This is a genomic window from Nonomuraea dietziae, assembly GCF_014195505.1.
Lineage (GTDB): Bacteria > Actinomycetota > Actinomycetes > Streptosporangiales > Streptosporangiaceae > Nonomuraea > Nonomuraea roseola.
In genome coordinates, this window is sequence record NZ_JACIBV010000001.1 from 611,572 (window position 1) to 664,750 (window position 53,179).

Genomic DNA, 53,179 nt, shown 5'->3' on the forward strand with positions numbered 1-53,179 from the left:
ACCGGGCTCAGCCTGCCGGACCGCTCGCAGGCCGCAGATCCGCTGGCCGTGCTGACATCGCAGGAGCTGCAGGTGGTACGGCTGGCTGCCACTGGCGCGTCCAACCGCGAGATCGGCGCGCGGCTGTTCCTGAGTCCCCGCACCGTCGCCTCCCACCTGTACAAGGCCTTCCCCAAGCTGGGAGTCGCCTCTCGCGCCGAGCTGGCCAGGCTGGAGCTGGCATAGGTCAGACCCGACGGTAGATGATCGGCTGCGCGGCGACGCCGTTGACCTTGAAGTTGGCCAGCACAAAAGTGCGGAACGTGGGCCGGAAGATCAGGCTGGGCAGAAAGGCGCACCAGTTGGGCCAGCTGGCGTGGTTGACCAGCCCGTAGTCGGTGGGCTCGCCCTCCACCGGCCGCATCAGCGCGGAGTTGGGCAGCGCGGTCTTGGCCTGGAACCACCCGGCGGTGTACTCCCACACCTTCAGCAGGGTCTCGCGGTCGTCGGCGTAGAAGTAGTTGAACAGGTAGCAGTGGTCCTGGCTGTGGTCCACATCGCCGAGCCGTCCGGCGTTGTCGGCCACGATCTGGTGGGTACGGCGGGAGGCCGCGCGGAGCGTCTCGGCGAGTTCCTGGTAGGCGGCGCTCTCGCGGAGCTCCAGAGCGGCCTCCACGGACGCGGTGCGGATCAGCACGACGACGTCGAAGCGCGCCGGCCGGATGCCCCGGGCGGCCAGCACCTCCTCGCCCTCGCCGGGTGGGCGCAGGACCGCGCGGAACACGTTCGCCTCGCGCGCCTCGATCCCCGCGACCAGCGCCTTGAGCCGGGCGGCTAGTCGTGTGGGAGCAGACGCGAAGGGGCCACGCCAGGAGCCGGCCTCGCCGGCCAGCATGACGAAGCCGTCACCGGTTGCGGGCAGCGCCTGGGCCCTGACGGCCAGATGGTCATTGATCAGCTTCATGGCGCCGACGCTAGCCAGAGGCCCTCGGGGCTCGCCTCCGTCATCTGACTGATGTTCACCGGCCAACTACCGTGCGGATGCTGAGGGTCTCCTGTTCCTGAGCCTCGGCGACGGTGATGGGCAGCTCCCACGCACCACCCGTGACCAGCACGTTGCGGCGACGAAGCGCCGGGATCGGACTGGACGGACCGAACTTCGTCGAGGGCCGCCACGTGCGAGGCAAGGTGATTTTCACCGCCTGAATAGCGGGTCGACCGTGACCTCCGGGCAGGCCCGTCACGGGAACAGCGGTCTTGCCGTCACAGCAGCATGCTGATGGTGATCATCTCTTCACCTTGATCCCCGGACAGGATGATCGACAGTTCCCATACGCCGTCCATGGCGAACATGTTCTCCGTGGCGACGAAGCGGCCGTGACCGGCCTGGACGGTGCCGACCGGCGGCAGAGCGTGGCCCATGCCGGGCATGGCCGCAGCCAGCGTGACCGTTTCGGCCTTGCCCGAGGTCACCCGCACCTCGACTGGATCGACCGGCACGGTGACGGTGTAGCGCGTACCCGCCGCCTGCACGCTCTCAGGGCCGCCGCCGAGCCAGCGCGAAACGACGGCGAACAGCACCCCCGCCACGAGCAGGCAGACACCCGCATACTTCATCGATCTACCTCCATGGTGAAGGACCTGGTCATGAGACGACCTCTGGCGGCGTACTGGACCCAGACCAGGTAGCGGCCCGGCTCGGGAGATGTGAGCGAGAAGCGCAGTGCGGAGGTCCCGGCCGCCGTCCCGTGCGCATGCGCCAGGTGTGCGCCGTCCCGGCTCCTGACGATCAGGTGGCCAGGCATGCCCAGCCAGGGCTGGGCCGGCGCCTGCGTGCCGACCTCGATGGTCAACGGGCTTCCGGCGACGAGGACGGCCGGCGTCAGGCGGGGCGTGACGGGCTGCTGGACGTAGGCGTCCGGCCGCGCCCTACCCGAGACCTCGAAGGCGCCGGTGAGCAGCTGCCCGCCCGACTCCTGCCGCTCAATCTCGGCGTAGGCCAGGTAGCGACCCCGACGCGGGAGGCTCAGCCGTACGGCCAGCACGCCCAGCGCGGTCCGCAACGGGTGCACGTGCCGGAAGACCGCGCCGTCCTCGCTGGTGACCACGACATGTGCGGCGGCCTCATGGTGGATGGCGAGGTCGTCCACCGGCCGCCCGGTCGCGCTGTCCGCCAGCCGCAGGGCCAAGGTGAACTCGGCGCCCGTGACGGGCCGGGCGGGCAGCGTCGAGAACCGGCCTTGCGCATACGGCCGCCCGCCCGCCAGCTGCGTAGGAGAGAGGTACGGCATGAGCAGCATCACCGTGACCGCGACCCCCGCAGCCGCACTCGCACCGCTCACGAGCCGCCGGGACACGCTCCTGGCCAGCACCCCGCCCACCAGCAGCAGCCCGGCCGCCAGGAAGGCGCCGTCCATCACCATCGCCCAGGGAGCGCTCTCGGGAACCACGACCGGGAACGGGATTACCGAGACCTCAGCACCGGCACGGACGCGCAGCTCGTGCGGGCCGGCATGCTCGGCCCGCAACGCTGCCGGCTCCCGACCGGCGCTCACCGAACCGGTCGACTGCTGCCGTCGGTCAGCGAGCGCGACTCCAGCTCCAGGCTCACAGGCTGCAGCGCATGCGCGCTCACCCGCAGCGGCCCCGGCACCTGCGAGGACGCCGTTTGCCCATCGCCTCTGTCACGTGACTGACGTGCCCCGAGCACACGTCAGTCACCTGACGGAAGCGATGGGCAGCGCAATCTTCTTAGAGTTCCGGCCATGATCAAGCGACCTGAACCCTATTCGGCGACCGTTATGGCAATCCTGGCCGCCGCCTTCTGCACCTGGGCCCTGCTCACCCTCCCCATCCAGGGTGCCGTCATCCTCGTGGTGGCCAGCGTGCTGGGCTGGAGCGGTTGGATCGCCTTCAGCTACACCCGCCCCGTGAAGTCCAGGAAGGTGATCGCCGTCTACCTGTGCGCGGTGGGCTTCCAGCTCATCCACATGGCCGAGGAGTACACCGGCGGCTTCCCGCACGAGATCGTCGAGCTGTTCGACTCACCGCGCGACTGGCCGGAGAAGGAATTCCTGCTCGTCTTCGTCTTCGGTTTCGGCGCTCTCTATTTCTTCGCCGGCGCCGGCGCGCTCTACCGGATCCGCGTGGCCAACTTCTTCCTGTGGTGGTACGCCCTCGGCGCCGGCCTGCTCAACGGCATCGCCCACTTCGTCTTCCCGATCCTCAAGGGCGGCTACTTCCCCGGCCTGTACACCGCCGGCGGCCACTTCATCATGAGCGGGCTGCTGATCTACTTACTCATCAAAGAGAACCGCGTGCTCAAGGCGGAGGAGCAGCAGCAGGTTCAGTCGCTGGTCAGGTAGCGCTGGATGGTCGGCGCGAGCCACTGGGATGTGGCGACGTGGCGACACAGCGGCGCCGCCCTGGGCATCGCCAGCGCTTGCGCGCCGAGGACCTCGCGCAGCCGCACGGCCCGCGGCCTCATGTGTCGCCCCTGGACGCTGATGGGCTTGGGCAGGAGAGCATGTCGATGATGTCGACCCGACTGGAGGAGACATGGAACGAATCGTCGTGCAGCCGGTAGGAACGGTCGTCGGTGGACGCGCTGAGGCGTTTGACGACGACTGGAATGTCGAGAAGGCGCTGATCCGTCTCGACGGAACGCGTTTCGGGCCAGAGGCGCTCGCCGGGCTGGACGCGTTCTCGCACCTGGAAGTGGTGTTTCAGTTCCACCTCGTGGACCCATCCTCGATCAACACCTCCGCCCGTCACCCCCAGGGCAACCCGGACTGGCCCAAGGTCGGCATCTTCGCTCAGCGGGGCAAGAACCGGCCGAACCTGCTGGGCGTCTCGCGCTGCCGGGTGGTCGCCGTGGACGGCCTGGACATCCATGTCCGCGGCCTGGACGCCGTCGACGGCAGCCCGGTCCTGGACATCAAGCCCTACATGGCCGAGTTCGGCCCGCAGGGCGAGACGGTGCAGCCGGAGTGGGCCACCGAGCTGATGCGCACCTACTACTGAAAGGAAGGAAACCTCTCATGTCGAAGACCGTCCTGGTGACCGGCGCCTCCACCGGAATTGGGCGTGCCACCGCGCTGCTGCTGGCCCGCGAGGGCTTCACCGTCTACGCGGGGGTGCGCAAGGAGTCAGACGGCCAAGCACTCGGCCCCACTGTCACACCCATCATTCTCGACGTCACCGACGCCGGCCAGACCGCGGAGGCCGCCGAGCGCCTGCGCCATCTCGATGCCCTGGTCAACAATGCCGGGATCGGCGTCACCGGACCGCTGGAGTTCGTCCCCTTGGACGCGTTGCGCCGGCAGTACGAGGTCAATGTCTTCGGCCAGGTGGCAGTCACCCAGGCGATGCTGCCGATGTTGCGGGCCTCGCGCGGGCGCGTGGTCACAGTCGGCTCGGTGGGCAGTTGGATCACATTGCCCTTCGGCGGTCCGCTGTGCTCCTCCAAGCACGCCATCCGCTCGCTGAACGACGCGCTGCGCATGGAGGTCAAACCCTGGGGGATCCGCGCGGTACTCATCGAACCCGGCTCCATTCACACAGACGCGGTGGACAAGCTGGAAGACGAGGTCGAACCCCGACTGGCCTCTCTCGGCCCCGAGGGCAGGCAGCTGTACGGCACCGCCTACCGCACCATGACCACCGCCGGGCTCAAGGAGGAGCGCTCGGGCTCCAGCCCCGACGTGGTCGCCCGCGCGGTGCTGCACGCCCTGACCGCGCGCAAGCCCCGCTCCCGCTATCCGGTCGGCAAGAAGTCCCGGCTGATGAGCACGCTCGGCCGCATCGTCCCCCAGTACACCCTCGACCGCCTGCGCCTGCGCGCGCTCGGCCTGTCCTGAACCCCGAACGGAGCACACCGATGCCCCAGCTCGCCGGAGCCGACGCCCTCGTCGCGCTCGACCCCGTTTTCGCCCGGCTCGCCGTCGGTGCGGGCCACAACCTGTGGGGCCTGACCCACCTGACTCCGCGTGAGAAGGCCTTCGTCTGCCTGACCGCCGACCTGTGCCACCCCCACCTGGGCCTGCCGTTGGCCATGCACGTGCAGATGGCCCTGGCCAATGGGGTCGAACCCGAGTCGATCCGGGAGCTCTACCGCCACCTGGCCCCCTATGTGGGCTACCCCATCCTCGTCCCGGCCTTCCAGCGTCTGGCTGAGCTCGGCCTCCCGGAAGCATCCGACACCGAGGCGGTCAAGCCGGTGCCGGTGACCGGGCCGCTGGCCCGCGCCGTACGCGACCTCGAGGACGTGGACCCGGGCCTGGCCGCCTTCACCGAGGACCAGCTCGCCCAGCGCTGGGCCCGCACCCACCTCAGTGTGCGCGAGCGGGCCATCGCCTGTCTGGTCGTGGACGTCTTCTACCAGACGTTGGGCGAATCCCTCCGCCTGCACGCCGAACTGGCCAAAGCGGCCGGAGCCACCGAGGAAACCCTGCGCGATCTGCTCCGCGGTCTGGCCGAGTTCGGGCTACCCCGAGCCTGGGCCGCCGCCAAGGCCCTCCTTCCTCAGCGGGGCTCCGGCTCGGGGACCGCCACCTGAGCGCTGCAGGAGGCGAAGGCGCCGGCGCAAGGACTCCCCGGGCTAGAGGTGCCGCCCGCCGGTGCGAGTCCGGGACGAGGCGCGCAGGCCGCCGGTCGTTACCGTGCAGGGCCTGACCGGCGCATCTACGAGATCGCCGCCGAGGTCACAGGTGCCGCGCCGCGGCGGTGCCTGTTCGTGGATGACCGGCCGGAGAACGTGGAGGCGGCCAGGTCGCTCGGCATGACCGGCCTCCACTACCGGACGGTGGCGGATCTCGCCGCGGCCCTGGCATGGCGGTGGCGGGTTGCCTGCGATTCCGCCCCGACTCCGCCGCTGATCGTCGCCATGCGCTCAGCACAATGGGCGCGGGGTGTGCGTTGGATCACTCGGCATGGCTGTCACGGATCGTCGCGCCAGCCCGTCCAGACGCATGGGGACTCCCCGCGACTGAACCAAAGGATCACCATGACACGCCTGGACAACGCACCTCAGACCACCGCTCCCCAGCCGGTGCACAAGCGAGGCTGGCGCCGCCGGCTGGCGGCTGCGCTAGCCCTGCTGGTGGCCGCGCTGCTGTTCGGCGCGTACGGCTGGCAGCCGGCCGAAGACGGTCGCGCTTTCCGCTCGCCGTACCTTGCCCAGGTCGGCTCACGCTACGCCGACACCCCTATCGCGCGCTTCCACTACGTCCAGGCCGGATCCGGCACGCCGGTGATCCTGCTCTCGCCCGGCGGCACCTCGGTCATCGGCTGGAAGGATCAGCTCACCGTGCTGGCTCGCGACCACACCGTGTACGTGGTCGACCTGCCAGGCCAGGGCTACACCCAGCTGAAGGACGCCGACTTCGCCTTCGACCTGGACGCCATGGTCTCCGCCGTCGGCGCCTTCATGGACCACCTCGGTGTACGGCAGGCCGCGCTGGCGGGCAACTCCTGGAGCGGCGGCTGGGCCCTGGCCTTCGCCCAGCGCCACCCTGATCGCGTCACCAAGCTCGCCCTGCTGGACGCCACCGGCCTGGACCTGCCGGGGACCTTGATGTGGGAGTCCTTGAAGGTCCCCGTCATCGGGGAGCTGGCCGTCAAGCTGTCCACCGGCAAGTCCACCGTCCGCGGCCTGGCCAAGGGCATGATGGTCAACAAGGGCCGCGTTAGCGAGCAGTTGCTTGACGAGTGGTGGGCGCCGATGACCTTCTACGACAACATCCGCGCCACCTACCTGCTGGAACGCCGTCTGGACTGGGCGCAGACCGAACGCGCCCTCCCCATCACCAAGACCCCGGCCCTGGTGCTGTGGGGCAAGCAGGACACCATCCAGCCTGTCGAGCGCGCCCACCGTTTCGCCGAACTGCTCCCGAACGAGCAGCTCGTGGTGTTGGATGGCTGCGGCCACGCCCCCCAGCTGGACTGCCCGGAACCGGTCAACCACCACCTCCAGACCTTCTTCGCCGACTCACGGTGACCCATTGCCCACGCGTACATAGCCCCTGGTGAGCTGCTCGCGGCAGCCCTCAACGATGCGGGCCTTCATACCGACGTGATCAAGGATCCCGGCAGTGGGCGGGGTGGGGGCACCAGCCGTTGCCGGGGCAAGTCGGCTCGTGGAACAGGTCCGCGGTCTGCTCTTCTTCGAGCGCCGGGCCAGCACGAAGTCGGCGAGAGCGCCGGCGCCAGACCTGATCGTCTCCCATCCGCCGGCACGGGTAGCTCCCGGGAACGCACACAGAAAGGGACATTCACGCCATGCCATCCACCGATTCCCCGATCCCGCGCTTCCACCTGGCCGTACCAGTCGACGACCTGGCCGCGGCGCGCCGCTTCTACGGTGAGGTGCTCGGTCTGGAGCAGGGCCGCAGCGCCGAGACATGGGTGGACTGGAACCTGCACGGCCACCAGTTCGTCACCCATCTCGCCCCTGGCCGCACCCAGCGCATCCACAACCCGGTCGACGGCCACGACGTCCCCGTACCGCACTTCGGCCTCATCCTGACCATCCCGGAGTTCCACGAACTCGCCGACCGCCTTCGCGGCGCGGGCACCGCGTTCGTCATCGAGCCGTACGTACGCTTCGAGGGCGAGGTCGGCGAGCAGTGGACGATGTTCCTGCTCGACCCGGCGGGCAACGCTCTGGAGTTCAAGGCGTTCGCCGACGACTCCCAGGTCTTCGCCACCTGACGACGCGCCGTCTCATGCCGCACTCCCGGGGGCGCACCCATGCGCCCCCGGAAGACACCTTGGCCCCATTCGGTTCGTGCGATGAGCACGAGCTACATCTGGGTCCGCGCGTACGTGTGCAGTGCGTCGCGGACGAACGCCGCCCCCGCGGCGTCGTCGTACATGCCGGCGAAGCGGGGGTCGTCGACGTACATGTCGCCCAGGCCCTTCACCATCTCGATCGAACGCTCCCTGTCGCCCTCGGCCGTGGGGGTACCCGGGATCTGGCTCAGCCACTGGACGTGCCGGGTAGCCAGTGACCGAGCGTGCTCCGATGTCGGGGAAACCCCGGCCTTCGCTGCGGCGACCCATGCGGCGACGAGGTCCTCAGTGTCCTGCTTCCAGGCCAGCTGCTGGTCAAGGGTCTTGCCGTGCCACCAGTCGTTGCTCACCTGGAACGCGCGCTCGCCCCAGCGTGAGATCACCTCGTCCTTGTAGTGGTCGTTGAACCCCGCCAACATCACGTCCATCCGCGGTTCCACCCCCGCCTGCATGGCCTCGAGCGTGTGACGCACCGATCGGATCTGCCGTTCGAGGCGGTCCCGTTCCTCTTCCAACGCGGCGATGTGGGCGCGGAGCCCGTCGTGGGTGTCCACCTCGTCGGCCAGGACCTTGGCGATGGCCGGCAAGCCCATGCCGAGCCGGCGCATGAGCAGGATCCGCTGCAGCCGGGCGACCGCGCCCGGGTCGTAGTAGCGGTACCCGTTCGCGCCGACCCGGGACGGGGCCAGGAGCCCGACGCGGTCGTAGTGACGCAGGGTGCGACTGCTGATGCCGGCCCTCGCCGCGAGTTCCTGGATCGTCCACTCCATCCTTCCAGTGTCACCCGCGGCGCAGCGTGGCCGCGATGACCTCCGAGCTGTCGGCGTGCAGGGCCTGCGCCGCCGTCTGCCCGGTCGCCGCCAGGTAGGTGTCGACCAGCCGGTTGCCCGCGGCGTAACCGGCACCCATCGGCAATCCCACCGGGGTGACACCGAGGTGCTCGGCGCCGGGGTCGCCGTGCACCCAGGCAGTGAAGTTCTGCATGCCTGTCACGTCGAGCCCGGTGAGCACCTTGGCGAAGATCTCGTCATCGTGCAGGTGCGGCACACCGATGCGGGCGGGGCCGAGCTCGTCGCCGTAGAGCTGGCGGGCGAAGGCGTCGGCCAGGCCCTCGCCGACGATGTGATCGCCGACCGTGACGGTCATCGGGTCCCACACCACCCCGCCCGGGCTCCACCGCAGGTTGTGGTGCAGTTCGTGCACGGCGGTGGCCTCCAGCCGCTCCACGTTCTCGGGGAAGGGCCAGAACGTGATCACGATCTGGCCGGAGATGCCGCCGAACCCGGTCACTCCCAGGCAGGGACCCATGAAGTGCTTGTCAGCCGGATCGCCGAGGACGAACAGCACGGTGATGTCCGGAGCCTCCAGCCCCGGCGTCGCCTCCAGAAGTACGGCGAGAGCGTCGTCGAGCGCGCGTTGCATCCGCTCCCAGGCCCCGGCCGCCGCCAGAGTTTCGAGCGCGTCGAGGCAACGCTCCTCGTCGCGGTCGATGGGGAACCCGGACGTTTGGAGGTGTATGGCCACCAGGTCGGCCTCGCCGGGGTAGTAGCGGTACATGTCCCGGATGGGCTCCAGCATCGAACGCAGCAGGTCAACGCGGTCCGCTACCGGGGCCAGCAGGATCCGTCTCATGGCGGAGTAGGTGTCAAGAACAGTGATCGACATGCCTGCGATGCTAGAAGTTGACGCAGCGTCAAGGTCAAACCAGCGGCGACCCGCCGTCACCCAGCCCCGTCATGGGCCGGCCGTTCGCCGCTGACGGACTCACGCGCGCCCCGGCCTGTGCTCGCCGTCTCGCCAGGTGAATGGAGGTGATCGTGCAGATCGCGAGCCTGTCAGCTGCCGCTCGTCGAGCCGCGGGTGGACGGCGTGGTCGGCCTGCCGGCTGATTGCCAGCCGCGGGTGAGGATGTCGAAGATTGTTTCGACGGCGGCGCGGCGGTCTTGGTGGCCTCGCGCGAGGGCAGGGATTTCGAGGACGTATCGGGCGAGGACTGTACAGGCGAGGTCGTCGTGGTCGACGTCGAGCTCGTCGGCGATGGCCGCGGCGAGGGCGTCGGTGTGCCGGGTCCACATGCGTTCGGCGTAGGCGTGCAGCTCCGGCGTGGAGTCCACCAGCTGGGTGAACCCGGCCCGCTGCGGGTGCGTCTCGATCGGCAGCCAGGTATCCAGGACGTGTCGGCGGAGGGCGTCGGGGATGCTCTGGCCGGCGGGCCGCTGCCGAACCGCGGCGACCAGCTCCGCTTCCCGGTCCTCGTCCTGGTCGAAGACGAGGGCTTCCTTGCCGGTGAAGTGCTTGAACACCGTGGTGGTCGACACATCGGCAGCTTCGGCGATGTCGCGGATGCTCACCTGGTCGTAGCCGTGCTCCAGGAAGAGATCCAGGGCGGCGTCGGCGATCGCTTGACGGGTGGCCGCCTTCTTGCGTTCACGGCGGCTGACGGGTGGCACGGTCATGGGTTGAGCATATCCGCTAGTGGCCTCATATAAATAGTGGCATCAGTTGTTTAGTTGACTCATTGCACTTTTATGCCTAGCGTGCTGGATGGGAGCCACGAGACCCGAGGATCCAGGCGTTTCGCCCTGCACCCCTTCGTTCGCCGTGGCCCTGTCATCGCGGACCTGTCTGCGAGGCGCCGGGCCGGAAGACCCGGCTCAGGCGCCCCGAGGCCCCGGGTCCCGCTCTCCATCGACCGAAAGGAACCAGCCGTGACGTCTTCCGCGCCCGACCGTGCCCGCATCAGCATCATCGGCGCCGGGCCCGGCGGCCTGACCTGCGCACGAATCCTGCAGCGGCGCGGTCTGGCGGTCACCGTCCATGACCGCGACAGCGGCCCGAACGCCCGTGACCAGGGTGGCACCCTGGACCTGCACGCCGACAGCGGTCAGAGAGCACTGCGCGAAGCCGACCTGCTGGAAGAGTTCTTCGCCCTGGCCCGCCCTGAGGGGCAGGAGATGCGCCAGATGAACCCCGCTGGCGAGATCCTGTTCCATCACGTCCCCGAGGACGGCGAGCTGTTCAAGCCGGAAATCAACCGCGGTGACCTGCGGGACCTGCTGCTGGGCTCGTTGCAGCCGGGAACCGTGCAGTGGGGCCGCGCCCTCGCCTCGATCAGCGGCCCCGCCGACGGGCCGCGCCTGCTGCACTTCGCCGACGGCACGTATCTCGAGACCGACTTGGTCATCGGCGCGGACGGCGCCTTCTCCCGGGTCCGTCCGGCCGTCTCGCCCGCCGTCCCGCAGTACACCGGGGTGAGCTTCCTTGAGATGTGGTTCTCCGACGTCCAGACCCGGCACCCCGAGATCGCCGAGCTGGTCGGCCAGGGCGGCGCCGCCGCGGCCGACGGTGACCGCGGCATGTTCGCCCAACGCAACAGCAGCGACCACATCCGCGTCTACCTCATCCGGCGCGTCCCGGTCGATTGGATCAAGCGAAGCGGCCTGACCATCGACGACACCGACGCCATCCGCGCCCTGCTCCTTGAGGAGTACGCGAGCTGGTCGCCGCGCCTGCGCCAGCTGATCAGCGGCAACGACGGCCTCCACGTCGACCGCCCGATCTTCGCCCTCCCCGTCCCGCACACCTGGGCGCACAACCCGACCGTCACCCTGCTCGGCGACGCAGCCCACCTCATGCCCCCGCTCGGCGTCGGCGTCAACCTCGCCATGCTCGACGCCAGCGAGCTCGCCGTCACCTTGGCGAATTCTGCCACCGTCGCCGACGCTGTCCGCGCCTACGAAAGCACCATGCTGCCCCGCGCGACCGAGATGGCCAAGCTCCTGGAGGGCGGCACCGAGCAGCTGCTGTCCGACGAACTGCCCGACTTCGCCCAGGACAGCACGCAGCCGTGAACATGACCGACATCTCCCTTCGGCGAGATGCCGTCCCGCACCTCGGGCGCGGACGAAGGGCGGCGGCCATGACGGAAAAGAAGCGCCACACCACCGTCACCACCCAGGAACCGGCCGTGCAGGAGCAGGGCCCGGCCGGCGCCGCCCGCTCCCTGCGCGCCGCACTGCCCGGCCAGAACGCCTCAGCCACGCCGAACAGCAGCTCCTCACGGAATGGCTGGACCGCCTGTCCGCATAGCCGCCCCTACGGACAGGGAGTGCGAGAGCTGACCGTGCAACGGTTGGCGGACGCCCCTCAGCCCCACCCCCGTCTGCCATCGAGGCGCTCAACGTGCGGCTTGCGCGGTGACGCGCTCGATGGCCTGGACGGCGACATCGGGCTGATCGACGTAGATGTAGTGCTCGCTGTTGGTGGCCGTGCTCAGGGTGCTGTCGCTGGACAGCGCGAGCCACCTGCGCTGGCCTGCGGCCCACGCCTTCTCCAGGCGCGGCCCGTACTGGGGCAGGGCCCGGAGGTACGGCTTGCCGTGCGTGATGACCTCGACCGGGATGTTCCCCGCGGAGCGGACCTTGCCATCGGGGATGACGAGCTTCTCCGGATTCTGTCCCTGAAAGATCGCGAGGTTCTGCGCGCGCAACTCGGCCGCCGGGCCCTTGGCGGACTCGGGGATCGCCTTCGTGATGTCGTCCAGCATCGTGGGCGGCGTGGCGTCCATCAGGACCAGCCCCTTGACCCGGTCCTGGTGGTCAGGGGCGTACCTCGCGGCGATCAGCCCGCCCAGCGAGTGCCCGGCCAGGACGACCGGGCGGTCACCGGACACGCGGTCGAGAACCCCGGTCAGGATCTTCCCCGCGCTGGAGAAGTCCTGTGGGCCGTCCGGCTGGTCGCTCGCGCCCGCGCCGAGCCGGTCGTAGGAGCAGACCCGGTTCTGCTCGCTCAGCGTCTTCTGGACGGCGGCCAGCTTGTCCAGCCCATCGCCCCCTCCGTGCATCAGCACGATGACCGGCTTGCCTTTCGCCGGGTCGCCGGAACAGGACACGTTCACCGAACGGCCCGAGACCTCGATCTTCTCGGTCCCGGAGATGGGGGCGGCGTCGGCTGACCGCGTGGCGGAGGCGAAGGGGTCCCAGTTCTCCACCGCGTCGCCATCGCATCCGGCGGCCCCCGCGCCGACCACGGTGCAGCACAGCGCGGCCACGACGGATGTCTTGATCTTGCGGAGCATGAGGTCCTCCAGTGGGGGAGTCGACGCCGGGTGATGCACACGGCGGTGTGGCGGGAAAGCGGACGGAGCGCCGTGGCTGCGTCGTAACGCTACGGATCGCGCGCTCCGAGATCGTCCCCGCACGGTGGACATGCGCTTGTCCCCCGTGCGAGCTACCGGCGAATGTCCACGGTGTGGGGACGATCCCGGAGCGCCGGCTCCCTAGCGTTTGTCGGCGTACCCGCGCGCACCGGCCGCGGGAGGTCGCAAGGGAGTCGTCATGCGTCTGTTGAAGCAGCTCGTGCCCGTCGCGGCGGTCGCCGCCGTCGGCGGCGCGGGCGTGCAGGCAGTGGGGGGAAATCCGTACCTCACCCTGGTCCTCGGCGTCGCGACGGCCGTGCTCGCAGTGTTCGTGTACGCCCGCGTGGTGCGCTGGTCCGAGCGCCGCGCGCCGGTGGAGGTGGCGGCGCAAGGCGCCGTCCGCGCGATCGCACGAGGGGCGCTGATCGGTGTCGCGCTGTTCGCGGCCGTCATCGTGAACATCGCTCTCGTGGGCGGCTACCGCATCGACGGCCTGGGCTCGCCAGCGGGCGCGGTGGGGCTGCTCGGCTTCATGGCCGCCGCCGCGGTGACGGAGGAACTGCTGTTTCGCGGCATCCTGTTCAGGATCGTCGAGGAACGCGCGGGGACGTGGACGGCGCTGGCGCTGACAGGTCTGCTGTTCGGCCTGGCGCACCTGTTCAACCCGCACGCCGACCTGTGGGGCGCGATCGCCATCGCGATCGAGGCGGGCGGCATGCTCGCCGCCGCCTACGCCGCCACTCGCACCCTGTGGGTGCCGATCGGTGTGCACTTCGGCTGGAACTTCGCGGCGGCCGGCATCTTCGGCACCGAGGTTTCGGGCAACGGCGCGACGCAGGGGCTGCTCCATGGCGTGACGTCGGGCCCTGCCCTGCTCACGGGCGGCACGTTCGGGCCGGAGGCGAGCCCGTACGCGGTGGTGTTCGGCCTGCTGCTGACGGTCGGGTTCATGTGGCTGGCCCGCCGGCGCGGCAACGTGGTTCCGCTTCGGCGCGGCGCGACCGCTACGCTCGCCCGATGATCGATCTACGGCGGCTCACGGACCTGTGGCGGCGGTGCGACGTCGTGGTCCGGGATCTTCCGTTCGGGCTGCTGATGGCTGTCGCATCGCTCCTGCCGGCGCTCCACGGCAAGGGGACGCAGGTCGGCGATCTGCCGGCTCGTCCCTTCGACGCGCTGGCGTTCGTGGTGATCGCCCTGGAGTGCCTTCCGCTCGCCGTGCGCCGGCGGTGGCCGGCCGTCTGTCTCGTCCTGGTGTCGCTCGGCTTCGCCCTTGACCAGCTCCTCGCCTACCACGTGTTGGCGAGCAACGCGCTGCCCATCGCGCTCATCAGCGCGGGCGCCCATCTGGAGCGCCACCGGCGCGTCACCGTACTCCTCCTCTCCATGGCGTACGTGCCGCTGGCGGTCGCGCTCGGCCGGCTCGGCGCGACCGAGAGGCCGGAAGGGTACGTGGTGTTCTACCTGGCGCTGGCCCTCGCGTGGGGCATCGGCGTCTGGCTGCGCTCCACCCGGGCCGCCGAGGCCGAGCGCCGCCGCCACGTCGCCGAGGTCACCCGCGCCGCCGAGCGGACCCGCATCGCCCGCGAGCTTCACGACGTCGTGACCCACCACGTGACGGCCATGGTCGTGCAGGCCGAGGCCGCACGCTACCTGACCGCCGCGCCCGACCGCCTCGACGCGACCCTGAGCGCCGTCACCGACACCGGCCGGCGGGCCATCGCCGACCTGCGGCACATGCTCGACCTCCTCAGGGCCGATCACGACACCGACGTCAGCATGCCGACTGCCGGTGAGCTCCACACGCTCGTGGAGCAGACCCGCCGGGCCGGGCAGCCGGTGGAGTTCACCGAGGAGGGCAGCCCGGCCGAATCGGCGGGCAGCGCCGAGTTCGTGACCTATAGGGTCGTCCAGGAGGCCCTGACGAACGCCCTCAAATACGCCCACGGCAGCCCCACCGTGGTCCGCGTGCGCTACGGCGAGAAGGAGATCAGCGTGGCGGTCGGCACCGACGGCTCCGGCTCCCTGGCCGCCTCTCCCGGCGGGAGCGGACGCGGCCTGGCAGGGCTCCGCGAGCGGGTCGAAGCGCTCGGCGGCGAGTTCCGGGCCGACCGGCAGGCGGGCGGCGGCTTCCTCGTGCGGGCCCGCATCCCTGCGGGGAGCCCGTCGTGACCGCGCCGATCCGGGTCCTGGTCTGCGACGACCAGGCGCTGATCCGCACCGGCTTCGCGACGATCATCGACGCGCAGCCCGACCTGGAGGTGGTGGGCGAGTGCGGCGACGGCCGCGCCGCGGTCGACCTCGCCCGGCGCCTGAGCCCCGACATCGTGGTGATGGACGTGCGGATGCCGGTGCTCGACGGCATCGAGGCGACCCGCCTGCTGGCCGGCGCCGGGGTGGAGCATCCGGTCAAGGTGCTCGTGGTGACCACGTTCAACCTGGACGAGTACGTCTACGAGGCGCTGCGCGCGGGGGCCGGCGGCTTCCTGCTCAAGGACGCTCCACCGGCGCAGCTCCTGCACGGCATCCGCACCGTCGCGACCGGCGCTGCGCTGCTGGCCCCCGAGGTGACCCGGCAGCTCGTCGGCAGGTACGCGTCCCGGATCCGCCCCACCGAGGGCACCGCGGACGACAGCGCGCTGACACCGCGCGAGCTGGAAGTGCTGCGCCTGATCGCCGACGGCCAGTCCAACAGCGAGATCGCCGCCACCCTGGTGATCAGCCACGAGACCGTCAAGACGTACGTGTCGCGTATCCTCACCAAGCTCGGCCTGCGCGACCGCGTGCAGGCGGTGGTCTACGCCTACCGCAGGGGCCTGGTCACCTGAGACGCCCCTCCGTGGCCCTCTCGACCGTCAGCACTCGGCCGTCGGCTCGGCTGCGTCATGTGCGCGCGAGGAGCGGGCCGAGACGACGTTGAGCAGGTTGACGAGCCGATCGAGCTGTTCCGGGTCCAGGCGTCCGGTCGCGGGCGCCAGGGCGCGCCGGATGTCGTCCCCCACGCGTTCGGCGAGTTCGAGCCCGGCTGGGGTGATGAACACCTCGACGACCCGCCCGTCCTCGGGGTTCTTGCCGCGTGTCAGCAACCCCCGGCGCTGGGCGCGGTCGATGAGGCCGGACATCGTGGACTTGTCCAGGCCGAGGTAGGCGGCCAGTTCGGTGATGCGGGCGCGGCGGTCGCGGAGGATGCCGAGCACCCGTAGCTGGGTGAGCGACAAATCGTGCTCGCCGCCGATGCGGGTCAGCACGCCTGCCACCTCGAAGGTGGTCCTGACGAGGGCGTCCACGACATCGTCAGTGGCGGTCATGCGGTCATGCTAGTCCGGCGTGGTTGGCAGCACCAACCATGCACGAGCGAGGAAGGCCGGCACCGCCGCCGCGGAGAGCGCCCGATCCCGCGCCAGGTGATCGACCGCGCCGCATCCGTTGACATGGTTTGCATTACCAACCATTATGAAGGTAGTTGGTAAAACAAACCATTTCTGGGAGGCCACCATGCACGCTGCCGTCATCTCGGCAGCCGACGCCCCGCCGGTCTATCGCGACCACCCCTACCCCGCGCCACGCCACGGCGACGAGATGGTCGTTGAGGTCCTGGCGGCCGGCCTGCACCATCTGACCAGGGCCAAGGCGAACGGCTCGCACTACTCCAGCAGCGGCGGCTATCCGCTCGTCCCCGGCGTCGACGGCGTGGTGCGCGACCAGGAGGGCAACCTTCGCTACGTGGCCCTGGACGACACCCCTCTGGGGACGTTCGCCGACCGCACCCTCATCGACCCTCACCGCAGCGTGATCCTGCCCGACGGCATCGACCCCGTGAAGATCGCCGCCGCGATGAACCCGGCCATGTCGTCCTGGGTCGCGCTGCGCCGGCGCGTCGACTTCCACGCCGGTCAGCGCGTCCTCGTCCTCGGCGCCACCGGCAACGCCGGACGGATGGCGGTCCAGATCGCCAAGCTGTTCGGCGCCGGCCAGGTCATCGCCGTCGGCCGCGACACCACCCGCCTGAAGGCGCTGAGCGCGCTCGGCGCCGACGAGACGATCACTTTCGACCAGATCGGCCACGCCGCCGACGTCGACGTGGTCATCGATTACGTGTGGGGTGAACCCGCCGCCGACGCCATGATGGCGATGCTCACCGCTCGCTCCGACCGCACCGCCCCGCTGGCCTGGATCCAGATCGGATCCCTCGCCGGCCAGACCGCGCCGGTCCCCTCCGTGGCACTGCGCTCGGCCCGCCTGCAGATCGTCGGCAGCGGCATCGGCTCGGTCCCCGCCCGGGACTTCCTCGCCGAGCTGCCGGAGCTGGCCTCAGCGGTGGCCGCGGGCGCGATCGACGTACGGGCCCGGACCGTGCCCCTCGCCCAGGTCGCGCAGGCGTGGACCGCCGAGACCGACGACCGCATCGTTGTCGTCCCCCAGCCGTCACCTTCGAGGAGAAAGCCATGACTTCACCGAGCAGCAGGAGACGGGCCCTGGTCGTCGGCCTCGGCGCCAGCGGCATCGCCACGGCGATCGGCCTTCGGCGCATCGGCTGGGATCCCGTCATCGTGGAGAGAGCGCCGGGCCGCCGATCGGGTGGCTACTTTGTCGTGTTGTTCGGCGCCGGCCAGGCCGCCGCGCGACGACTCGGCATCCTCGACGCCATCCCCGACCGATCGCCGCCCGGCGGCATCACCTACACGGTGGACCGCGCCGGCGTCCGCAAACCCGGCCTGGGGTTCGGGGACCTGCCGGTTGCGCCCCGCATGATGCTGCGCGGCGACGTGGAACGCGCCGCCTTCGCCGCGCTCCCACACGACGTGGAGATCCGCTACGCGACGACCCCCACCCGCATCGAGCAGGACGCCTCTGGCGTCGAGGTGACGCTCGAACGCGACGGTGAATCCGTGACCGAGCGATTCGACCTCGTCGTGGGCGCCGATGGGCTGCGGTCCACGGTCCGGCGCCTCGTCTTCGGCCCGCACGACAGATATCTGCATCGGCTCGGCTACATGATCGCGGCGACGACGCTGCCTGGCCCGGTCGGCGGGCTCTCGCCGCACGAGGGGGCGGGTCTCCTCGAGCCCGGCCGGGCCATGTGGGTCTTCCCGTTCGCCGACCACCCGCCCACCGTGCTCTTCTCGTACCGTACCGACGACGTCGACGCCGAGTTCACCGGCCGGCCCGTCGAGCGGGTCCGTGCCGCGTATGGGCCTCAGCCCACGGGCCGGCTGCTCGGCGAGGCGCTTGACGCGCTCGACGCCGCCGACGAGTTCTTGTTCGACTCGGTGGAGCAGCCCCGCATGGACGCCTGGTCGCGCGGCCGGGTGGTGCTGGTCGGCGGCTCCGCGTGGTGTCCCAGTCTGTACGCCGCCATGGGGGTCTCCGCCGGACTCGCCGGAGCCGACCTGCTCGGCAGCATGCTGGACCGTCACCCCGGCGACATCCGCGGCGCTCTGCGCGCCTGGGAGGCACAGCTCCGCCCGCACATGTCGTATTACCAGGCCAACGGCGTCGAACAGCGATATTTTGTCACTCCCGGTAACCAACGGCAGATCGCCCTCCGGCCGATCATGGCGCGCAGCCTCCGGCTCCCAGTGATCGGCAACGCCTTGCGCTCCTTGCGAAGCGGCAGCAAGTCCATCCGGCAAAGGGAACTGGACATCGCCCACGCCGGCTGACAAGTGCCCGTTCCGGTGACGCCCGCCCGGACAGCGTTCGCGAGTTCGCGCTCGTAGCCATGGGTAGCACCGAAAGCGGATCATCGCCTGCGGCTGGGACCCCACCGGTCGGCGGCCCTGCCTCGGACCCCTGGCCACCAGCGCATGGATTCTTCGCTCGCCCTGACGCTCAACCGCCGCCCGGCCATCCAGGAGGATCCGGCGGCGGAGGTGGAGGCTCTGGGGGCCCCGTTCCGTCCTCGGCCATGCCATGAACGCTATGAAGAGGTGGTGGAACGATCGAGAGCACGATCGCGTGCCCAGAGGTAACGGAATCCCACCACCTGTGTCAGAGCATCGGCCTGCCGAGATGACGAACCTGATCGGCTCGTAGGGGTCCCGGCAGTAATCGAACCCTGTAATGGGGCCGGGGGACACCGCCTACATCAGGCGGGTAGACCGCAAGCTGATCGACTCGACATGAACTGCTGACGTCTACCACCCGTGATCCGCCCCGGGGCCAAGCGGCGGGTCTCCGGGCTGGGGGTAGACGCGTGCTCTGACGCGGCGGGGCCACGTCACCGGGGTTGAGCCAGGCCGGTGTTGACCTCGATGCGATCCCGTGGGGTCGGGTCGGTCCCGTTTGGCGTCCGTGGCTGTCCGTCCCTGGCCAGCGCGTGGCCCAACTTCGGACGAGTGCGTCCGAGCCTCTGTTGGACACCCGATCGCAGTGGCTTTGCTGAGCCTAACGCCCGGTCGGCAACGACCCAGGGCGGGAAGGCCGCCACCTGATCCCCTGCATGAGGCAGGCAGACAGGACGGCCGGCGAACCTGAACAGGAGCTCACGTCATGTCAGTCAAAACCAAGAAGCTGTCCCAGGTCACCCTGCTGAGCACCCTTGCGGCCATCAGCGCCACGCTGCTCACCACAGGCCCGGCGACCGCCAACGCGGCGGGCACCGTCCACGAGCGCAGTCACGTGGCTGCCGCCTGCGGCCTTTACCGGGACGGCGACGCGGCCCAGTACAAGAACTGCTCCGGCGCCGGCGAGAACATCTTCGTGACCTACCTGCTGGGCGGGAACACCTATTTTTGTGTGCCAGCGGGAGAGACGAGGTACGTCGGCAGGTGGAGCAACGTGTTCAGGGTGTACAACCGGGGCGGCTGTTGACACCATCCGCCACTGCCGCGCCCTCGGAAGCGTGCTGGGCACCCTGTTCACCGCCATGACCACCGGCGTCCTCGAGTCCCGGGCGAGTCGATCCGCACCGCTCTCCTGGCCCGCCATCAAGGTCTGACGGCCACATGAGCCCGCGTCGCGTGCGGACCTGATGGGGCGGCCCTCACCCCGGAACCGGCCGGCACGCGGGGAGAAGGGTGTCGACGTCTGTCGTCACGAACAGATCGTCGACACCCTTTCTCTGTTCCCGCAGCCGAACGACTGAGAACTCAGGCACCCAGGCGTCCGGTATGTGTCCCGCCATGCTCCCGATCACACACCGCCGCAGCGGGCTCAGTGACGTCGACCGGGCCCGCACGCTCGCGCATCCCTCAGAGCACGCCGACCACCAGGACGTCCCCCTCGACGGAGACGCGAAGGTGGCTCAGGTCCGGCACGTGCGCGACGGTGAGGTCCCGACGGTCCTCGAGGGCGGGGCCGACGCCCACGCAGTCCATGCCGGCGGCCCCCGCGGCCCTGGCGCCGGCCTCGGCGTCCTCCACGACCAGGCAGTGCCGCGTGCCGCGGCCGAGCAGCTGCGCGGCCCACTGGTAGCCGGTCGGGTCGGGCTTGCCCACCGGCACGTCCTCCGCGCCGAGCAGAAGCGTGGGCGCGGGGAGCTCCGCCGCGCGCAGGCGCGCGGCGGCGACCGCGCGCGTGCCCGAGGTCACCACGGCCCACAGCGTGGACGGCAGCGCGGCCAGCAGCTCAGCGGCGCCGGGCAGCCCTCGCAGCCCCGCCGTGTCGCGTTCCTCCGTGGCCACGATGCGTGCGGTCTCGGCCTCGGCGTCCAGGTGCGGCGCCAGCAACCGGATCAGGTCGATGTCGCGACGACCGTGCGACAGCGCCACCGCCTCGTCGCCGTCCAGGCCGTGCTCGGCCGCCCATTCCCGCAGGATGCGCTCGATCACGCCCAGCGAGTCGACCAGCACGCCGTCCAGATCGAACAACATCGCTTCGTACTTCCCTGACCACTTCATGCCTGTCACACTATTGTGGACGTCAATATCAGTATCTTGGCATGGGGGCGAGATCGTGGACATCGTCGAAGAGGTCGGCCAGACCCTCGCCGCCAACCTGCGCGCCGCCCGCGGACTGCGTGGCTGGCGGCTGGACGACCTGGCCGCGGCCAGCGGAGTGAGCCGCGGGATGATCCACCAGATCGAGACCGCTCGCACGCACCCCAGCGTGGCGACCCTGGCCCGGCTGTGCCACGCCCTGAAGATCCCGATCAGCGAGCTGGTGGAGACGCCCACGCAACTCGGCTCGCTCGCCCGTCGCGCCGACGCCCTCGTCTCCCGGCACGGTCGCAGCACCACCGCGCTCCTGGTCGGCGACGGCCGCCACGAGCTGTGGGAGCACACACTCCACCCCGGCGACGCGATCCACGACACCGGACACCCGGCCGGCACCAAGGAGCTCATCCACGTCACCGAGGGCGTCCTCCAGGTCGACATCGGCGGCGCCACCTTCGTCGTCCCGGCCCTCGACGCCCTCTCCCTGCGTGGCGACCGGCCGCACACCTATCGCGCCGCCGAGGACCGGACGACGCGCTGCACCGTCGTGGTGATCTACATCGGCGCACACGACGGCCGCTATCCCAGAACAGCGCAGTGACGCCTTCCGGGTGCGGGCGGACGTCTCAGCGGCGGGCGAAGAGCGGCTCCCACGAGCCGGGTTTCTGGCTGTTCTGCCGGAACCCGGTGAGCGGCACCGCCTGCCTGCCGTCGACGCTCACCAGCAGCAGGCGGTTGCGGAACTCGCTGACCTCGCAACCGGCCGAGCCCTTGAGCTCGCACGCCCACGTGATCAGGTGGTCGTCACCGGACCAGGCGATGGCCTGCTCGATCCAGTGCCCCGCGACGGGCTTGAGCGGAGTGATCGCGCCGGAGGAGGTGTCCCGTACCGCCGCGATCGCGCTCCTGTCAGGGCTGTGGATGGCCGAGAAACGGCCAGTGGGCGAGAGTCCGGCCTCCTGGCCGGTGTCGGCCGGGTCCGGCGGGGCCGCGTGCGGTCTGCCCTCCAGGTCGTAGAACCGCCTGGGGGGCGGCGAGGACTCGCTGCCGGTGTCCCAGTCCCAGATCAGGGTTCCGTCGTCGCTCCAGTGCAGGTCCACGCTCCGGCCCCAGGCGTCGCCGCCGGCCGGGAGCGGGCGGAAGAACGCTTGACCGGCGGCCACGTCCACGACGGAGAAGCCGGTGCGCGTGACGGGGACGATCTCTCTCGACGAGCCGTCCTCGTCGAACACGCCTTGCTCGTTGGGGTTGGCGGCGTAGCTGACGAGCAGCAGCTTCCGGCCGTCGGGGGACCACTTGAGCTGGGAGGCGGGCTGCTCGAGGTCGATCCACCGCACCTGGCCTTCCGGCCCCAGCAGGCCGACCCGGCGGGCCTGGGCCTCCTCCAGCACCGCGACGTGTCCGCCGGCCGCCACGTCGACGGCGGCCCACGGGGTCTTCTCGTAGGTCGCCGAGTCGGGGTTGTAGAGGTACCAGGTCTGCTTGAGGATCTGCCGGGTGTCCGAGATCTTCTCGTTGTCCCAGGTGTAGTAGGCGTACATGGCCGTCTTCTCGGTCGCCACCAGCTTGGTGGGCGGCGTGGCGTCCGGGTCGGCCGACACCTCCGGAGGTCCCGTCAGGGAGATCGCGGGATCGTCGGCGGGCTTCCCCTCCGCGAGGATGACACCGGCCTCGCCACCGCTTGGCTGCACCAGGGCCGGCACGGTGAGAGCGGTCGCCACGACGGTCGCGGTGGCCCCTGCCATCACCGCGAACGCCCTGACCCGGCTACGCCTGCGCCTGCGGAGCGCCCGATCGGCGAGCCCCTGCGGCACCGTGGCCTCCTCGGCCCACCGGCCGAGGGTGTCCTTCACGACATCGTCGATCTTCACGCCATCGCCTCCCCAATGATCTTGTACGGCTCGGCCAGCTCTGGCGCCAGGACCCGGAGCCTGGCCAGCGAACGATGGGTGGTGCTGCGCACAGTGCCCACGGAGCAGCCCAGAACCGCCGCGACCTCGGCCTCCGGCAGATCCTCGAAGTAGCGCAGGACCAGCACCGCCCGCTGCCTGGGCGCCAGCTTGGCCAGCGCGCGCCGGACGACGATGCCCACCTCGACGGCGTGCGTCGCGTCCTGGACGGCCCACTCAGGCGGCTCGGCGACCGTGGTCTCCCGGCGGAACGCCCCCCGGCGCCACCAGGAGATCTGCTGGCGGTACATCACCTGACGCACGTACGCCTCGGGCGCGTCCACGGCGTGCCACCTGGCGACCGTTTTGGCCAGGGCCGTCTGGAGCAGGTCCTCCGCCGCGTGCTGGTCACCGCCGGCCAGCAGGAACGCCAGGCGCATCAACGCGGGGGAGCGCGCCGAAACGAAGTCGCGGAAACGTCGCTCTTCTGCGGCGTCCACGATCACCTCCACAGTTCGGTTGTCGCCCTTGAGACGCTCCCGGAGGGATGACGCTATGCCTCGGCCCCGGCTTTTCCCCGGATCGTCGCCACCGCGGCCCTCGCGGCGACGGGATGCGCGTCAATCGCGGTCGGTGGCGTTGACATCGCAGCCGGAGCTTCCCCGTCCGGGAGGTGGGCTACGGGCCGCCGAAACCGGCGTCGGGCGGCCGATCTCGATGCTTCCGTCGCTCTCCCGATCGAGCTCGACGCAGCCGAGGACGTACCCGAGGAGGGCCACGGCCAGCCCGTCGAGGGGGAGCAGGTGCGTCGTCAGGTCTGGGCGGGTCCGGATTGCTGCCGGCGGTACCTGGCGAGCATCTGGCTGCCGACGTCGACATAGCTGGTGAACAGTCCAATCACCTCGTGGAGTCGCTCCTGTGCCGGACCTGGATTCACCAGGGCCTCGCCCTCGCGCAGGGCGGCTATCAGGGTTCTGGCCCGCACCTGGCTGGCCTCCAGCAGCGACTCGATTCCTCCAGTGGCTTCGACCAGGAGCCGCCGGCTGCCGGGCTGTGGGATCACCTTGGCCAGTCCCCAGGAATCCAGTTGCCGCACCGCGGTGCTCACCGCCCCCTTGCTCAGGGCGAGCTCGGCAGCGATCGTGTCGAGAGAGAGCGGCTGCTCACTGAGGAGCAGCAGCCCGTAGGTGCGCCCTGTCGCGTGCGGCAGGTTCCACGAGGCCAGCAGGTCACCCACCGAGGTGATGAACGTCTGCCGCCCGTCCGCGCTCATCGCTGTGCCTGGTTCGGGGCCGGGATCGTGCGCAGGAACGCGTCGATCGCCTCATTGACCGCCTGAGGGTCGTCCTGGTTGGCGATATGGCCTGCGCCGGGGATGACGACCTCCTCGATGCCTTCGGTCTCGGCCCATCGGGGCATGGCCGAGGCGATGTTGCCGGTGCGGTCCTGCGCGCCGCGTATCAGGCACAGCGGCACTGGGGTGCGATAGCCGGGGTCAGGGGAGAGGAACGCGACGGTTGCCCGCCACACCTGGACGAACTCCTGCTTCGACAACTGGCCGAAGGCCCGTCGGGCATCGGCCTGCGCGTGCGGGGTGATCGCGGAGGCTTTGGCCATCAGCCGCGGAAGGTCCTTGGCCGGCATCGTCGACAGCATCGGCGCGGCCGCCTTCACCAGCAGGCGTTCCTTCCAGGACAACGGTGCCGCGTTGGGCGTCGCGCCGATGACGATCAGGGCGCGGGCGAGGTCGGGATGCCGCTGGACGACGGCTTGGCTGAGGTTGCCACCGAGGGACTGTCCCACGAGCACCGGCCGGTCCAGCGCCAGGTGCTCGATGAGCGCGCGCAGGTCCGCGATCGCCTGCTCGGCGGTGAACCGGACACCGGCCGAGCGCGAGAGGCCGTGGCCGCGCATGTCCCAGGTGACGACGCGATACCCCCGGGCCTGCAGGTAGTCCCGTTGGTCGTCGAACATCACGTGGTCGGCCCCGGCCCCGTGGGAGAACACCAGCGGAAGGCCGCCGCTGCCGCTGTCGGCGTAGCGCAGGTCGCAGCCGCGGACAGAAAGCACGGACGGTAGATTCACCATGTTCTAAATATAGTGAACATCTGGTAAGTGGATGCTCTATCCCCACGGAGTAGCGACGGTCACCTCCGTGAACAGCGTGTCCACTGCTTCCAGGAGGATCAGGCATCCTGCTATCCAGACGATCCAGCTCACCACGGTGCGGGATCCGGAGGAGAGCTTGTTCTGCCACCTTTCGAACCGTGCACGCAGCCGTTCGCCCAGGGCGGCCCAGGCGACAAGGAGCAGGATGCCTGGGATCACCATGATGGTCACGTACCCGCCGAGGAGCGGCGACCATTGGACGGCAGGCAGGTCGGCCGAGGTCATGATGCCGATCGCGCCGAAGTACGGCACGGCGGTGGCGAACTCGAACAGCCAGGTCCCCAGCCCTAACAGCAGCATGGATCGCATGGTGAAGGACCGGGCCCGGATGGACGCCCGTTCGGGGTTCTTGTCGGGGATGAAGCAGCTCCCCACGATGAGCGCGGCGCCGAGGACGGCCTGACCCCAGGCCCACACGGTGTCATCGACAAGTGGCGCGACAGCGCCCAGGCCGAGCATGAGCAGGACGCCCAAGGCGAAGTACGCGATCGCGACCGATCCGAGGTAGACGCCGAGCAGCGCGCCCACGCGGTGGGGCCTGGTCAGCAGGAGATAGAGCGTTATCCCGATCACGGTGGGGCTGAGCGTGTCGAGCAGGGCCAGTCCGAGCACCGCCCCGATCGTCTCGATCGACAAGACTGTCTCCCTCCGGGGAACCGGCGAATCGTAATAACACGTCCGTGTCAGTTAAAATAGCACAGGCGTGTTAGCATGTGGAGGTGCCAAGACTCGTTGATCATGACCGGCGACGGGCCGAGCTTGGCGAGGCCGCCATCCGGGTGATCCTGCGCGAAGGCCTTGCCGGGGTGACCGTCCGTGGAGTCGCCGCCGAAGCCGGCTGGTCCACCGGGTCCCTGCGGCATTACTTCCGCAATCAGCACGAACTGCAGGCCTACGTCGTCCAGGCCACCACCGACACCCTCCGTCGGCGGGTCCTCCCACGCGTCCAGCGGCCCCGAACCGCGAGTTCGGTGGTCGAAGGGATCGCAACGATCGTGGAGGAGATGCTGCCGCTCGATGCCGAACGGCGCGAGGAGTACGCGCTGTGGTCAGCGGTCGTGGCATGGGAACGTCAACACCCTCCGGAGGGAGGCTCTGTGACGTGGAACGACCAACGGGCGGTGTACCGGCAGTGCGTCGCCGCCCTACGCGCCTACGAGCCGGTCCGCGAACCGAGCCAGGCCACGCTTCCCCACCCTGATGCCCAGGTCGAGCTCTGGGCGGCGCTCCTGCACACGTTCGTCGACGGACTCGCCGCCCAGATCATGAACACACCCGGCGAAGTGTCCGCCGACACCGCCGCACAACTGCTGCGTTCACTGCTGCAAGCCGTACCTCCTGCGCGGCCAGATCAGGGTGCGCACCGACCGCGAGCGGAAAGCGCAACGCGGGCCCACTGACGGGCGCCGCGAGATCGGCGAGCATCTCGGCTTCTCGGGGGTGCGCGGTTGCCGATGCCGACAAGCTGACCGACGGGCTGGCCGGGCACCTCGCGCACGCCGAACGGGTTCCCTAGCGGCGATGAGGGCTTCCTACGGTTCGGCTCTCGATCTACGCTGCGGTCAACGATCTTGCTCTCCTGTCGAAGATCTTCCACGAAGGGGTCATGGATGACCAGGTCGCCCGTGCACGGTACTCCGACTTCTCCCCTCACCTATCCCTTCGACCTCGGCGAGGACGGCGTGAACCGGCCGGGCCTCCATCTCCACCCGACGTATCACGCGGTCCGCGAGAGCGGCACCGGGGTGGCGGAGGTCATCCGCCCCAACGGCACTCGCGCCAAACTCGTCACGCGCTATGACGACGTGGTGCACCTCCTGCGCGACCAGGCCACCTTCTCCCGGCAGGCCGCGCTCACTGACGACGAAGTCGACGTCGAGGGCACCATCCTCGGCTTGGACGGGGCCGAGCACACCGAGGTGCGCAGCGTGGTCACCGACCACTTCACCCCGAAAGCCGTGGAAAAGATCCGCGAGCAGATCGAGCGGCGCGCAGCCGACCACCTGGCATCCATGCTCGCCCAGGAGCAGCCCGTGGACATGATCGAGGCATTCGCGCTGCCGTTCGCGCTCGACACGATCAGTGACATGCTCGGCCTGCCTCAGCAGGACCGCAGGCAGTTCCGGCAGTGGGGGGAGGCGTTCCTGGCGACCAGCACCCTCAGCCGAGCCGAAGCCGACGCAGCCCAGATGGCGATGGTCGGCTACCTCGCAGGACTGATCGAACAACGGCGGGCCGAGCCCGCTGACGACCTGCTCTCCACGATCGCCACACGCGGAGCACACCTGCCGCCCGACAGAGTGATCAAACTCCCCCTCGCGCTGCTGGTCGGCGGCTGGGAGACCACCGCGAGCAGCATCGGCACCTTCACTGAGGTGCTGCTCACCCATCCGTACGGCGGGCATGACAGCGCTTATGGCTACCTTGCCGATCGCCCCGAGGAGGTCGAGCTCGCGGTCACCGAGCTGGAACGGATGTACTCCACCGCGGCAGCGGACGCCATGCCGCGCCGGGTGATGCGCGATGTGGTGCTGCCCGGCGGCGCTTCACTCCGCGCCGGGGAGCTGGTCATCCCCTCGCATGACGCCGCCAACTATGACCCTCGGGTCTTCAGCGATCCGCAGCAGATGAACCTCGCGCGCACGCCCAACCGGCGCCTTTCCTTCGGGTTCGGAGCCCACCACTGCATCGGCCGGCATCTCGGCCATCTGGAGGTGGTGACGGCGATCAGGCTGCTGACCCGAGAGCTGCCGACGCTGCGTCTGGCCGGGGAAGCCGTCCGCAAAGAAGGGATCATCATCAGCGGCCTGCAGAGCCTGCCCGTGGCATGGAGCTGACCTGACCGCTGGGACCGCCAGGAGCTCCATCCCGATCGATGAACGAGGACCGGCCAGGCCCGCCGGAGGACCGGGCCGATCTGAGCGTCAGTCGGTCGGTGAGGTGCCGCAGAGCGCGTTGTCGATCAGGCGGGCAGTGGCTTGGCCCTGCTCTCGTGTGCCGGGGTAGGTGGTGCGTGAGACGATCACGCTGGTGCGGCCGTCCTGGGTCACAGCGTTGTCGGTGATGAACCCGGGTGTGCCGCCGGGGTGCGACCAGGCCGTGACCCCGCAGCTCAGTTGCTGCTTGGCCATGCCCAGGCCGAACTCCCTGCCGGGTGCGCCGGTGGGAACCGTGGTCGTCATCTTCTTCAGCTGTCGCTGCGGCAGCAGCTTCCCTCCCAGCAGCGCCCGCCAGAACCTGCTCAGATCGCCGGTGGTGGTGACGGCCTCGCCCGCCGCACCGGCCCAGCCGAGACTGAGCACGGTGGCGCGGAACGGGCGGGAGGTCTTGGCGTCCTCGGTGTAGCTCTGTGCGTGCGGCTTGGGCAGGAGCGGGGAGTCGCCAGGCAACGTCGTGTTCCGCAGCCTCAGCGGCGTGATGATCCGGCGCTTCACCTCCTTGCGCCAGGAGTTCTCGGTGGCCCGCTCGATGACCAGCCCGGCCAAGAGGTAGTTGATGTTGGAATAGCTCCAGCGGGAGCCGGGGGAGAAGAGCGGACGGTGGCCGGCGCTGAGCGCCACCAGCCGCCGCGGGTTCATGCGCAGGAACCGGTAGGTGCGGTAGCCCCGCTCGGTGCGCATCTTCTTCTCGATGTCGCCCACGGAGTCATACAGGCCGCTGGTGTGCTGGAGCAGGTGTCTGATGGTGATCGCGCGCCCGTCGTTGCCGTTGCCGCGCACCAGCCCGGGAAGCCATCGTTCGACGCTGTCGTCAAGGGACAGGCGGCCCTCCGCCTCCAACTGCAGGATCACAGCGGCGACGAAGGTCTTGGTGTTGCTGCCCATCCGGAAGTGCCCGTCGAGCGGGATCGGCACCTTGCGGCCCCGCACCGCCGTACCGCTCGCCGCGGCCAGGTCACCGCCGGGTGAGACCACCCGCGCCTGCACTCCCAGCGTGCCGGCGTCGCGGATCGCGTTCAGATCCGCCTGCAGGGCCGTCCGATCGTATCCGGGCGACGATGCGTGAGAGGGACCCACCGCCAACGCACCGACGGACGCGGCCACGGCCGCTGACGCCACGACCGCATGAAAACGACGCCGGCCCACACTCTTCATCAACACTCTTTGCCTCCCGGCAGATTCGATGCTGCCCACCCATGAATGTCTGGTGGGGTATCCGGTCAGGGCGCGGATCACGATGTCCTCCGGCGGACGGACACGAACGTCTGCCGGAGGCTCCCGCCCGATATCCAGTCCATCACCGCGAGAGGTGGCGAACCTCCTGGCAACGGATGATCCGGATCGGGGCCCTGGATCCTTCCCCTCGGCCCACGACCAGGACCCAGGTCCTGGTCCTGGCCCCGGACCGGATACGGCTCCGCTGTTGTCGCAGCCGGCGCCGCCACCCGGTGGTGCGCTCGCCGCCGTCCTGGAAGGTCTGGTGAACGAGACGCCCAGGTCTTCGGGGGGTGGCACCGGAACACGGAGGAGTGGTACGCCCTGGCTCGCAGCCCCTCAGACCTCAACGCATGACGTGCAGCGATTCTGGCGCAGAGGCCGCCGCTGTTTCACCCGACCTGATGGCGCCCTCGATGTAGCCGTACCAGCCGGTTGCCGTCTCGGCCCCAGCCCAGTGGATGCGGCCCACCGGCGAGCGGAGCGCGTTGGCCGCGTGCCCCGGACCACGATCCGCCTCCCGGCCGCGGGGCGCTCGTGACGGGATCAATCCTCGTGGACTCGATGAAGACCCCCTTCCGCGATGAGAGTGACCTGCTGGTCAGGACGGAACAGAACCTGGCCGAGCATGCCTGCCATCTGCACCGGCAGGTCGAAGGCGCGACCGTCGTGGAGACCGACGACCTTCTGGTCGCCGACAGGGGTCTCGCCGACGACACGTTCAACATCGTCGCGGCGGCCCGCTTCACCTGCGACACCGCCCAGGAACGGACGCTGGCCGCCACCGGCCGTCCCTTCTCCTGGTGGGTGGGCCCCGCCTCCCCGCCCGGTGACCTGGCCGCCCGCCTTTCGGCGGCCGGTCTGCCGGCCGCCGAACATGAGACTGCCATGTGGGCCGATCCGCAGAACCTCATGCCCCGGCCATCCGCGGACGGGCTGGATATCCGCCCGGTGACCATGCCCGAACAGCTCTCCGACTACGCCACGGTTCTCGCCGCCAACTGGGACCCGCCCGCCGGAACCGTGCGCCGCTTCTTCGACCGGGCCGCTCCCCAGGCGCTGGCCGCCGACTCCCCGGCCCGCTATCTGGTTGGCTACGTGGAGAACCGCCCGGTCTGCTCGGTCGAGGTCTTCCTCCACGCGCACGTGGCCGGGATCTACAGCATCTGCACCCTGGCCACCCACCGCCGACGCGGCTATGGAGGCGCCATCACGCTCGCCGCCCTGCACACCGCCCGCCACCCCCGCATCGCGGTCCTCCAGGCATCCACGGACGGCGAGCCCGTCTACCGCCGTCTGGGCTTCCGCTCCTGCGGACAGTTCACCGAATACGCCGTCACCGCTGTGAACCACCGCCGTTGACCACTTCCGCAACAGGCTCTGGGCCCCCAGTGCCGACGCGACGACGTCGTTATGGCGACGAAGTTCGGCCTGGTCTCCCACTACGGCGGCGGTCCCGGAGTGACCGACAGCAGCGCCGGCAACGTGAAGGCCGCGGTCGAAGGCTCGCTCAAGCGGCTCGGCACCGACCACATCGACCTCTACTACCAGCACCGCGTCGACCCGAACACGCCTATGGAGGAGACCATCGGCGCGCTGGCCGAGCTGGTCGCCGAAGGCAAGGTACGCCACATCGGACTCTCGGAGGCCGGCCCTGAGACCATCCGCCGGGCACACACCGTGCATCCGCTGGCCGCGCTCCAGACGGAATACTTTCTCTGGACCCGCGACGTCGAGGCCGAGAGAGCGCCATGACGGGGAGAACATGGCCAGCATCGACCGGTGACCGTCGGCGCCGCGTGTTCGGCGTCGATGGCGTGGGGGAGTGGGGTCTATCCGTCACCGGCGGCTGGTCGCGTATCCCTCCAGCAGGTCTGCCAGTTCCTTCGGGCGGCTGAGCGCGACGCAGTGCGCAGCCGCGATCTCGTCCGGGACGATGTGGAGACGCTCAGGTACCAGCCGGCGGAAGAAGGCGGGCGGGAAGAAGCGATCCTGGTCGCACAGCACGAAATGCGTCGGCACGTCTGGCCATGCCTCGAGTGGCCACGGCGCGTTCATGGCGGCCTCGGACGGGTGCGCGCGCTCCTTGCTCAGCGCCTGCTCGGCCAGTTCGCGCGGCACGTCGTGGTAGAAGCTGACGTACGGGTCTTCGTTGCCGGTCGCGCCGCCGTCACGGGCGGCCTGCTCCCGTACGGCTTCGCGGTAGCCGGTGTTGGCCCACCAGTCCCGGGGAGCCTCCCCAGGGGTAGGGATCATCCCGGCGACCAGGACCAGGACATCGGCCCGGAGCCGGTCGGCGACCAGGGGCGCGGTGAATCCGCCGAACGACTGGGCCACGACGGCAAGATCCTTGCGGCCGCCGACGGCGTCGACCACGGCGTCGGCGTAGTCGGTCAGGGTCGCCGAGTCGTCGTCGCCAGGAAGGTCGGGGGCGACGGTGTCGTGCCCGCGGGTGCGCAGCTCGGCTTCCACCAGATGCCAGTACCAGCCGACATCACCTGCGCCATGGATCAGAACGAACGTACTCATGGATGGCGTTCCTTGGTCTCGTAGGGGCCGTCGTGCAGGACGCCCTGCACCCGGTCCGGGGTGGTCTCCGGCGGGAAGTCGGGCATCCACCACGTGGTGCCGGCCTTCGATGTACGGCTCGGGCTCGGCGCCAGGTGGAAGGGCTTCGACGATGTCGTACGGCGTGGTCGCGGGGTCCCGCGGATCGGTGAGCGTCGCGACGACCTCGGCCAGTTGGTCGAGGTGTTCGAGGTCGATGGGGAAGAACCCGTCGTGACGGGCGGCCCGGCGCAGCGGCCGGACCCGGCCGGATGTCCGGCGAGGCCTCCTCCGAGGGTGAGGCGGGGCCTGTCGAGCGTGACGGTCTCCCGCGCAAGCTTGGCCCGTCGGCGGCGGGCAACGGGCGTGACCACGGACCGATGCGCGGACGTTCGGTGGCGGACGCGACCACGGTCAGCGTGATCCAGGGATCGGCGACCTGAGGCGTCCCGCTGAAGAACCCGTTCCAACCGGACGCCTCCGCCTCCCAAGCCAAGCGCGCGACCACCATCGGGTCGGCAAGACCGTCGAAAGGCGGCAACCAGAGGGCGGAGCCCACCGGACGGCCCTGCGTCGGTGCGGCGCTCACCGTTCGCTCGCGCTGGCACTGATCGACGTATTCGGACCTTGATCAGCAAGAGAAGGAAGTCACTCCTTTTCAGGACTTGACCTTCCCGCTCCCTCGGCACTTCCAGCACACATCCCTGTCGCTGACTGTGTTCCCGAAGTACCAGCCGTGCCCCCTGCATACATCACAGTCTCCAGGGCCCACCTTGTCATGAATGCTGCCGTGATCTATGAGGTTCCAGATCAACTGGATCACCAGGGCAATCCCGACAATCACCATAAAAACCGGCACTATCTCCGGCAACGAAGACACATAAACATCGTCACATAGGCGCCGAGCTAGTTCAAGTTCGCATTCGCCAGCATATAGCTCCACATAAACACGAAGAAAACTCCCTTTTTGGTCCCGGCCATACGGCGGGACCCTTTCTCTTTGGGAGGTCCTTTGGACGACCCCTGCCAAGGTGATCGCCGCCGCTCGGGCTGATCTCGGCATGCGGGAAAACCCATCCGGCTCCGACGTCACCCCGATCACCGAGGCCTTCGGCAAGATCCCCGGCTCTCCCTCGGGCAGCTACGGCTACCCCTGGTTTGCCGCATACGCATCCGCCTGGTACAAGATCGCAGCACTCAAGCCGAACACCGACTACCCCCACGCCGCATCCACCATCGCCTGGTACAACTAGGCCAAGGCAACAGCCGCCGGTACTCCGCCCCAAAGGTCGGAGATCTCGTTCTCTACACCAAGGCGGATCGGCCGGCATTTACCACGTCGAGCTGGTGAGAAGGTCTCCGGCTCCACCATCGGAGGCGACACCTCGGCAGCTCCGCCAACGGTATCCAGGTGAGTCGATACGGCAGAAGCACCTTGGCCGCAGGCAACATGGTCTATTTCTCCACCATCGCCGCTGCCACTGAGCAGAAGAAAGAAGCCCCCGCCTCTGGGCGAATTCAAAGGGTCGTAACAACGCTGCTGGTCATGCGGCTGTTGTCAGCAGCTTAGCCAGACGCTCGGCTGGGTTTCCCAGCCGAGCGTTGTGCGTGGGCGGCCGTTGAGCTCGGCGGCGACGGCGTCCAGCTGCTCACGGGTGTGAACCGACAGGTCGGTGCCTTTGCGGAAGTACTGCCGCAGCAACCCGTTCGCGTTCTCGTTCGAGCCGCGCCGCCAGGGGCTCGGGGGGTCGCAGAAGTAGACGGGCATGCCCGTGACTATGGAGAACTGGTGGTGCACGCCCATCTCGGAGCCTTGGTCCCAGGTGAGCGGGCGGCGTAGGTGGTCCGGGACGCGCTGATCGTGTCGATCAGCGCGTCGCGGAAGGTGAGGGCATCGCGGGTGCCGGGCAGGCGGATCAGCATCACGTAGCGGGTGCTGCGGCTCGACCAGGGAGCGGGTCCGCGAGGTGATCGCCCTGCTGGGGGAGGCGGGCCTGGTGGAGACGGTGCTCGGGCGGGGCACCTACGTCCGCCCCGTCGTCTGAGGCGACTCCGGCGGTCAGGACGGCTGGGTGAGGAGCAGTTCCGCGATGTGGCGTGGCAGGCCGGGGGACAGGAACGAGTGGCCCATGCCGGGGACGACCTCCAGTCGGGCATGAGGGATCGCGGCGGCGAGCGCCTCGCCGTGCGGCAGCGGCAGCAGAGGGTCCTCGCTGCCGTGCACGACCAGCGTCGGCGCCTTGATCGACGACAGCGGGGCGCGCCGGTCCTCGGTCATCAGCCGCCCGGCCGCGTCGTGGTTGAGCGCCGCGGCCGGATCCGCAGCGACGTCGTACGACTCCTCGACGAACCGCCGCGCGGCCTTCTCGTCGAACGGCAGCGCCTCGCCGTTCAGCACCCGCCAGGTCTCCAGGTTGGCGGCGACGTGGTGCTCGCGCGTGGTGCGCGGCGCGGTGGCCGAGCGGGCCAGGTGGGCCAGGAACCGGGGCGACGGCGGCGGCAGGTCGCCGGGGTCGGGCTCCTGGCCGGCCATGGCCCGCGCCCAGGCGGGACCCGCGTCGGCGCCCATCGGGCTCGTCATGATCGCGGTCAGCGCCGTCACGCGTTCCGGCCGGTGTACGGCCAGCCACTGGCCGATCGTGCCGCCCAACGACGCGCCGGCGACGTGGGCCGCGGCGACGCCGTACCCGTCGAGCACCGCCACGGCGTCACCGGCCAGGTCCGCCACCGAGTACGGTTGCGCTGCGAAGTCCACCCGCCCCGACCGCCCGGTGTCGCGGTGGTCGTACCTGATGACCTGCCGCCCGGCCGCGACGAGCGTGTCCACCAGTTCGTCCGGCCAGCCGAGGCCCGGCGTGGCGGTGCCCATGACGAGCAGCACGACCGGATCCCCGGCGTCGCCGAATCGTTCGGTCCACAGTCGCAATTCTCCAGAACGAATGAATTTCTTCTCGGTTGCTGCCATGGCCGCCAATGTAGCGATTACTCCGCGATTAGTAAAAAATGCGGAATTCGTTATTTCTGGTATAATGGAGTTGCCTATAGCGGTACAGCCCACGCCTACCGTCGGCCTAACCGCGATGTGCGGCTGGAGCACTTGGGCGCGTTTCGAGTCGTGATCAATCTGCGGGATTCGTCCTCACGGCGGGGCCTAGGCCGTTAAATCGTCTAGATGTTCCGGGAAGGAGCGGGGCGGTGGCGCGAGTACTGGTAGTCGGTCTTGATCCCGCCAAGATCCAGGGCTGGGACCCGGAGCCGGTTCAGGCGGCGATAGCACGCGGTCAGGCCCGTTTCGACGATCAGGGCATCGAGGCCGACTATTGCCTGGTGGCACTCGACGAGAACCCCGAAGGAGCGATAGTTGAGGCGCTGACCCGCAAGGACTACGCCTGTGTGGTGATCGGGGGCGGAATCCGCACGCACGAGCCCTTGCTCGAATTCTTCGAGAAGGTGGTCAACCTTGTCCGGCAGCACGCGCCCGGCGCCGCCTTCGCCTTCAACAGCAGCCCCGAGGATTGCGCCGACGCCGCTATGCGGTGGCTGCGCCAGGGCGTGTAGCGGGTCGTGATCAAGAGACGGCCTGGGTGAGGTCCTTGATCCAGATCGCTCGCGCCGGCGCGGGCACCGCCACGAGGAGGGCGCCGACCAGGGCCGCCACGAGCGGTGCGGACAGCCGCCGGACAAGGATCATGATCATTCGACTGTCTCATTCGAAGCGGGCAGTGTCGGGCGCGGTCACGTGTCTGAGCAGCGGTAGGCCGGCCAGGATCACCAGGAGGGCGGCGAGCAGCCCGCCGCCGACGGTCAGGAAGTAGGCGGGGCCTGGCAGTGCTGTCGGCGCGCCCTTGATGGCCAGCTGGTCGATCACCGGCTCGGCCACGCCGAAGCCCGCGGCCGCCGCCACCAGGGCGGCCAGCACCACCGGGGCAGCAGTCTCCAGCATCACCACTCTGGAAAGGGTCCGTGTCGGCGTGCCGCACAGCCGCAGCAGCGTGAACGGCTGCCTGCGCTCCACCACGCCGCCGGCGACCGACACCAGCAGGCCGCAGCCCGCCACCACCAGGGTCAGCGCGACGATGGCCAGCGCGACGCGTTCCACCTGGTCCAGCAGCACCGCGCGGGCCTGGGCGACCTCGGCGAACGTCTGGGGCATCTCGGCGCTGCCGGAGCGGGCGACGTACGGCGTGAGCAGTGTACGGATCTGCTCACGGACGGCCGGGTCGGGCGCGCGGATCAGCACCGCCGCCAGGGGCAGGCCGGCTGAGGCGGTACGGCCGTGCTCCCCTGAGTGGCCTGAGCCACGGGGTACGGCAGGGTTGGCCGCGTCCACGATCGGCAGGTTGCGATCGATGGAGAGCATGTTGTCGCTGGTCAGCAGCCGATTGAAGTCGGCTGTCACCGCTCGGGCACCCGGGGCGCACCGGCCGAGCGCAGGGAAGCCGGTCAGGGCGCCGCATTCGACCACGTGGCCGAGCAGGAAGTCGAGCCGGCAGCCGGGGCCAGGGTCGCACGGCGGAGGCCCGCCGGGCGAGGCCGGTGTCCCGGCCCTGCGGTAGACCGGCAGCACGGTGACGCCGGGATGGGCGCGTACCTCGGCGAGCAGCTCGGACGCCGTGCCAGGCGGCAGAGGCAGGCCCTCGGCGGCCTCGCCGTACCAAAACGACACCCGCATGACCTCCTTCAGGGTGCCGCCGCCCGCCGCCGTCTGGCCCGAGACGACAGCGGGAACGATGCCGGCGACGGCCGTGCCGATGAAGACCGCCAGCACGATCCCGTTCACCGACCGGAAGGCGCTCTTCGGGTCGGCCGCCAGCCGCTGCGCGGCCAGCAGCGTCGCCGCGCCGGACGTGACCCGGGCGGCCAGCCGCGCGGCCAGCATCGTCAGCCACGGCCCGGCCACCACGAGGCCGACCATGATCAGCGCCAGGCCCACGTCGAGGAGCACCGCGTTCGGGTCATCGCCGCCGGCGAACACCGGGCCCGCGAACAATCCCAGCCCTGCCAGGAGCGGGAGTACCCGCCACCAACCCGGAGCGGAGGCCCGCACCTCGCGTGCCGCGCCGAGCGGCGTGATCCGCACCCGGCGCAGCGACCACAGGGCGGCGCCGGCGGCGGCGAGCGGCACACCCGCGACCACGGCGGCGTACTGCAGCGCGGTGGGCGCGACCATGTCGGGGAAGAAGCGGGAGCCGGTGATGGCGACGCCTGCCAGGGCGGGCCGCAGCGCCTGGAAGACCGCGATGCCGGCGAGTGTGCCCAGCAGCGCGCCGAGCGCCGCGTCCACCGAGGCGATCGCGCTGATCTGGCGCGCGGTGGCGCCCGCCAGCCTGATCGCGGCGAAGCGCGCCTCGCGGCGGGCGGCGGCCAGGCGCGTGGCCGTGCCGACGAGGACGAGCAGCGGGAAGATCAGGCCGATGGCGGCGATGCCGAAGCCGTGCTCGTAGAGGGCCGTGGTGTCGTCCGCGACCGGGGTGGCGGCGACGGCGTCGACGGCCACGGTGCCGGCCATGGCGGCCAGCCCGTCGGAAGTCTGGCCGACGACGACGACCAGGTCATCAGGGCCGGACAGCGCCGCCCGTCCGATCAGGCCTGCGCGGGCGCCGGGGAAGCGGTCGGCGAGCTGCTCGCGCGGCACGGCGTCCATCAGCTCGGCGAGGGCGGGGGAGACGTAGTACCGCCCGGCGCCGGGCAGTGCGGGGACGCCGGGCACGGTCGGCGTGGGTGTTCTCGCGTCAAGGACGGCGACGTCGAGCCGCTTGATCGGGCGGCCCGCGTAGGAGTCCTGGCGGTGGTTCCACAGCACGGCGCCCGGGGTGGCGCCCAGCGCCCGGCCGCCCGGCGCTGAGCCGGTCGTGCACTCCCAGCATGGGCGGCCCGCGGTGACCTGGAAGGCGTTGAACAGCGCCACCGTGGACAGCAGCACCGTCACCCCCATCGCGACGGCGGTGGCGACGATCGCCAGCCGGACGGCCGCCTCCCGGCCGCCGCGCAGCGACAGCCGCAGGCCCAGCCAGAGCGTCATCGGACGGCCGCGCTGGCGTAGGGATCGGTGACCTTGCCGTCGCGCACCATGACCTCCCGGTCGGCGCAGGCGGCGACGCGGGCGTCGTGAGTCACCACGATCACGGTCGCGCCCTCCTGGCGGGCCAGGCTGACGAGCAGCTCCATGACCTTCTCGCCGGTGAGCGAGTCGAGCGCGCCGGTGGGCTCGTCCGCGAAGATCACTTTGGGGCGTGTCACCAGCGCCCTGGCGATCGCCACCCGCTGCGCCTGCCCTCCGGACAGCTCGCCGGTGCGCCGCTCGCTCCACTCGTCCAGCTCCAGCCGCTTCAGCCAGCCGCCGGCTCGCTGGTAGGCCTGCTTGCGCCTGGCCCTGCCGAGCAGCAGCGGCAGGGCGACGTTGTCGGCCACCGTGAGCTCCGGCACCAGCTGGCCGAACTGGAAGACGAACCCGAACGTGGTGCGGCGCAACTCGGACCGCCTGGCGTCGCTCAGGAGGTCCAGCCGCCGCCCGTCGAACCAGATCTCGCCCGCGTCGGGGGTGAAGATGCCCGCCAGGCAGTGCAGCAGCGTGGACTTGCCGGAGCCGCTCGGTCCCATGATCGCTAGAATCTCTCCCGCCGTCACCGACAGGCTCGCCTCGCGCAGCGCCTGCGTCCGGCCGTAGGAGCGGTCGACGGAACGGGCCTCCAGCAGCGGGCCCGGCACGGGAAGGCCGTCGACGGTCATGCGGGGCGCACCATTTCCGCCAGCGCGCCCAGCCGGGCCGTGGTCACATCGATCCAACGCAGGTCGGCCTCCAGATGGAACAGGGCGTGGTCGGCCAGCAGGGCGTCCACGAGGGCGCCGCTGCGTTTGATCTCTGACAGCTCGCGCATGCGCCTCATGTGCGTGGCGCGCTGGGTGTCGAGATAGCTCTGCGCGTCGTGGCCCAGCATCAGTGCCAGCACGACCTTCGTGAACAGCACCGTCTGCAGGAACGGCTCCGCCGCTACCGGCTCGGCCAGCCACGCCTCCACCTCCTGCTTGCCGAGCGGGGTGATGGCGTAGCGCTTGCGGTCGGGGCCGTCGCCCGGCTCGCTCTGACCGGCCGTGACCTTGCCGTCCCTGGCCAGGCGGCCGAGCGTCGAATAGACCTGTCCGAAGGGGAGCGGCTTGCCCCTGCCGAAGTAGGTGTCGTAGCCGCGTTTCAGGTCGTATCCGTAGCTGGGCTCGCGGTCCAGCAGGCCCAGGAGGGCCAAGGGGACTGTCATGGCAGATCACTATATGCCGGAGGTATATACGCGAGGATTACCGCAGGGTGGGCTCGGTGTGCTCGACGATCGCCTGGATGACCGTGTCCCACACCTGGCGCGGCGGCATCTGGTGGCCCATGCCGGTCAGCGGGATCAGCCTGGCGCCGGGGATCTCGCGGGACAGGGCCTCGGCGTGGCCGTAGGGGAAGAGCGGGTCCTCGGTGCCGTGCAGGACCAGGGTCGGTGCGGTGATCTCGCCGAGACGGGCGCGGATCGGCTCGCCACCCTCGATCATCCAGTGGTTCGACGCGGCGGCCGGAACCGGGCTGCGGTCGAACGCACGCCCGGCGGTGCGGCGTACCCGGTCCTCGTCGACGGGGATCGTGCCGGAGAAGGCGTGCTCGGCGGCGAGGAAGTACGCCATGACCGCGTCACGGTCGGACCAGTCGGGGGCGGGGGCCGGCTCGGCGAACATCTTGGCCAGCGCCTCGCTCATCGGCGGCAGGTCGGGGTTGTCCGGCCCGCCGGGCCCGCCGGGGCTGGTGGACATCAAGGTGAGCGACAGGACACGTTCCGGGTGCTCGACGCCGAGCCGCTGTGCGAGGCCCCCTCCCATCGAGATGCCCACGATGTGCGCCGCGGCCAGGCCGTACGCGTCGAGCACGCCGACCGCGTCGGCGAGCAGGTCGTCCTGTGTGTACGTCGGCGCGCCGACGGGGAACGTCGTGGAGCGGCCGGTGTCGCGGGTGTCGTAGCGGATCACATACCGGCCGGACGCGGCGAGTCGGGCGGTGAAGTCGTCGTCCCACCAGTCCATCGACGCCTCCGCGCCGGAGATGAGCAGGATCGCGGGGGTGCTCGGGTCGCCGAAGGCCTGTACGGCCAGGTCGACGTCGTTGGCGTGCACCGTCCCCTCCCCGGGAGCCTGGGACGGAGTCGTGGTCGGCCGGCTGTCGTGCATGGTGTGCCTCCGGAGTCGGGTCGAGCGTGCCTCCCATGACCATACTTCTAAAATCGAAGTAGATGCTACTATTTTCAAAGTTGAGTGGGCCGACTAGGACGTGGTGGCGATGGAGAGCGCGAAGATTCCTGAGGAAACCTCCGAGAACATCGGCGAGAAGGCCGGAAGGCGCACGTACGGGCAGGCGTGTCCCATCGCCCACGCGCTCGACATGGTCGGCGAGCGCTGGGCGCTGCTGGTGGTGCGGGAGCTGCGCCTTGGGCCACGCCGCTACGCCGACCTGCAGGCTGCCCTGCCCGGACTGGGCCCCAGTGTGCTCGCGCAGCGGCTACGTGATCTCGAGGCGGTCGGCGTTCTGCGCAGGCGTACGCTGCCACCGCCTGCGGCCAGCAGGACCTATGAGCTGACCGAATGGGGGGCGGAGTTGGAGCCGGTGTTCGCGGCGCTTCGGACCTGGGGCATGCGCTCACCGGTCGTGCCGCTGACCGGAGGGATCAGTGCCGATACCGTACTGCTCGGCCTGCGCGCCTTCTTCGTGCCGCAACCGGACGCGTCGTGGACTGCGACGTACCGGATCGCCCTGGGGCGCGACGTCTACCGCGTGGAGGTTGTCGACGGCGAACTGGGCACCGTCGCGCGCGGCCAGGACCCCGGCCCTGCGGACGCGTACATCGAAGGCGACCACCTCATGTTGCAGTCCGTACTGAGCCACGAACGAACACTGGCCTCGGCGATCGATGACGGCGACCTTACGGTGACCGGCGACGTTGAGGCGGTCAGGCGATTGGTCGACGCAGTCCCGCCACGCTGACGGAGACCGTCAGCCTGTGGCCACGTCCAGACGAAGGAACTCGGTGATGCGAAGCAGCCTCGGCGGGCGTGCCACCTCGTCGGAGAGGGCCTGGAACGCCTCGTCCTCCCCGACGAGGCGTGGGGCGGCGAGTTCCACCTCCCTCCCGTCGACCTGGAGCCGCGCACCGCCGGCCGCCAGGACGTTCTGCACCCAGTCCGAGCGCGATCCGTACACGAGAATGAACAGGTAGCCGCCGTCGACAGGATGCGCGTCGAGAGGCGTGCGGTACGTCGCGCCAGAGACGCGGCCGACGTGAGTCAGCACCGGCGACTTCCCGCGGGCGATCGTCAGGGGGTTGAACACCCGCTTGTTCACATGCCCCCACCACAGCGGCATCGGCATCGGGATCTCGCTCTCTCGCCCGGGCAGGGCGCGTTGTCGGTCAGACATCACCCAGAGGACTTACGACCGTAAGATGGCTTACGTCTGTAACGCTCGCTTACAGCCGTAAGGTTGTCAACCCGTCCATACCCGGGAGCTGTCGTGTCGCCACCCCCACAACCGCTCAGCAGAGGCCTCGTACTGGAAGCCGCGATCCGGGTCGCGGATCGCGGCGGCGTGGAGGCGATCACGATGCGACGGGTGGCGCAGGAACTGGGTGTGGAGGCGATGTCGCTCTACCACCACGTACCGAACAAGGACGCGATCCTCGACGGCGTGGTCGACGCGGTGTTCGCGGCGATCGAGCTGCCCAGTGCCGAGTGCGACGACTGGCGCGACGCGATCCGCGCGCGCGCCTTCTCCGCGCGTGCGGTCCTGTCGCAGCACAGCTGGGCGCTCGGCCTCATGGACTCCCGTCGCAACCCTGGGCCTGCGACGCTACGCCACCACGACGCCGTCCTCGGCGTCCTCAGGAAGGCGGGGTTCGCGCTGCCGATGGCCGCGCACGCTGTCTCGCTCATCGACAGCTACATCGGCGGGTTCGTCCTCCAGGAGGCGAACCTGCCGATGAAGACGCCGGACGATGTCGGTGAAGTGGCCGGCGGCCTCCTCGAGCGGCTGCCGGTGGACGAGCTGCCGTACCTCACAGAGATGATCGTCGACCACGCCCTGCGGCCGGGCTACGACTACACGAGCGAGTTCGGCTACGGCCTGGACCTGATTCTGGATGCGCTCGAAGCTCGCCGGAGGTAGCGCCCAGGAGGGGATGTCGCCGGGACAGGGCGGTTGCTCCGCCATACCAGCTGAGGACGCGAGGCCGGACCGGCCGGCCTCCCCTGACCTCGCCTGAAGGCGCCGCTCCTAGAGCCGCTTCCAACCGCCGGGCACTGTTCACGAGCTCAGCTGCGTCAGCCGGTCGATGGCCTCCTGCCGGGTCATGTCGGCGCCTCGGCGGTAGGCCCTGTCGTAGTCGGTACGGCCGAGGCGGTCCATGACAGCCTCCACGAGCGCGCGTAGTTCGACGTCACCGTGGTCGAAGGCGCCGCGGATGGCATGGCTCAGGCCGAGCGCGGTGGCCGTACCGGCCGGATCGCCCTCCAGGAACAGCAGCCGGGCCAGGAACTGGGCGGCCGATGGGATGTCGTTGTTCGCCTGGGCCGCCTGGAAGGCGCGCGGCAACAGCACGCGGGCGCGTGCGGCCTCCCCTGCGGTGAGGAGGTTCGCCATCCGGGCGGGGACCAGGTTGTTCTGCATCGTCTCGACCGGGAGGGTGGGCTCGCGGGCGAGCCTGTCCATCCGATCGAGCTCCTGATCGGCCCGCTCGACCTCGCCGCCGCGGCGATACAGCTCGGCCAGCGCGCCTGCGACCTCGATCTCCAGCATGAGCTGACCGCGGTCCCATGCCGCTCGTTCGGCGGTTTCGATGGCGTGCCGTGCGCCCTTCAGGTCGCCGCCGCGCATGCGTTCGATGGCGAGCGCGAGCCGGGTCAGGACCTCGTCCTGCGAGCGAAGGTGGGTGGCGATCGCGATGCTGCGCTCGTAGGCGGCGACGGCCTTGTCGTGCTCACCGTCGAGGGCGTGGATCTGCGCCATGCCGATCAGCGTCTTGGCGGTCCACCATCGGTCGCCCACCTCCTCGAACGCGCGCAGCGCCGCTGCCATCGCGGTCGCGCAGCGCTCGTGGCCGCCTCGTAGGCGCCACCACGCGGCCTCGATCACGAAGGTGCAGGCGATCGCCCAGCGGTCCGATCCGCTCCGCACCCGGGCGATCTCTCGATCGACCAGCTCGTCCAGCCCGCTCATCGCTCCCGCCACCACCACTATCGTCAGCAGCATCGGGTAACGCCGCAGCGCGCCGGTGCGCGCGCAGACGTCGACGAGCGCCTGCAGCCGCACGGGGTCGGTGACCGGCCCTCCCGCTCCTGCCACCAGATGGATCGCGGTGAAGGCGGCCCTGGCGTCCGCGGGCAGCGCGTCGCCGAGCTCGAGGACCCTGGTCACGTAGGCGTCGGCCCGGCCGTCGTAGCGCAGCATGACCCAGTACCAGTACAGCGGGCCGAGGATGCGGGCCGCCGCCTCGGCGTCCCCGCCGTCGATGGCCGTCTGGAGGGCGAACAGCACGTTGTCGTACTCGGCCTCGAACAGGCGCAGCGACTCCACCTGCTTGTCCGAGCGCAGCAGCGGCTCGTGTTCCTCGGCGAGGTCGGCGAAGTGCCGCGTGAGCCTTTCCAGGACGGCTTCGCGTTCCCCGGCGAGCCTGAGCTTGCCGTCCGCATGGGTTCGGATGGTTTCCAGCATCCGGTGCCCGTCGCCGGCCCGCTCCACGATGGACTTGTCGACCAGGGAGTCGAGCAGATAGATGACCTCGCCCGTGGGAAGCAGCTCATCCGCACAGACGGCCTCGATCGCGGCGATCCCCGTCCTCGCGGGAAAGATCGACATCCGGCGGGCCAGCATCCGTTCCTGATCGGTGAGGAGGTCCCAGCTCCACTCGATGACCGCGTGGAGGGTCTGCTGCCTGGGCTCGGCTGCCCTGTTGCCGGTGCTGAGCAGCCGGAAGCGGTCGTCGAGCCGCCTGGCCAGCTGATCGACGCTCATGGTACGCAGTCGCGCCGCGGCCAGCTCCAGGGCGAGCGGCAGCCCGTCCAGCCGGCGCACGATGTCCACGACCAGGGCTACCGTCGGCGCGTCCAGTGCGAAGCCTGGCCGTATACGAAGTTGAGGAGCCTGCGACGATACGGCTGCCGCCCGATCGAGGAACAGCCGCACCGCGGCCGATCCGGCGGCACGATCGGGATCCGCGTGTTCCGGAGGCAGTTCGAGCGGGCCCAGACGGCACAGCGCCTCACCCATGACCTCCAGCGGCCCCCGGCTCGTGGCCAGGATGGTGAGGTACGGCTGACGCTCGAGCAGATGCCGGGCGAACTCCGCGACAGGCTCGGAGATCTGTTCGCAGTTGTCCAGCACCAGCACGCCTTCACCACCGGCGAGCAGGTTGACCACTCGATCCAACGGCGTACCTGAGGCTCGGCCGTCGGCGGTGCCGAGCGTGCCGAGAACCGCCTCGGGCAGCCCGTCCGCCGTGTTCACCCCGGCCAGAGGGACGAGCCAGACCCGGCCGCGGCGATGGGCCCGATGCCGTCCCGCCACCTCCACGGCCAGCCGGGTCTTCCCCACCCCGCCGGGACCCACGACGGTGACCAGCCGGGAGGCCTCCAGCAGTCCGGCCAGCAACCTCAGCTCGTCCTCCCTGCCGACGAAGCTGGTCAGCTGGGCAGGCAGGCGTCCAGGCGCCGTCTCAGGCCGAGCCTGCGCCGCCTTGTGGATCTCCAGCTCGCCCCGTAGCACGGCGACGTGCGTCCTGCGCAGTTCCTCGGAAGGGTCGACGCCCAGCTCCTCGGCGAGCGTGCGGCGGACCTCGTCGAACACGGCCAGCGCGTCGGACTGGCGGCCCGCCGCGTGCAGGGCCCGCATCCGCAGCCCGGCCAGCCGTTCGCGCAGCGGATGGTCCGCGGCCGCCGCCTCCACGTCGGCCAGCATCTCGCCATGGTGCCCGAGTCGCAGCTCCGCCTCGAAGCGGTCTTCGGCGGCTCCGAGTCGCAGTTCGTCCAGGCGCGCGCCGGCCGTACCGGCGAAAGGGAGGTCGCGCACATCGGCCAGCGCGTCGCCCCGCCACAGCCCCAGGGCGTCGCGCAGGAGCGCGGCCGCCTGCTCCGCAGCGCCCGCCGCCAGTTCGCGGCCGCCCCGCTTCGCCAGGGCCTCGAACCGGACGGCGTCGACCTGCTCGGCGCCCACGTTCAGGCGGTAGCCGCCGGCCACCGTCTCCACGACCCCCGTCCCGCCCAGCGCCCTGCGCAGCCGATGCACCAGCGCATGCAAGGCGTTGACGTGGCCCCCTGACGAGCCGTCGCCCCACAGGCCGTCGAGAAGCGAATCGACCGAGACCACCTCGCCCCTGGCCAATGCCAACCTGGCCAGAAGCGCGCGGACCCTGACCCCGCCGACCTCGATCGGTGCTCCGTCGCCGGCATAGGCCCGGACAGGCCCGAGCACCTCAATCCGCATGCGCACCAGGCTAACCGGCGAGGAAACCGATCAAGCACCGGTGAGCGGGCACCCGGTCGTGCCCGCCGTCGGGCACCTCCGCCGCCCCGACATCCCGCTTACAGCGAGCCGGTGCCGGCTGGAAGAGCGTCATAAGACGCCTGTCAGAGCCGCCGGACATCGTGGAGGACGTACGGAAGAAACGTCCGAAAGGCAGTGCAATGGCAACGTACGAGAAACTGCAGCAGGTGCTCGACTGGGCGGTGGCCGAGGCCGGCGTCCCCGGCATCGTCGCCGACGTCAGGGACGGGGACCGGACCTGGTTCGGCACCGCCGGCGTGGCCGACATCGAGACCGGTGTCCGACGACAGCCGGGGGAGCACGTGCACACCGGCAGCAGCGGCAAGGCCTTCACCGCCGCCACTGTCCTGGCCCTGGAGGCCGAGGGCCTGCTGAGCCTCGACGACACCGTGAACAAGTGGCTGCCCGGCGTGCTGGACGTCAACGGCTATGACGGCGACACGATCACCATCAGGCACCTGCTCAACAACACCAGCGGTCTGTTCATCACCGGCCTGGCGCCGGAGATCTCCCACCGCTACCTCACCCGCCCCGCGTTCATCAAGCATCGCTTCGACGAATTCACCACCGACGACCTGTTGAGGGTGGCGGTCTCCCAGCCGCCCGTCGGCGAGCCCGGCGAACGCTTCGCCTACTCCAACGGCGGCTTCCACCTCGTCGGGGCGATCATCGAGAAGGTCACGGGCAACAGCTACGCCGAGGAGGTCGAGCGCAGGGTCATCCGGCCGCTCGGCATGACCCACACCTACGTGCGCCCCGTCCAGGACAAGGGATACCCCGATCCGCACCCGCGGGCGTACTCCACGCTGTTCTTCAAGGACGGCGTCGACCCGGCGGCGATCACCCCCGCGAACTGGGAATCGATGATGGAGGACCCCGGGCTCGCGCCCCTCGACGTCACCGAGGCCGGCACCTCAGGTGGCTGGTCGGCCGGCAACGTCGTCTCCACCACCGGCGACATGATCCGGTTCGTGAACGCGATGGCGAGCGGCAGCCTGCTCCCTCCGGCCCAGCACCGCGAGATGTGGACCACGGTCTCCACCGAGGGCGGCCACTGGATGCCGCACGCCCGATACGGCCTCGGCCTGTTCGAGTTCGACAAGGAGGCGACGGGCGGCAGGACGGTGCGCGGTGTGGGCGGCAGCCTCTGGGGATCCTGGTTCCTCGCGGTGGGCACCCCCGACGGCCGGCAGACCGTCGCCGTCCACACCAACACCGAGTGGAAGTCCTGGGACGTCATGTTCAGAATCATCGAAGCGGCGCTCGGCGTCTCCATCGGCTCGTAGGCGCGCTCTCGCCTGTCCTTCGGGGACAGGCGAGAGCCGCTGGCCGGGGTGGGTCAGGGCCGGCCATGGAGAAGGTGGCCGTCAGGCCCTCGGGGAGTAGGGGAATGATATGATCATTTTGTCATGAACAGTCATGACGCTTCGCAGCCGCACGTGATCCTCGCCGGCGACCCCGACAGTCCCGCCGCACGATTCGTCGCGGCCATGAACTCCGGCGACCTCCAGGCCGTCGACCACGTCTACGAGGACGACGCCGTGCTCGTACCGGTCCCCGGACACCCCGTCACCGGCGCCGCGCGCCTGGCCGCCAACCAGCACCTGCAGAGTTTCGGGCTCCCCGTCGAGGCCCGCCCCCGCCACGTGTACGTCGCCGGCGACATCGCCCTGCTCATCGTGGACTGGTCGATGCGCGGCACCGCCCGCGACGGCAGCACCGTCGACCTGAGCGGCACCGCCACCGACGTCGCCCGCCGCGGCCCCGACGGCCAATGGCGGTACGTCATCGACAACCCCCATGGCACCGCATGACCCGGTCCTGGAAGGCGGCCTCCCGGTGCAACGCGACCGGTGAGCCGGGGTTGATGTCACATCCGTTGACGCCGAGGGGGCGGAGGCGGGGAGCAGCAACCGAACGGCCAGTGGCGTTTCACGACCCCGCGGGGAGCGCGCTATCGCCACCGGCCATTCCGATGCTGGTGGCCTTGGTTGCTGGTCCGGCGCCTGGTTAGGGAGCAGGTCGGCGAGCACCGTTCTGACGGCGGCCCGGCTGACCCCGTGGGTACGTGCGAGGGCGGCGATCGACGCGCCCTGGTCCTGGAACGCCGCCCACGCCTCTTCGCTTGGGCGCCGTCGAGGGCGGGTGGTCGGCCGCAGGTCATCGGGGCGAACAGAACAAGGGGAGTGTTCAGGTTGTCGGCGCGGTAGGAGCCCGCAGAAGGTGTCGCCAGTCGGCGGGCCAGTTGGCCAGCGCGAGGACGCCCATGACGACGAGGTGGGTCGGCGCGGCCCAGCTTTCCACCGCCGGATCGTGGTTGACGATGTGGGTGGTGACCGCGCCGGTGAGGACGAACATCAGCGTTGTGGCACCCAGGAAGCGCGTACGCCGGTCAGGGATCACGAGCAACACAGCGGCGACACCTTCCAGGGCGCCGACCACGAAGCGCATCCAGGACGGGTAACCCCAATCGACGAACTTCACGGAGTACGCGGTGCTGAATATCGTGTCGCCCGGCCAGTACTTGGTCACGGCTCCCAGCGCGAACTGAAGGGCCAGAAACCAGTACAGACCGGTCTTTAGGTGTTTCCACATATGCGTCTCTTCCGGAGGTTGGGCAGGGTCGGGCCTCCGCGCGGCGATTGCATCGCCGACGGAGTCTTGTTCTGGGTTCAGCCCCGCAGGGCGGCGATGGCTTTCTCGATACGCCGCCGGCGCGTCTCGGGCTTCTTTGCGCTCTCTATGGCGCGCACGTGCTCACGCTTGCGGCTGTCGGTGAGACGGTCGAAGGCGGTGCGGGCGGCCGGGTCGTCGTCGAGGGCTCGGGCGAAGTCCGCGGGCTCGACGACGACGCGTGGCTCGGTGTCGAGCTCCAGCTCGACCTCGATCTCCTCGCCTATCGCGACACCCGCGGCCTGCCGGTTGGCGTTACTGAGGCCGAGCAGGTGACGGCCGCGCAGGATGGCGACGCGGCTCTTCCAGGAATGCCCGTTGACTGTGATCGTCACTGGCGGTCGCGCGCCCCCGCCGAGCGCCTCCACCACCTCGGGCGGAACTTCCAGCCCTCGCATGGGCTCGGGCGGCTCGACGAGGGTGCGAAACTTCACCATCTACTTCCTACTTCTTGCTTTTCCTCTGCGGTTACTTCGCGGGGGGCTGATCGTTGCCCTGGGCGCTGTGGCCGACGCGCCAGATGTAGCCCTCCGGGTCGGCGAAGGTACCGCCGTACCCACCCCACGGCAGGGATTCGGCGGGCTTGAGGATCGTGGCGCCGGCCTGCTCGGCCTCCACCATCACCTCGTCGACCCGCGTCTCACTACTGACCTCGTAGGTGAGGACCAGCCCGCTGAAGCCGCTGCCCTCCGGGCTCGTGCCCATCAGCTTGGCCAGACCATCGCGGCCGTAGAGGCCGATGGGCGAGGCGCCGTCGGACTCGAAGAACACCGAGATGCCGTAGTCGTTCTTGATCTTCCAGCCGAGCCCGTCGGTGTAGAACCGCTTGGCGGCCTCCATGTCCCGGACGCCGATCAGGGTCGGGATCACGTGCGCTGTCATGTCATGTCTCCCTGTGTACTAAAGGTGTAGGTGCTGCCTGAACCAGCAGGTCGGGCGCCGGATGTCACATCGGCGTGCATCCACCGGTCAATCGGTAATGACCGGCTAGACGGAGGAATGTGACAGATGATCGAGCAGGACTGGCTGAGCGAGCGGTTCGCCGAGCACCAGGACCGCTTGCACGCGGTGGCCTATCGGATGCTCGGCTCACCCGGCGAGGCCGAGGACGCGGTGCAGGAGGTGTGGCTGCGGGTCAGCCGCGCCGACACCGGCCAGGTTGAGAACCCGGGAGGGTGGCTGACCACGATCGTCGCCCGGGTCTGCCTGAACATGCTCGAGGCTCGCCGGGCCCCGGCGAGAGGACGCGGCCGGGGCGCTGCCGCCCGAGCCGGACACACCGCAGCCCAGCATCCACCCGAACGGTCAGGCCGGACCCGAGGATGAGGCGCTGCTCGCCGATTCGGTCGGTGTCGCGCTGATGGTGGTGCTGGACACGCTGACTCCCGCCGAACGGCTCGCGTTCGTCCTGCACGACGTCTTCGCCGTGCCATTCGCCGAAATCGGCCCCATCATCGACCGCTCCCCGGCGGCGGCCCGGCAACTGGCCAGCCGAGCCCGGCGCCGGGTGCAAGGAACGGCCGAAGCCTCCGATGCCGCGCAATCGGCCAAGCGGGACATCGTCGAGGCATTCCTCGCCGCGGCCCGAGGCGGAGACTTCACAGCCCTGGTCGAGCTGCTCGATCCGGAAGCCGTGGCCATAGAGATCCGCGGCGCCGAAGCGGTGGCGGCCTTCTTCGCCGGACGGGCTCAGGCAGCCCGGCTGGCGCTGGTCGACGGCGTCCCTGCGGCCGTCTGGTTGCACCGCGGCCAGCCGAAGGCCGTCATCACCTTCACCATCCACGACGAGAAGATCACCCATATCGCCATCGACACCGACCCCGACCGGCTCCACGACCACGACATCGTCCTTCTCGGCACCGGCAACACGGAGCGGCGATGAGCCGGCCTTCCCAACCGGCTCATCGCAGGGCAGGCATGGATCTCAAGCTGGCCTCCTGCACCCTCACCGTCCACGACGTTGACGAGGCACTCGGCTTCTACCGGGACGTGCTCGGCTTCGCCGTACGCGACGACGTCGAGTTCGAGGGAATGCGGTGGGCGAGCGTCGGCCCGCCCTCGCAGCCGGGCATGCAGATCTTGCTCCAGCCGCCCGGCGCGGACCCGGGGGTCTGGCCTGTCGATCGGCAGGCCATCGAGGATCTGGTCGCTAAGGGCCTGCTGAGCCGTCTGATCTTCCAGACCGACAACTGCGACGCCACCTTCGAGTACCTGGAGGCCGCGGACGCCGAAGTGATGCAGGAACCGATCACCCGGCCTGACGGCGTCCGCGACTGCGCCTTCCTCGATCCCTCCGGCAACATGCTGCGATTCACCCAGCCGCGGCAGATGGTCCAGCCACTCGGGTCGCGGCAGGCACACGCCGCGACAGACCACCCGGCGACCTGAACGCGGCCGCGGACACGAGCCGCCTGTGGTCGGCACCCTCACCCGAGCGAGAGTTCGCGACGGCCGGGCGCGTCCAGCGCGGGGTCCCGGTAGTAGGGGCTTGAGCAGCAACCGAACGGCCAGTCACGATAAGGAGCCCGGTGGGCACCTCTTATCGTGACTGGCCGTTCTGATGCGGGTGGCTGGGGGCGGGGTCAGGCGATGAGGTTGTGACGAGCGTCCTTCGTGATCGCCACGCTGCACCGGAAACCCCGCCTTGTGCGAGTCCTTCCTGTGTGGGTGTGCCCTTCACGGTGCTCGCGGCGACATCTGTCATGCGGGTTCGGTGCGGCCCCTCCGCCCCGGCGGGCGGAGGGGCCGTGACCTGCCGGGAACCGATCTATCCGAGCACCGGGTAGTTCGCGCGGAACACGTTGTGCGGGTCACGGGCCCGCTTGATCTCCTGCAGCCGCGCGAGCGCGCTGCCGGAGAAGGACTTCGCCGCCGTGTCACCGGGGGACAGCACGGTGTACGGCTTGCGGCCGCTGATGTAGGCCTCCAGGTCGGCCACGACCTCGGCCTGCTTGGCGCGCGTCGCGTCGGCCGCGTGCGGCAGGCCGAGACCCAGCAGGCCGAGCAGGTACGGCTCAACCACCGCGCCGCTCGCACCGGCCCCGCCGCCCGGCTCGGCGAGCGCCCCGCCCAGGTGCCTGATCTGCACGTTGATGAGCGGTTCGACCGGCTTGGCCAGCAGGAGCTCCACCGCGTCCGCGTCCAGGCCGGTGAGCAGCTCCGCACGAGCGATGGACGAGGCCGGGTTGGTGGGCTCGGCGGCGATGTCACCCAGGTCGGCAACCGGGACGACGCCGCGGCTGTCGGAGATCGCGTCCTCGATCTTGTCGATGCGCGCCAGCAGGTCCTGCCCATGGGCCGCCTCACCCAGGTAGGCCAGATCCAGCGTCACCATCGGCGGCGCGCCGGGTGGCTGGAGCCGGTTGATCCAGACACTGAGTTCACGCGGCGCCTCGGCGGTGATCTCCAGGAACGCGTCGTACACCTCCCTGGTCCGGTGCTCCGGCCAGATCACGCGCCCGCCGTACACGACTGGCGCGGGATACAGCTCGAGTTCGAGGGCGGTCACCACCGCGAAGTCCCCGCCACCGCCGCGCAGCGCCCAGAACAGGTCGGGATCGGACTCGGCGGTCACCCGGCAGGGCTCGCCATCGGCGTCCACGATGTCGACAGCCCGCACGCTGTCGGAGGCGAAGCCGTACTTGCGGCTGAACCAGCCGACCCCACCGCCCAGGGTGTAACCCGTCACGCTGACCCCGGGCGCGCTGCCGGACAGGCCAGTCAGACCCAGCGGACCGGCCGCCGCCAGCACCTGCCCCCACTTCACGCCCGCGCCCACCCGGACCACGCGCTCCTGCGCGCGTACCTCCACCTCGTTCAGCAGGCCGGTACGCAACAGGATCAGGCCTTCCACATCACCCGAGGCGCCATGCCCGCTCGGCTGCGCGGTCACCGTCATACCCGCCCGCCGCGCGTAACGCACGAGCGCCGCCACGTCATCGACATCCGCGGCCTCCACCACGGCCGCCACGGGCTGTCTGACGGTCAGATTCCATGCGGTGGCCGCCTGTTCAAAGCCGTCGTCACCGGCCAGGAGCACGCGCCCCTTGAGGACACCGCGCAGATCGTTGATCGTCATCGTCGTCTCCTTTTCGAGTTCTCAGAAAGTGCGAAGGAATATTGTGCTGCGCCCCGACCGCGTGTCCTGGTCCAGCTCGACCGGCTGCTGGACGGCGGACGCTTGGAAGAGCTCCGGTCGCCCGGACCGCGTGGTTCACGCGATGAGCAGAGCGCGCTGATCGTCAGCATCACCACGGCGGTGGCGCCGTGGAGGCCCTAAACGGCCGCCTTGGGGCCGCCGAGGTGGCGTCAGGCGGGCTGCAGGGCGGGCGTCAGCGGAGTGACGACGACCTTGCGGGTCTCGCGCAACATCAGCAGGCCGTTGACCACCATCAGCGTCGCGGTCAAGCCGTGGACGCCGAGCGCGGTGGGCACGGAGCCGTGGTGGGCCAGCACGGTGGTCATGTCGCCGTAGGCGGCGAGCGCCTCCACCAGCAGCGCCCAACCCAGCGCCCGGCGGTGGCCCGTCACCAGCAGGATGCCCAGGACCAGGGCCAAGACGACGTCGCGGATTCCCTTGATGATCAGGAAGCCGCCGCCGTCGCCGGACGGCCAGCTCGGCAGGCCGAAGCCCGGCGCCACCGTCTCCGGCCTCAGGATGAACTCCGCCCCGAACCAGAGGATGAAGAGGATGAAGGCGGCGGCCAAGACGGTGTTGATCTTCTTCAGTGACATTGTTCTTCTCCTGGCAAGTCTTTGTGAGCTTGGTGGGCTTGGGAGTCGTGGGGTCTGGTCAGGCGGCGCGGACGCGGCTGATGTGGCGGGCGTAGCGAGGGCGGCCGATGATGTGCCAGATGCCGCGTACCGGAGCGGGAAGGGCGGACAGGAGCGTGGCGCGCTCGGCCGGGTTCGCGTCCTCCAGGACCAGGCCGAAGAGGGTGAGCAGGGTGAACTTGGGCGTGTTGGCCACCAGGTGATCGCCCAGGGAGGCCCATTCCTTCTCGGTGATGTGCTCGGCCGCGAGCGGAAGGAGAGTGGCCTCCTCGTCGTCGAGGTGCTCGAGAAGCACGGCCCGGTGGTCGGCGAGGGCGGCCACGAGCGTGTCGCGCTCGTCCGCCCCTGCGGCGGCCTCCCACGCAGGGACCGCGGCGTCCAGCCTGGTCAGCGTGGCCGCGACGCGCTCGTGCTGTGCCTCCATGCGCAGCACGATGTCGGCCTCCAGATCGACCCGGGACAGCAGCGGCGGCCACAGCAGCTCGTCCTCGCCCTCGTGATGGTTCTTCAGTCCCAGCCGGTAGTCGCGGAAGTGGTCGGCGATCACCTTGGCGCGAGCGGTGTCACCCGGGGCGACCGCCGCGACGAGCTCCATCAGCAGCCGTGACTCGCGGCGGAAGGCCCGGTGGACGATC

At 69.9% G+C, this 53,179-nt stretch carries 60 protein-coding genes and 2 pseudogenes (2 of these 62 running past the window's edge); 29 read left to right on the plus strand and 33 right to left on the minus strand.

Annotated elements, in window-relative coordinates:
* Positions 1–225 carry the end of a LuxR C-terminal-related transcriptional regulator gene (locus tag FHR33_RS03085; protein ID WP_183643199.1) on the plus strand. It extends 2,496 nt beyond the left edge of the window, so the window shows 225 of its 2,721 coding nt (coding positions 2,497–2,721); the start codon falls outside the window, past its left edge; its stop codon occupies positions 223–225.
* A gap of 1 nt (position 226) precedes the next feature.
* Here the strand turns inward: FHR33_RS03085 and FHR33_RS03090 are convergent, their stop codons facing one another.
* From FHR33_RS03090 to FHR33_RS03100, 3 genes are all read right to left on the minus strand, one after another.
* Positions 227–943, minus strand: coding sequence for a DUF1330 domain-containing protein (locus FHR33_RS03090; protein WP_183643202.1), 717 nt, complete (start codon positions 941–943; stop codon positions 227–229).
* Positions 944–1,242: 299 nt separating this feature from the next.
* Positions 1,243–1,596 carry a hypothetical protein gene (locus FHR33_RS03095; protein ID WP_183643205.1) on the minus strand — a complete coding sequence of 118 codons (354 nt, stop codon included), beginning with the start codon at positions 1,594–1,596 and terminating at the stop codon, positions 1,243–1,245.
* Positions 1,593–2,429, minus strand: coding sequence for a DUF8832 domain-containing protein (locus FHR33_RS03100; protein ID WP_183643208.1), 837 nt, complete (start codon positions 2,427–2,429; stop codon positions 1,593–1,595). The genes FHR33_RS03095 and FHR33_RS03100 overlap by 4 nt, the downstream gene beginning before the upstream one ends.
* 351 nt (positions 2,430–2,780) lie before the next feature.
* On the opposite strand from FHR33_RS03100, the gene FHR33_RS03105 reads away from it, so the two are divergent.
* Positions 2,781–3,344, plus strand: coding sequence for an HXXEE domain-containing protein (locus FHR33_RS03105; protein ID WP_183643210.1), 564 nt, complete (start codon positions 2,781–2,783; stop codon positions 3,342–3,344).
* Here FHR33_RS03105 and FHR33_RS03110 read toward each other — a convergent pair.
* On the minus strand, positions 3,326–3,466 hold the full coding sequence (locus FHR33_RS03110) for a hypothetical protein (RefSeq protein ID WP_183643214.1): 141 nt from the start codon (positions 3,464–3,466) through the stop codon (positions 3,326–3,328). The two genes, FHR33_RS03105 and FHR33_RS03110, sit on opposite strands and share 19 nt — an antisense overlap.
* A gap of 71 nt (positions 3,467–3,537) precedes the next feature.
* On the opposite strand from FHR33_RS03110, the gene FHR33_RS03115 reads away from it, so the two are divergent.
* From FHR33_RS03115 to FHR33_RS03135, 6 genes and pseudogenes are all read left to right on the plus strand, one after another.
* Entirely contained in the window at positions 3,538–4,002 is a 465-nt protein-coding gene (locus tag FHR33_RS03115; protein WP_183643217.1) for an SAM-dependent methyltransferase, read from the plus strand.
* Between the two features lie 17 nt (positions 4,003–4,019).
* Positions 4,020–4,838 carry an SDR family oxidoreductase gene (locus tag FHR33_RS03120; protein ID WP_183643221.1) on the plus strand — a complete coding sequence of 273 codons (819 nt, stop codon included), beginning with the start codon at positions 4,020–4,022 and terminating at the stop codon, positions 4,836–4,838.
* A 20-nt stretch (positions 4,839–4,858) separates the two neighbouring features.
* Positions 4,859–5,536, plus strand: a complete 678-nt coding sequence (locus tag FHR33_RS03125) for a carboxymuconolactone decarboxylase family protein (protein ID WP_183643225.1) — start codon at positions 4,859–4,861, stop codon at positions 5,534–5,536.
* Between the two features lie 48 nt (positions 5,537–5,584).
* Positions 5,585–5,758: pseudogene (locus FHR33_RS53155) on the plus strand (HAD-IA family hydrolase); the annotation flags it as partial.
* Positions 5,759–5,983: 225 nt separating this feature from the next.
* Positions 5,984–6,976: an alpha/beta fold hydrolase gene (locus FHR33_RS03130; RefSeq protein ID WP_246451626.1), complete on the plus strand. Its 993-nt coding sequence runs from the start codon at positions 5,984–5,986 to the stop codon at positions 6,974–6,976.
* 281 nt (positions 6,977–7,257) lie between these two features.
* Positions 7,258–7,689, plus strand: a complete 432-nt coding sequence (locus FHR33_RS03135; RefSeq protein ID WP_183643232.1) for a VOC family protein — start codon at positions 7,258–7,260, stop codon at positions 7,687–7,689.
* A 92-nt stretch (positions 7,690–7,781) separates the two neighbouring features.
* Here FHR33_RS03135 and FHR33_RS03140 read toward each other — a convergent pair whose 3' ends face one another.
* The 3 genes from FHR33_RS03140 to FHR33_RS03150 form a co-directional block, all read right to left on the minus strand.
* Positions 7,782–8,540, minus strand: coding sequence for a MerR family transcriptional regulator (locus FHR33_RS03140; protein ID WP_183643235.1), 759 nt, complete (start codon positions 8,538–8,540; stop codon positions 7,782–7,784).
* Between the two features lie 10 nt (positions 8,541–8,550).
* Positions 8,551–9,435, minus strand: coding sequence for a DUF2268 domain-containing putative Zn-dependent protease (locus tag FHR33_RS03145; RefSeq protein WP_183643238.1), 885 nt, complete (start codon positions 9,433–9,435; stop codon positions 8,551–8,553).
* 170 nt (positions 9,436–9,605) lie between these two features.
* A complete protein-coding gene (locus tag FHR33_RS03150) occupies positions 9,606–10,226 on the minus strand; it encodes a TetR/AcrR family transcriptional regulator (RefSeq protein WP_183643241.1) in 621 nt (206 codons plus the stop codon).
* 252 nt (positions 10,227–10,478) lie between these two features.
* Here FHR33_RS03150 and FHR33_RS03155 point away from each other — a divergent pair, with 252 nt between their 5' ends.
* Complete coding sequence (locus FHR33_RS03155; protein WP_312895338.1) at positions 10,479–11,621, plus strand: FAD-dependent oxidoreductase; 1,143 nt, start codon at positions 10,479–10,481, stop codon at positions 11,619–11,621.
* Between the two features lie 326 nt (positions 11,622–11,947).
* Here FHR33_RS03155 and FHR33_RS03160 read toward each other — a convergent pair whose 3' ends face one another.
* A complete protein-coding gene (locus tag FHR33_RS03160; protein WP_183643246.1) occupies positions 11,948–12,847 on the minus strand; it encodes an alpha/beta fold hydrolase in 900 nt (299 codons plus the stop codon).
* A 259-nt stretch (positions 12,848–13,106) separates the two neighbouring features.
* On the opposite strand from FHR33_RS03160, the gene FHR33_RS03165 reads away from it, so the two are divergent.
* The 3 genes from FHR33_RS03165 to FHR33_RS03175 are packed head-to-tail and all read left to right on the plus strand — an operon-like array spanning position 13,107 to position 15,735.
* Positions 13,107–13,928: a CPBP family intramembrane glutamic endopeptidase gene (locus FHR33_RS03165; RefSeq protein WP_183643248.1), complete on the plus strand. Its 822-nt coding sequence runs from the start codon at positions 13,107–13,109 to the stop codon at positions 13,926–13,928.
* Positions 13,925–15,079, plus strand: a complete 1,155-nt coding sequence (locus FHR33_RS03170; RefSeq protein WP_183643252.1) for a histidine kinase — start codon at positions 13,925–13,927, stop codon at positions 15,077–15,079. Before FHR33_RS03165 ends, FHR33_RS03170 begins: the two co-directional genes overlap by 4 nt.
* Positions 15,076–15,735 carry a response regulator gene (locus tag FHR33_RS03175; RefSeq protein WP_183643255.1) on the plus strand — a complete coding sequence of 220 codons (660 nt, stop codon included), beginning with the start codon at positions 15,076–15,078 and terminating at the stop codon, positions 15,733–15,735. Before FHR33_RS03170 ends, FHR33_RS03175 begins: the two co-directional genes overlap by 4 nt.
* A 27-nt stretch (positions 15,736–15,762) precedes the next feature.
* Here the strand turns inward: FHR33_RS03175 and FHR33_RS03180 are convergent, their stop codons facing one another.
* The gene (locus tag FHR33_RS03180) at positions 15,763–16,215 is read right to left on the minus strand and encodes a MarR family winged helix-turn-helix transcriptional regulator (RefSeq protein ID WP_183643257.1); all 453 of its coding nucleotides are present in this window, start codon (positions 16,213–16,215) and stop codon (positions 15,763–15,765) included.
* A gap of 187 nt (positions 16,216–16,402) precedes the next feature.
* Between FHR33_RS03180 and FHR33_RS03185 the strand changes: the two genes are divergently transcribed.
* The 3 genes from FHR33_RS03185 (at position 16,403) to FHR33_RS03195 (ending at position 19,720) form a co-directional block, all read left to right on the plus strand.
* Positions 16,403–17,356: a quinone oxidoreductase family protein gene (locus tag FHR33_RS03185; RefSeq protein ID WP_183643260.1), complete on the plus strand. Its 954-nt coding sequence runs from the start codon at positions 16,403–16,405 to the stop codon at positions 17,354–17,356.
* Positions 17,353–18,570 (plus strand): FAD-dependent monooxygenase, encoded by a 1,218-nt coding sequence (locus FHR33_RS03190; RefSeq protein WP_183643263.1) that lies wholly within the window; start codon positions 17,353–17,355, stop codon positions 18,568–18,570. Before FHR33_RS03185 ends, FHR33_RS03190 begins: the two co-directional genes overlap by 4 nt.
* Before the next feature lie 829 nt (positions 18,571–19,399).
* On the plus strand, positions 19,400–19,720 hold the full coding sequence (locus tag FHR33_RS03195) for a hypothetical protein (protein ID WP_183643268.1): 321 nt from the start codon (positions 19,400–19,402) through the stop codon (positions 19,718–19,720).
* Between the two features lie 380 nt (positions 19,721–20,100).
* Here FHR33_RS03195 and FHR33_RS03200 read toward each other — a convergent pair whose 3' ends face one another.
* A complete protein-coding gene (locus FHR33_RS03200; protein ID WP_183643271.1) occupies positions 20,101–20,748 on the minus strand; it encodes an HAD-IA family hydrolase in 648 nt (215 codons plus the stop codon).
* Positions 20,749–20,803: 55 nt separating this feature from the next.
* Here FHR33_RS03200 and FHR33_RS03205 point away from each other — a divergent pair, with 55 nt between their 5' ends.
* Positions 20,804–21,385 carry a helix-turn-helix domain-containing protein gene (locus FHR33_RS03205; RefSeq protein WP_183643273.1) on the plus strand — a complete coding sequence of 194 codons (582 nt, stop codon included), beginning with the start codon at positions 20,804–20,806 and terminating at the stop codon, positions 21,383–21,385.
* Between the two features lie 25 nt (positions 21,386–21,410).
* On the opposite strand, the gene FHR33_RS03210 is transcribed toward FHR33_RS03205, so the two are convergent.
* The 5 genes from FHR33_RS03210 to FHR33_RS03230 form a co-directional block, all read right to left on the minus strand.
* Positions 21,411–22,655: a hypothetical protein gene (locus FHR33_RS03210; protein WP_183643276.1), complete on the minus strand. Its 1,245-nt coding sequence runs from the start codon at positions 22,653–22,655 to the stop codon at positions 21,411–21,413.
* A complete protein-coding gene (locus tag FHR33_RS03215) occupies positions 22,652–23,173 on the minus strand; it encodes a SigE family RNA polymerase sigma factor (protein ID WP_183643279.1) in 522 nt (173 codons plus the stop codon). Before FHR33_RS03215 ends, FHR33_RS03210 begins: the two co-directional genes overlap by 4 nt.
* Before the next feature lie 311 nt (positions 23,174–23,484).
* Positions 23,485–23,946 (minus strand): GbsR/MarR family transcriptional regulator, encoded by a 462-nt coding sequence (locus tag FHR33_RS03220; protein WP_183643282.1) that lies wholly within the window; start codon positions 23,944–23,946, stop codon positions 23,485–23,487.
* The gene (locus FHR33_RS03225) at positions 23,943–24,761 is read right to left on the minus strand and encodes an alpha/beta fold hydrolase (RefSeq protein ID WP_183643285.1); all 819 of its coding nucleotides are present in this window, start codon (positions 24,759–24,761) and stop codon (positions 23,943–23,945) included. Before FHR33_RS03225 ends, FHR33_RS03220 begins: the two co-directional genes overlap by 4 nt.
* Positions 24,762–24,797: 36 nt before the next feature.
* Positions 24,798–25,478: a GAP family protein gene (locus FHR33_RS03230; protein ID WP_183643288.1), complete on the minus strand. Its 681-nt coding sequence runs from the start codon at positions 25,476–25,478 to the stop codon at positions 24,798–24,800.
* Between the two features lie 83 nt (positions 25,479–25,561).
* Here FHR33_RS03230 and FHR33_RS03235 point away from each other — a divergent pair, with 83 nt between their 5' ends.
* Together FHR33_RS03235 and FHR33_RS03240 are read left to right on the plus strand one after the other, a co-directional pair.
* Entirely contained in the window at positions 25,562–26,242 is a 681-nt protein-coding gene (locus tag FHR33_RS03235) for a TetR/AcrR family transcriptional regulator (RefSeq protein ID WP_183643291.1), read from the plus strand.
* A gap of 210 nt (positions 26,243–26,452) precedes the next feature.
* Positions 26,453–27,679: a cytochrome P450 gene (locus FHR33_RS03240; RefSeq protein ID WP_183643294.1), complete on the plus strand. Its 1,227-nt coding sequence runs from the start codon at positions 26,453–26,455 to the stop codon at positions 27,677–27,679.
* 87 nt (positions 27,680–27,766) lie between these two features.
* Here FHR33_RS03240 and FHR33_RS03245 read toward each other — a convergent pair whose 3' ends face one another.
* Together FHR33_RS03245 and FHR33_RS03250 are read right to left on the minus strand one after the other, a co-directional pair.
* On the minus strand, positions 27,767–28,900 hold the full coding sequence (locus tag FHR33_RS03245) for a serine hydrolase domain-containing protein (RefSeq protein WP_312895339.1): 1,134 nt from the start codon (positions 28,898–28,900) through the stop codon (positions 27,767–27,769).
* 442 nt (positions 28,901–29,342) lie between these two features.
* On the minus strand, positions 29,343–29,546 hold the full coding sequence (locus FHR33_RS03250; protein WP_221240903.1) for an FAD-dependent oxidoreductase: 204 nt from the start codon (positions 29,544–29,546) through the stop codon (positions 29,343–29,345).
* Between the two features lie 14 nt (positions 29,547–29,560).
* On the opposite strand from FHR33_RS03250, the gene FHR33_RS03255 reads away from it, so the two are divergent.
* Entirely contained in the window at positions 29,561–30,358 is a 798-nt protein-coding gene (locus FHR33_RS03255) for a GNAT family N-acetyltransferase (RefSeq protein ID WP_183659849.1), read from the plus strand.
* A gap of 18 nt (positions 30,359–30,376) precedes the next feature.
* Positions 30,377–30,751: an aldo/keto reductase gene (locus FHR33_RS03260; protein WP_281388279.1), complete on the plus strand. Its 375-nt coding sequence runs from the start codon at positions 30,377–30,379 to the stop codon at positions 30,749–30,751.
* Positions 30,752–30,835: 84 nt separating this feature from the next.
* Here FHR33_RS03260 and FHR33_RS03265 read toward each other — a convergent pair whose 3' ends face one another.
* A complete protein-coding gene (locus tag FHR33_RS03265; RefSeq protein ID WP_183643300.1) occupies positions 30,836–31,525 on the minus strand; it encodes an alpha/beta fold hydrolase in 690 nt (229 codons plus the stop codon).
* 1,079 nt (positions 31,526–32,604) lie between these two features.
* Here FHR33_RS03265 and FHR33_RS03275 point away from each other — a divergent pair.
* On the plus strand, positions 32,605–32,796 hold the full coding sequence (locus tag FHR33_RS03275; RefSeq protein WP_183643303.1) for a hypothetical protein: 192 nt from the start codon (positions 32,605–32,607) through the stop codon (positions 32,794–32,796).
* A 291-nt stretch (positions 32,797–33,087) separates the two neighbouring features.
* On the opposite strand, the pseudogene FHR33_RS03280 reads toward FHR33_RS03275, so the two are convergent.
* Both FHR33_RS03280 and FHR33_RS03285 read right to left on the minus strand, forming a co-directional pair.
* Positions 33,088–33,484, minus strand: a pseudogene (locus tag FHR33_RS03280) (IS30 family transposase); the annotation flags it as partial.
* A 118-nt stretch (positions 33,485–33,602) separates the two neighbouring features.
* Positions 33,603–34,508, minus strand: coding sequence for an alpha/beta fold hydrolase (locus FHR33_RS03285; protein ID WP_183643306.1), 906 nt, complete (start codon positions 34,506–34,508; stop codon positions 33,603–33,605).
* Positions 34,509–34,738: 230 nt separating this feature from the next.
* Between FHR33_RS03285 and FHR33_RS03290 the strand changes: the two genes are divergently transcribed.
* Positions 34,739–35,101: a hypothetical protein gene (locus FHR33_RS03290; RefSeq protein ID WP_183643310.1), complete on the plus strand. Its 363-nt coding sequence runs from the start codon at positions 34,739–34,741 to the stop codon at positions 35,099–35,101.
* Positions 35,102–35,111: 10 nt separating this feature from the next.
* Here the strand turns inward: FHR33_RS03290 and FHR33_RS51540 are convergent, their stop codons facing one another.
* Genes FHR33_RS51540 through FHR33_RS03310 form a run of 5 tightly spaced genes read right to left on the minus strand, consistent with a single transcriptional unit; the run spans position 35,112 to position 39,685 of the window.
* A complete protein-coding gene (locus FHR33_RS51540) occupies positions 35,112–35,240 on the minus strand; it encodes a hypothetical protein (protein WP_281388142.1) in 129 nt (42 codons plus the stop codon).
* Between the two features lie 9 nt (positions 35,241–35,249).
* Positions 35,250–37,565 (minus strand): FtsX-like permease family protein, encoded by a 2,316-nt coding sequence (locus FHR33_RS03295; protein ID WP_183643313.1) that lies wholly within the window; start codon positions 37,563–37,565, stop codon positions 35,250–35,252.
* Positions 37,562–38,272, minus strand: coding sequence for an ABC transporter ATP-binding protein (locus FHR33_RS03300; protein ID WP_183643316.1), 711 nt, complete (start codon positions 38,270–38,272; stop codon positions 37,562–37,564). The genes FHR33_RS03295 and FHR33_RS03300 overlap by 4 nt, the downstream gene beginning before the upstream one ends.
* A complete protein-coding gene (locus tag FHR33_RS03305) occupies positions 38,269–38,796 on the minus strand; it encodes a PadR family transcriptional regulator (protein WP_183643319.1) in 528 nt (175 codons plus the stop codon). Before FHR33_RS03305 ends, FHR33_RS03300 begins: the two co-directional genes overlap by 4 nt.
* A gap of 37 nt (positions 38,797–38,833) precedes the next feature.
* A complete protein-coding gene (locus FHR33_RS03310; RefSeq protein ID WP_312895340.1) occupies positions 38,834–39,685 on the minus strand; it encodes an alpha/beta fold hydrolase in 852 nt (283 codons plus the stop codon).
* Positions 39,686–39,848: 163 nt separating this feature from the next.
* Between FHR33_RS03310 and FHR33_RS03315 the strand changes: the two genes are divergently transcribed.
* Positions 39,849–40,550: an HxlR-like winged helix-turn-helix transcriptional regulator gene (locus tag FHR33_RS03315; RefSeq protein ID WP_183643325.1), complete on the plus strand. Its 702-nt coding sequence runs from the start codon at positions 39,849–39,851 to the stop codon at positions 40,548–40,550.
* Between the two features lie 9 nt (positions 40,551–40,559).
* Here the strand turns inward: FHR33_RS03315 and FHR33_RS03320 are convergent, their stop codons facing one another.
* Entirely contained in the window at positions 40,560–40,982 is a 423-nt protein-coding gene (locus FHR33_RS03320; RefSeq protein ID WP_246451630.1) for a nitroreductase family deazaflavin-dependent oxidoreductase, read from the minus strand.
* A 93-nt stretch (positions 40,983–41,075) separates the two neighbouring features.
* On the opposite strand from FHR33_RS03320, the gene FHR33_RS03325 reads away from it, so the two are divergent.
* Positions 41,076–41,726, plus strand: coding sequence for a TetR/AcrR family transcriptional regulator (locus FHR33_RS03325; RefSeq protein WP_183643328.1), 651 nt, complete (start codon positions 41,076–41,078; stop codon positions 41,724–41,726).
* 138 nt (positions 41,727–41,864) lie between these two features.
* Here the strand turns inward: FHR33_RS03325 and FHR33_RS03330 are convergent, their stop codons facing one another.
* Positions 41,865–45,038 carry an ATP-binding protein gene (locus FHR33_RS03330; RefSeq protein ID WP_183643331.1) on the minus strand — a complete coding sequence of 1,058 codons (3,174 nt, stop codon included), beginning with the start codon at positions 45,036–45,038 and terminating at the stop codon, positions 41,865–41,867.
* A 200-nt stretch (positions 45,039–45,238) separates the two neighbouring features.
* On the opposite strand from FHR33_RS03330, the gene FHR33_RS03335 reads away from it, so the two are divergent.
* Both FHR33_RS03335 and FHR33_RS03340 read left to right on the plus strand, forming a co-directional pair.
* Positions 45,239–46,384: a serine hydrolase domain-containing protein gene (locus FHR33_RS03335; protein ID WP_183643334.1), complete on the plus strand. Its 1,146-nt coding sequence runs from the start codon at positions 45,239–45,241 to the stop codon at positions 46,382–46,384.
* Between the two features lie 123 nt (positions 46,385–46,507).
* On the plus strand, positions 46,508–46,912 hold the full coding sequence (locus FHR33_RS03340) for a YybH family protein (protein ID WP_183643336.1): 405 nt from the start codon (positions 46,508–46,510) through the stop codon (positions 46,910–46,912).
* 376 nt (positions 46,913–47,288) lie between these two features.
* On the opposite strand, the gene FHR33_RS03345 is transcribed toward FHR33_RS03340, so the two are convergent.
* From FHR33_RS03345 to FHR33_RS03355, 3 genes are all read right to left on the minus strand, one after another.
* Positions 47,289–47,693, minus strand: coding sequence for a DoxX family protein (locus tag FHR33_RS03345; protein ID WP_183643339.1), 405 nt, complete (start codon positions 47,691–47,693; stop codon positions 47,289–47,291).
* A 77-nt stretch (positions 47,694–47,770) separates the two neighbouring features.
* Positions 47,771–48,208: a YdeI/OmpD-associated family protein gene (locus FHR33_RS03350; protein ID WP_221240907.1), complete on the minus strand. Its 438-nt coding sequence runs from the start codon at positions 48,206–48,208 to the stop codon at positions 47,771–47,773.
* A gap of 31 nt (positions 48,209–48,239) precedes the next feature.
* Positions 48,240–48,653: a VOC family protein gene (locus FHR33_RS03355; protein ID WP_183643342.1), complete on the minus strand. Its 414-nt coding sequence runs from the start codon at positions 48,651–48,653 to the stop codon at positions 48,240–48,242.
* Positions 48,654–48,779: 126 nt separating this feature from the next.
* On the opposite strand from FHR33_RS03355, the gene FHR33_RS52395 reads away from it, so the two are divergent.
* Genes FHR33_RS52395 through FHR33_RS03365 form a run of 3 tightly spaced genes read left to right on the plus strand, consistent with a single transcriptional unit; the run spans position 48,780 to position 50,159 of the window.
* On the plus strand, positions 48,780–49,097 hold the full coding sequence (locus FHR33_RS52395; protein ID WP_312895341.1) for a sigma factor: 318 nt from the start codon (positions 48,780–48,782) through the stop codon (positions 49,095–49,097).
* 34 nt (positions 49,098–49,131) lie between these two features.
* Positions 49,132–49,653: a sigma factor-like helix-turn-helix DNA-binding protein gene (locus tag FHR33_RS52400; protein ID WP_312895342.1), complete on the plus strand. Its 522-nt coding sequence runs from the start codon at positions 49,132–49,134 to the stop codon at positions 49,651–49,653.
* 35 nt (positions 49,654–49,688) lie between these two features.
* Positions 49,689–50,159 carry a VOC family protein gene (locus FHR33_RS03365; RefSeq protein WP_183643345.1) on the plus strand — a complete coding sequence of 157 codons (471 nt, stop codon included), beginning with the start codon at positions 49,689–49,691 and terminating at the stop codon, positions 50,157–50,159.
* A gap of 379 nt (positions 50,160–50,538) precedes the next feature.
* Here FHR33_RS03365 and FHR33_RS03370 read toward each other — a convergent pair whose 3' ends face one another.
* From FHR33_RS03370 to FHR33_RS03380, 3 genes are all read right to left on the minus strand, one after another.
* Complete coding sequence (locus tag FHR33_RS03370) at positions 50,539–51,849, minus strand: FAD-binding oxidoreductase (RefSeq protein ID WP_183643348.1); 1,311 nt, start codon at positions 51,847–51,849, stop codon at positions 50,539–50,541.
* 230 nt (positions 51,850–52,079) lie between these two features.
* The gene (locus FHR33_RS03375) at positions 52,080–52,505 is read right to left on the minus strand and encodes a DUF4267 domain-containing protein (protein WP_183643351.1); all 426 of its coding nucleotides are present in this window, start codon (positions 52,503–52,505) and stop codon (positions 52,080–52,082) included.
* 58 nt (positions 52,506–52,563) lie between these two features.
* Positions 52,564–53,179, minus strand: partial view of a hemerythrin domain-containing protein gene (locus FHR33_RS03380; RefSeq protein ID WP_183643354.1) — the 3' portion only. It continues 26 nt past the right edge of the window; only the last 616 of its 642 coding nucleotides appear in the window; the start codon falls outside the window, past its right edge; the stop codon is at positions 52,564–52,566.

What these genes read in the sequence shown, in the direction of transcription:
- FHR33_RS03285 (WP_183643306.1), bottom strand. Translation starts at nt 34,508, where the DNA reads ATGGCAGCAACCGAGAAGAAATTCATTCGTTCTGGAGAATTGCGACTG.
- FHR33_RS03150 (WP_183643241.1), bottom strand. Translation starts at nt 10,226, where the DNA reads ATGACCGTGCCACCCGTCAGCCGCCGTGAACGCAAGAAGGCGGCCACC.
- FHR33_RS03160 (WP_183643246.1), bottom strand. Translation starts at nt 12,847, where the DNA reads ATGCTCCGCAAGATCAAGACATCCGTCGTGGCCGCGCTGTGCTGCACC.
- FHR33_RS03295 (WP_183643313.1), bottom strand. Translation starts at nt 37,565, where the DNA reads ATGACGCTCTGGCTGGGCCTGCGGCTGTCGCTGCGCGGCGGCCGGGAG.
- FHR33_RS03120 (WP_183643221.1), top strand. Translation starts at nt 4,020, where the DNA reads ATGTCGAAGACCGTCCTGGTGACCGGCGCCTCCACCGGAATTGGGCGT.
- FHR33_RS03125 (WP_183643225.1), top strand. Translation starts at nt 4,859, where the DNA reads ATGCCCCAGCTCGCCGGAGCCGACGCCCTCGTCGCGCTCGACCCCGTT.
- FHR33_RS03330 (WP_183643331.1), bottom strand. Translation starts at nt 45,038, where the DNA reads ATGCGGATTGAGGTGCTCGGGCCTGTCCGGGCCTATGCCGGCGACGGA.
- FHR33_RS03365 (WP_183643345.1), top strand. Translation starts at nt 49,689, where the DNA reads ATGGATCTCAAGCTGGCCTCCTGCACCCTCACCGTCCACGACGTTGAC.
- FHR33_RS03190 (WP_183643263.1), top strand. Translation starts at nt 17,353, where the DNA reads ATGACTTCACCGAGCAGCAGGAGACGGGCCCTGGTCGTCGGCCTCGGC.
- FHR33_RS03225 (WP_183643285.1), bottom strand. Translation starts at nt 24,761, where the DNA reads ATGGTGAATCTACCGTCCGTGCTTTCTGTCCGCGGCTGCGACCTGCGC.
- FHR33_RS03165 (WP_183643248.1), top strand. Translation starts at nt 13,107, where the DNA reads ATGCGTCTGTTGAAGCAGCTCGTGCCCGTCGCGGCGGTCGCCGCCGTC.
- FHR33_RS03140 (WP_183643235.1), bottom strand. Translation starts at nt 8,540, where the DNA reads ATGGAGTGGACGATCCAGGAACTCGCGGCGAGGGCCGGCATCAGCAGT.
- FHR33_RS03240 (WP_183643294.1), top strand. Translation starts at nt 26,453, where the DNA reads ATGACCAGGTCGCCCGTGCACGGTACTCCGACTTCTCCCCTCACCTAT.
- FHR33_RS03110 (WP_183643214.1), bottom strand. Translation starts at nt 3,466, where the DNA reads ATGAGGCCGCGGGCCGTGCGGCTGCGCGAGGTCCTCGGCGCGCAAGCG.
- FHR33_RS03180 (WP_183643257.1), bottom strand. Translation starts at nt 16,215, where the DNA reads ATGACCGCCACTGACGATGTCGTGGACGCCCTCGTCAGGACCACCTTC.
- FHR33_RS03135 (WP_183643232.1), top strand. Translation starts at nt 7,258, where the DNA reads ATGCCATCCACCGATTCCCCGATCCCGCGCTTCCACCTGGCCGTACCA.
- FHR33_RS03300 (WP_183643316.1), bottom strand. Translation starts at nt 38,272, where the DNA reads ATGACCGTCGACGGCCTTCCCGTGCCGGGCCCGCTGCTGGAGGCCCGT.
- FHR33_RS03185 (WP_183643260.1), top strand. Translation starts at nt 16,403, where the DNA reads ATGCACGCTGCCGTCATCTCGGCAGCCGACGCCCCGCCGGTCTATCGC.
- FHR33_RS03355 (WP_183643342.1), bottom strand. Translation starts at nt 48,653, where the DNA reads ATGACAGCGCACGTGATCCCGACCCTGATCGGCGTCCGGGACATGGAG.
- FHR33_RS03170 (WP_183643252.1), top strand. Translation starts at nt 13,925, where the DNA reads ATGATCGATCTACGGCGGCTCACGGACCTGTGGCGGCGGTGCGACGTC.
- FHR33_RS03335 (WP_183643334.1), top strand. Translation starts at nt 45,239, where the DNA reads ATGGCAACGTACGAGAAACTGCAGCAGGTGCTCGACTGGGCGGTGGCC.
- FHR33_RS03265 (WP_183643300.1), bottom strand. Translation starts at nt 31,525, where the DNA reads ATGAGTACGTTCGTTCTGATCCATGGCGCAGGTGATGTCGGCTGGTAC.
- FHR33_RS03130 (WP_246451626.1), top strand. Translation starts at nt 5,984, where the DNA reads ATGACACGCCTGGACAACGCACCTCAGACCACCGCTCCCCAGCCGGTG.
- FHR33_RS03340 (WP_183643336.1), top strand. Translation starts at nt 46,508, where the DNA reads ATGAACAGTCATGACGCTTCGCAGCCGCACGTGATCCTCGCCGGCGAC.
- FHR33_RS52400 (WP_312895342.1), top strand. Translation starts at nt 49,132, where the DNA reads ATGGTGGTGCTGGACACGCTGACTCCCGCCGAACGGCTCGCGTTCGTC.
- FHR33_RS52395 (WP_312895341.1), top strand. Translation starts at nt 48,780, where the DNA reads ATGATCGAGCAGGACTGGCTGAGCGAGCGGTTCGCCGAGCACCAGGAC.
- FHR33_RS03255 (WP_183659849.1), top strand. Translation starts at nt 29,561, where the DNA reads ATGAAGACCCCCTTCCGCGATGAGAGTGACCTGCTGGTCAGGACGGAA.
- FHR33_RS03350 (WP_221240907.1), bottom strand. Translation starts at nt 48,208, where the DNA reads ATGGTGAAGTTTCGCACCCTCGTCGAGCCGCCCGAGCCCATGCGAGGG.
- FHR33_RS03195 (WP_183643268.1), top strand. Translation starts at nt 19,400, where the DNA reads ATGTCAGTCAAAACCAAGAAGCTGTCCCAGGTCACCCTGCTGAGCACC.
- FHR33_RS51540 (WP_281388142.1), bottom strand. Translation starts at nt 35,240, where the DNA reads ATGATCATGATCCTTGTCCGGCGGCTGTCCGCACCGCTCGTGGCGGCC.
- FHR33_RS03200 (WP_183643271.1), bottom strand. Translation starts at nt 20,748, where the DNA reads ATGAAGTGGTCAGGGAAGTACGAAGCGATGTTGTTCGATCTGGACGGC.
- FHR33_RS03095 (WP_183643205.1), bottom strand. Translation starts at nt 1,596, where the DNA reads ATGAAGTATGCGGGTGTCTGCCTGCTCGTGGCGGGGGTGCTGTTCGCC.
- FHR33_RS03275 (WP_183643303.1), top strand. Translation starts at nt 32,605, where the DNA reads ATGCGGGAAAACCCATCCGGCTCCGACGTCACCCCGATCACCGAGGCC.
- FHR33_RS03105 (WP_183643210.1), top strand. Translation starts at nt 2,781, where the DNA reads ATGGCAATCCTGGCCGCCGCCTTCTGCACCTGGGCCCTGCTCACCCTC.
- FHR33_RS03220 (WP_183643282.1), bottom strand. Translation starts at nt 23,946, where the DNA reads ATGAGCGCGGACGGGCGGCAGACGTTCATCACCTCGGTGGGTGACCTG.
- FHR33_RS03345 (WP_183643339.1), bottom strand. Translation starts at nt 47,693, where the DNA reads ATGTGGAAACACCTAAAGACCGGTCTGTACTGGTTTCTGGCCCTTCAG.
- FHR33_RS03370 (WP_183643348.1), bottom strand. Translation starts at nt 51,849, where the DNA reads ATGACGATCAACGATCTGCGCGGTGTCCTCAAGGGGCGCGTGCTCCTG.
- FHR33_RS03315 (WP_183643325.1), top strand. Translation starts at nt 39,849, where the DNA reads ATGGAGAGCGCGAAGATTCCTGAGGAAACCTCCGAGAACATCGGCGAG.
- FHR33_RS03305 (WP_183643319.1), bottom strand. Translation starts at nt 38,796, where the DNA reads ATGACAGTCCCCTTGGCCCTCCTGGGCCTGCTGGACCGCGAGCCCAGC.
- FHR33_RS03375 (WP_183643351.1), bottom strand. Translation starts at nt 52,505, where the DNA reads ATGTCACTGAAGAAGATCAACACCGTCTTGGCCGCCGCCTTCATCCTC.
- FHR33_RS03145 (WP_183643238.1), bottom strand. Translation starts at nt 9,435, where the DNA reads ATGTCGATCACTGTTCTTGACACCTACTCCGCCATGAGACGGATCCTG.
- FHR33_RS03320 (WP_246451630.1), bottom strand. Translation starts at nt 40,982, where the DNA reads ATGTCTGACCGACAACGCGCCCTGCCCGGGCGAGAGAGCGAGATCCCG.
- FHR33_RS03115 (WP_183643217.1), top strand. Translation starts at nt 3,538, where the DNA reads ATGGAACGAATCGTCGTGCAGCCGGTAGGAACGGTCGTCGGTGGACGC.
- FHR33_RS03090 (WP_183643202.1), bottom strand. Translation starts at nt 943, where the DNA reads ATGAAGCTGATCAATGACCATCTGGCCGTCAGGGCCCAGGCGCTGCCC.